At 56.7% G+C, this 57671-nt stretch carries 50 protein-coding genes (1 of these 50 running past the window's edge); 17 read left to right on the top strand and 33 right to left on the bottom strand.

Features of this window, described 5'->3' with window-relative positions; all coding sequences use genetic code 11:
- A protein-coding gene (locus VGR81_04105) for a glycoside hydrolase family 57 protein (GenBank protein HEV2288117.1) crosses the window boundary here: on the bottom strand, positions 1-605 show its 5' end (the start). The gene continues 1591 nt to the left of window position 1, outside the view; 605 of the gene's 2196 nt are visible here — the first part of the coding sequence; its start codon is at positions 603-605; its stop codon lies off the left edge, out of view.
- Between VGR81_04105 and lptF the strand changes: the two genes are divergently transcribed.
- Entirely contained in the window at positions 591-3026 is a 2436-nt protein-coding gene (gene lptF / locus VGR81_04100; GenBank protein ID HEV2288116.1) for an LPS export ABC transporter permease LptF, read from the top strand. The two genes, VGR81_04105 and lptF, sit on opposite strands and share 15 nt — an antisense overlap.
- Before the next feature lie 38 nt (positions 3027-3064).
- Here lptF and udk read toward each other — a convergent pair whose 3' ends face one another.
- Genes udk through recO form a run of 5 tightly spaced genes read right to left on the bottom strand, consistent with a single transcriptional unit; the run spans position 3065 to position 10377 of the window.
- Positions 3065-3688, bottom strand: a complete 624-nt coding sequence (udk, locus tag VGR81_04095) for a uridine kinase (GenBank protein ID HEV2288115.1) — start codon at positions 3686-3688, stop codon at positions 3065-3067.
- Positions 3688-6444, bottom strand: a complete 2757-nt coding sequence (gene ppdK / locus VGR81_04090; GenBank protein HEV2288114.1) for a pyruvate, phosphate dikinase — start codon at positions 6442-6444, stop codon at positions 3688-3690. Before ppdK ends, udk begins: the two co-directional genes overlap by 1 nt.
- A 50-nt stretch (positions 6445-6494) precedes the next feature.
- Positions 6495-8618: a glycine--tRNA ligase subunit beta gene (glyS, locus tag VGR81_04085; protein HEV2288113.1), complete on the bottom strand. Its 2124-nt coding sequence runs from the start codon at positions 8616-8618 to the stop codon at positions 6495-6497.
- Entirely contained in the window at positions 8615-9634 is a 1020-nt protein-coding gene (locus VGR81_04080) for a glycine--tRNA ligase subunit alpha (protein ID HEV2288112.1), read from the bottom strand. Before VGR81_04080 ends, glyS begins: the two co-directional genes overlap by 4 nt.
- A complete protein-coding gene (recO, locus tag VGR81_04075; protein ID HEV2288111.1) occupies positions 9634-10377 on the bottom strand; it encodes a DNA repair protein RecO in 744 nt (247 codons plus the stop codon). Before recO ends, VGR81_04080 begins: the two co-directional genes overlap by 1 nt.
- A gap of 221 nt (positions 10378-10598) precedes the next feature.
- Here recO and VGR81_04070 point away from each other — a divergent pair, with 221 nt between their 5' ends.
- A complete protein-coding gene (locus tag VGR81_04070) occupies positions 10599-11576 on the top strand; it encodes a PfkB family carbohydrate kinase (GenBank protein HEV2288110.1) in 978 nt (325 codons plus the stop codon).
- Between the two features lie 12 nt (positions 11577-11588).
- Positions 11589-12284, top strand: coding sequence for a rhomboid family intramembrane serine protease (locus VGR81_04065; GenBank protein HEV2288109.1), 696 nt, complete (start codon positions 11589-11591; stop codon positions 12282-12284).
- On the opposite strand, the gene VGR81_04060 is transcribed toward VGR81_04065, so the two are convergent.
- From VGR81_04060 to mazG, 5 genes are all read right to left on the bottom strand, one after another.
- Complete coding sequence (locus tag VGR81_04060) at positions 12281-13372, bottom strand: isocitrate/isopropylmalate dehydrogenase family protein (GenBank protein HEV2288108.1); 1092 nt, start codon at positions 13370-13372, stop codon at positions 12281-12283. The genes VGR81_04065 and VGR81_04060 overlap by 4 nt on opposite strands.
- Before the next feature lie 67 nt (positions 13373-13439).
- Positions 13440-14363 (bottom strand): EamA family transporter, encoded by a 924-nt coding sequence (locus tag VGR81_04055; protein ID HEV2288107.1) that lies wholly within the window; start codon positions 14361-14363, stop codon positions 13440-13442.
- Position 14364: 1 nt separating this feature from the next.
- A complete protein-coding gene (menC, locus tag VGR81_04050; protein ID HEV2288106.1) occupies positions 14365-15471 on the bottom strand; it encodes an o-succinylbenzoate synthase in 1107 nt (368 codons plus the stop codon).
- A gap of 5 nt (positions 15472-15476) precedes the next feature.
- Positions 15477-16274 carry a hypothetical protein gene (locus VGR81_04045; GenBank protein ID HEV2288105.1) on the bottom strand — a complete coding sequence of 266 codons (798 nt, stop codon included), beginning with the start codon at positions 16272-16274 and terminating at the stop codon, positions 15477-15479.
- A complete protein-coding gene (gene mazG / locus VGR81_04040) occupies positions 16247-17167 on the bottom strand; it encodes a nucleoside triphosphate pyrophosphohydrolase (GenBank protein HEV2288104.1) in 921 nt (306 codons plus the stop codon). Before mazG ends, VGR81_04045 begins: the two co-directional genes overlap by 28 nt.
- A gap of 162 nt (positions 17168-17329) precedes the next feature.
- On the opposite strand from mazG, the gene VGR81_04035 reads away from it, so the two are divergent.
- The 6 genes from VGR81_04035 (at position 17330) to VGR81_04010 (ending at position 22718) form a co-directional block, all read left to right on the top strand.
- On the top strand, positions 17330-17839 hold the full coding sequence (locus VGR81_04035) for a DUF1844 domain-containing protein (protein HEV2288103.1): 510 nt from the start codon (positions 17330-17332) through the stop codon (positions 17837-17839).
- Between the two features lie 43 nt (positions 17840-17882).
- A complete protein-coding gene (locus VGR81_04030) occupies positions 17883-18647 on the top strand; it encodes an MBL fold metallo-hydrolase (GenBank protein ID HEV2288102.1) in 765 nt (254 codons plus the stop codon).
- A complete protein-coding gene (locus VGR81_04025; GenBank protein HEV2288101.1) occupies positions 18647-19633 on the top strand; it encodes a bifunctional riboflavin kinase/FAD synthetase in 987 nt (328 codons plus the stop codon). The genes VGR81_04030 and VGR81_04025 overlap by 1 nt, the downstream gene beginning before the upstream one ends.
- Positions 19634-20050: 417 nt before the next feature.
- Positions 20051-20371, top strand: coding sequence for a hypothetical protein (locus tag VGR81_04020; protein ID HEV2288100.1), 321 nt, complete (start codon positions 20051-20053; stop codon positions 20369-20371).
- Between the two features lie 70 nt (positions 20372-20441).
- Positions 20442-20666 carry a hypothetical protein gene (locus VGR81_04015; GenBank protein ID HEV2288099.1) on the top strand — a complete coding sequence of 75 codons (225 nt, stop codon included), beginning with the start codon at positions 20442-20444 and terminating at the stop codon, positions 20664-20666.
- Between the two features lie 237 nt (positions 20667-20903).
- Positions 20904-22718, top strand: a complete 1815-nt coding sequence (locus VGR81_04010; GenBank protein ID HEV2288098.1) for a VWA domain-containing protein — start codon at positions 20904-20906, stop codon at positions 22716-22718.
- Positions 22719-22791: 73 nt separating this feature from the next.
- On the opposite strand, the gene VGR81_04005 is transcribed toward VGR81_04010, so the two are convergent.
- The 8 genes from VGR81_04005 to VGR81_03970 all read right to left on the bottom strand — a co-directional run bounded on the left by VGR81_04005 (position 22792) and on the right by VGR81_03970 (position 31161).
- Complete coding sequence (locus VGR81_04005; GenBank protein HEV2288097.1) at positions 22792-23280, bottom strand: Fur family transcriptional regulator; 489 nt, start codon at positions 23278-23280, stop codon at positions 22792-22794.
- Between the two features lies 1 nt (position 23281).
- Positions 23282-24613, bottom strand: coding sequence for an RIP metalloprotease RseP (gene rseP, locus VGR81_04000; GenBank protein ID HEV2288096.1), 1332 nt, complete (start codon positions 24611-24613; stop codon positions 23282-23284).
- Positions 24614-25786 carry a 1-deoxy-D-xylulose-5-phosphate reductoisomerase gene (gene dxr, locus VGR81_03995; protein ID HEV2288095.1) on the bottom strand — a complete coding sequence of 391 codons (1173 nt, stop codon included), beginning with the start codon at positions 25784-25786 and terminating at the stop codon, positions 24614-24616.
- Between the two features lie 13 nt (positions 25787-25799).
- Entirely contained in the window at positions 25800-26660 is an 861-nt protein-coding gene (locus VGR81_03990) for a phosphatidate cytidylyltransferase (protein ID HEV2288094.1), read from the bottom strand.
- A gap of 55 nt (positions 26661-26715) precedes the next feature.
- Complete coding sequence (locus tag VGR81_03985; protein HEV2288093.1) at positions 26716-27528, bottom strand: isoprenyl transferase; 813 nt, start codon at positions 27526-27528, stop codon at positions 26716-26718.
- Positions 27529-27638: 110 nt separating this feature from the next.
- Positions 27639-28955 carry a divalent metal cation transporter gene (locus tag VGR81_03980; GenBank protein HEV2288092.1) on the bottom strand — a complete coding sequence of 439 codons (1317 nt, stop codon included), beginning with the start codon at positions 28953-28955 and terminating at the stop codon, positions 27639-27641.
- Positions 28956-30200, bottom strand: a complete 1245-nt coding sequence (locus VGR81_03975) for a hypothetical protein (protein ID HEV2288091.1) — start codon at positions 30198-30200, stop codon at positions 28956-28958.
- A 346-nt stretch (positions 30201-30546) separates the two neighbouring features.
- Entirely contained in the window at positions 30547-31161 is a 615-nt protein-coding gene (locus VGR81_03970; GenBank protein ID HEV2288090.1) for a class IV adenylate cyclase, read from the bottom strand.
- Positions 31162-31293: 132 nt separating this feature from the next.
- On the opposite strand from VGR81_03970, the gene mutS reads away from it, so the two are divergent.
- The 3 genes from mutS to VGR81_03955 are packed head-to-tail and all read left to right on the top strand — an operon-like array spanning position 31294 to position 36705.
- A complete protein-coding gene (mutS, locus tag VGR81_03965; GenBank protein HEV2288089.1) occupies positions 31294-33993 on the top strand; it encodes a DNA mismatch repair protein MutS in 2700 nt (899 codons plus the stop codon).
- Entirely contained in the window at positions 33990-35177 is a 1188-nt protein-coding gene (locus tag VGR81_03960) for an anhydro-N-acetylmuramic acid kinase (protein HEV2288088.1), read from the top strand. The genes mutS and VGR81_03960 overlap by 4 nt, the downstream gene beginning before the upstream one ends.
- Complete coding sequence (locus VGR81_03955; GenBank protein HEV2288087.1) at positions 35161-36705, top strand: ABC transporter substrate-binding protein; 1545 nt, start codon at positions 35161-35163, stop codon at positions 36703-36705. Before VGR81_03960 ends, VGR81_03955 begins: the two co-directional genes overlap by 17 nt.
- Before the next feature lie 24 nt (positions 36706-36729).
- Here VGR81_03955 and VGR81_03950 read toward each other — a convergent pair whose 3' ends face one another.
- On the bottom strand, positions 36730-37368 hold the full coding sequence (locus VGR81_03950; protein HEV2288086.1) for an L-threonylcarbamoyladenylate synthase: 639 nt from the start codon (positions 37366-37368) through the stop codon (positions 36730-36732).
- 1222 nt (positions 37369-38590) lie between these two features.
- On the opposite strand from VGR81_03950, the gene VGR81_03945 reads away from it, so the two are divergent.
- The 4 genes from VGR81_03945 (at position 38591) to VGR81_03930 (ending at position 42265) form a co-directional block, all read left to right on the top strand.
- On the top strand, positions 38591-38761 hold the full coding sequence (locus tag VGR81_03945) for a hypothetical protein (protein HEV2288085.1): 171 nt from the start codon (positions 38591-38593) through the stop codon (positions 38759-38761).
- 71 nt (positions 38762-38832) lie between these two features.
- Entirely contained in the window at positions 38833-39693 is an 861-nt protein-coding gene (locus tag VGR81_03940; GenBank protein HEV2288084.1) for an RNA methyltransferase, read from the top strand.
- A gap of 17 nt (positions 39694-39710) precedes the next feature.
- Entirely contained in the window at positions 39711-41123 is a 1413-nt protein-coding gene (locus tag VGR81_03935; protein ID HEV2288083.1) for a replication-associated recombination protein A, read from the top strand.
- Positions 41120-42265: a hypothetical protein gene (locus VGR81_03930; GenBank protein HEV2288082.1), complete on the top strand. Its 1146-nt coding sequence runs from the start codon at positions 41120-41122 to the stop codon at positions 42263-42265. Before VGR81_03935 ends, VGR81_03930 begins: the two co-directional genes overlap by 4 nt.
- 19 nt (positions 42266-42284) lie before the next feature.
- Here VGR81_03930 and VGR81_03925 read toward each other — a convergent pair whose 3' ends face one another.
- From VGR81_03925 to VGR81_03885, 9 genes are all read right to left on the bottom strand, one after another.
- Positions 42285-43919: a M28 family metallopeptidase gene (locus tag VGR81_03925; GenBank protein HEV2288081.1), complete on the bottom strand. Its 1635-nt coding sequence runs from the start codon at positions 43917-43919 to the stop codon at positions 42285-42287.
- Between the two features lie 10 nt (positions 43920-43929).
- Positions 43930-44343: a CoA-binding protein gene (locus tag VGR81_03920; protein ID HEV2288080.1), complete on the bottom strand. Its 414-nt coding sequence runs from the start codon at positions 44341-44343 to the stop codon at positions 43930-43932.
- 59 nt (positions 44344-44402) lie between these two features.
- On the bottom strand, positions 44403-45521 hold the full coding sequence (gene hisC / locus VGR81_03915) for a histidinol-phosphate transaminase (protein HEV2288079.1): 1119 nt from the start codon (positions 45519-45521) through the stop codon (positions 44403-44405).
- An 8-nt stretch (positions 45522-45529) separates the two neighbouring features.
- The gene (locus tag VGR81_03910) at positions 45530-46348 is read right to left on the bottom strand and encodes a S4 domain-containing protein (GenBank protein HEV2288078.1); all 819 of its coding nucleotides are present in this window, start codon (positions 46346-46348) and stop codon (positions 45530-45532) included.
- Between the two features lie 32 nt (positions 46349-46380).
- Positions 46381-47118, bottom strand: coding sequence for an SMC-Scp complex subunit ScpB (gene scpB, locus VGR81_03905; protein ID HEV2288077.1), 738 nt, complete (start codon positions 47116-47118; stop codon positions 46381-46383).
- A gap of 88 nt (positions 47119-47206) precedes the next feature.
- The gene (locus VGR81_03900) at positions 47207-48061 is read right to left on the bottom strand and encodes a segregation/condensation protein A (protein ID HEV2288076.1); all 855 of its coding nucleotides are present in this window, start codon (positions 48059-48061) and stop codon (positions 47207-47209) included.
- A 162-nt stretch (positions 48062-48223) separates the two neighbouring features.
- Positions 48224-48721, bottom strand: coding sequence for a hypothetical protein (locus VGR81_03895; GenBank protein ID HEV2288075.1), 498 nt, complete (start codon positions 48719-48721; stop codon positions 48224-48226).
- Positions 48722-48930: 209 nt separating this feature from the next.
- Positions 48931-50241, bottom strand: coding sequence for a tryptophan--tRNA ligase (trpS, locus tag VGR81_03890; GenBank protein HEV2288074.1), 1311 nt, complete (start codon positions 50239-50241; stop codon positions 48931-48933).
- A gap of 141 nt (positions 50242-50382) precedes the next feature.
- Positions 50383-51558, bottom strand: coding sequence for an acyl-CoA dehydrogenase family protein (locus VGR81_03885; GenBank protein ID HEV2288073.1), 1176 nt, complete (start codon positions 51556-51558; stop codon positions 50383-50385).
- Positions 51559-51766: 208 nt separating this feature from the next.
- On the opposite strand from VGR81_03885, the gene VGR81_03880 reads away from it, so the two are divergent.
- Positions 51767-52297, top strand: a complete 531-nt coding sequence (locus tag VGR81_03880; protein HEV2288072.1) for a hypothetical protein — start codon at positions 51767-51769, stop codon at positions 52295-52297.
- A 122-nt stretch (positions 52298-52419) separates the two neighbouring features.
- On the opposite strand, the gene VGR81_03875 is transcribed toward VGR81_03880, so the two are convergent.
- The 4 genes from VGR81_03875 to VGR81_03860 form a co-directional block, all read right to left on the bottom strand.
- Complete coding sequence (locus tag VGR81_03875; protein HEV2288071.1) at positions 52420-54405, bottom strand: alkaline phosphatase family protein; 1986 nt, start codon at positions 54403-54405, stop codon at positions 52420-52422.
- Between the two features lie 237 nt (positions 54406-54642).
- Entirely contained in the window at positions 54643-55272 is a 630-nt protein-coding gene (locus tag VGR81_03870; GenBank protein ID HEV2288070.1) for an aquaporin, read from the bottom strand.
- A 56-nt stretch (positions 55273-55328) separates the two neighbouring features.
- The gene (locus VGR81_03865; GenBank protein ID HEV2288069.1) at positions 55329-56111 is read right to left on the bottom strand and encodes a LytTR family DNA-binding domain-containing protein; all 783 of its coding nucleotides are present in this window, start codon (positions 56109-56111) and stop codon (positions 55329-55331) included.
- Between the two features lie 593 nt (positions 56112-56704).
- Positions 56705-57583 carry a transposase gene (locus VGR81_03860; protein ID HEV2288068.1) on the bottom strand — a complete coding sequence of 293 codons (879 nt, stop codon included), beginning with the start codon at positions 57581-57583 and terminating at the stop codon, positions 56705-56707.
- Positions 57584-57671: the final 88 nt, after the last annotated feature.

Below are 57671 nucleotides of genomic sequence, written 5' to 3'. Positions count from 1 at the left end.
CCTCGCTCGGCAAACTCACGGTACGCGGGCAAAACCCTTCGCAACAATTCCGCCTGTTTGGCGTAAAGCTTCTGTTTGTCTTCTTCAGTGAAATTTTCTCCGCGGCGCGCGAGTTCGGAAACGACGGGATCCAGCGCGAGATATTCTTCGTCCATCCAGGCAAGCTGCGAGAGCAATTGCAAGTCACACCAGTCGCGGATGTTGAATTCTGCGAGCGTGCGCTCCCGGCCAAGCTTTTGCGACCACTGGAACAAATTTACGAATCGCGACCAGCGGCCCATCAGGTTTTCGTGATTTACCTGAAAAGCGCGGCCGAGGATTTCTTCCTTATTGATTTTGCTCAGTTCGGCCGCCGGCTTGAACGCCGTGTCGACCCAGGGGTCGTTGAATATGCCGCTGGCGTATTCCTCGATTTGTTCGGCCATGGAAGGCACAATGTTGAAGGTCGCATGAAAGTTGGGAAATTCACGAAGGCTTTCCACCATACCCCAATAATCTTTCAACGCATGCAACCGAGTCCACGGGAGGATGTATCGATTGGTTGTGGGGTCGCGGTAAAGCGGCTGGTGCATGTGCCAGAGGAGGACGAGGTGAACACGGCTCATGCGAGATGTCTTTCCAATGCCGTCCGGCCGCTCGTGCTAGAATGGCCCCGCGCACCGATGCGCATCCTCGATCGATACATTAGCCGTGAAGTCGTCTCGCACGCCTTGCTGGGGCTGGCCGTTTTCACATTCGTTTTTTTCGTGCCACAGCTTGTGCAATTGATGGGATTGATTGTGCAGCACGCAGGCACGGCGGGACAAACCATCACTCTGTTTCTCTGCTCGCTGCCGCCGGTCCTGATTTTTACGCTGCCGATGTCCATGCTGGTCGGCGTACTGATCGGACTCGGAAGATTTTCCGCCGATAGCGAAATCGTAGCGCTAAATGCCAGCGGCGTGGGACTGCGGCGGTTGCTGGTGCCGATCGGCGCAGTGGCGCTGGCGACGACGATTGTCAGTTTCGCGATCACACTTTGGCTCGGGCCGCTTTCCCTGCAAAAATTGCGCACGCTCGAATATCAGCTTCGAACCTCGCAAGCATCGCTCGCCATTCAGCCGCGCGTTTTCGACGAACGCTTTCCCCACTACGTTCTGTACGTTCGGGACGTCAGCGCTTCCGGCGCACAATGGCGCGGCGTCTTCGTGGCGGAGTCAAATTCCTCAGCGGGCTCGAAGGTGACCCTGGCAAAGGACGCCATTGTAGTCGCCGATTCCAAGCAGGGCAAGCTCACACTGCACTTTGATGACGTTTCCACACACGAATACGATCCGGATGATCCCGAGCGCTACGACCTTTCGACTTCTGCGGAACAAGCGACGGACCTGCCGCTCACCTCGCCGGCCGCGACGTCGCAAGGCGCGCGAAGCCTATCCATCAGAGAGCAATCGCTGCACGACCTGCTCGTCGCTAAGGGAGCCGCCCGGCGAGATGCGCGCGTGGAGTTGCAGCAGCGGCTTGCGTTTCCGGCTGCATGTCTGTTTTTTGCACTACTCGGAATCCCCGTGGGAGTGCGGCCACGACGCGGCGGGCGCGCCAGCGGTTTCATTGTGACGATTTTACTGATCTGCGCCTACTACCTTGTCTTCGTTGCAGGCGTGCATTTCGCGCAGCAAGGTTCGATATCGCCGTTCCTCGGCGTTTGGGCGCCGAACATTGCCACTCTTTTGGTTGCCATTTGGTTTTTCCGGCGCATCGAGCAGATTCGACCCGAAGCGCGATGGCTGGAGCACGTGAGAAGAATTTTGCCGCACAGAGCGCGAAAGCAAGCTGGCCCTTCCGTGTTCGCGGCAGCGGAAAAGAGCTCGGCGGCGACGGCCAGCGTAACGTCCAATGGACGCCTTGAAAAGCGACAGGACGCGCGAGATCGGATGAACTATTCCACCGGCGCGTTTCCATTGATCCTCGATCTCTACGTCCTTCGCACGTTTTTTTTCTGGCTGGTGGTGATGCTGGCCGGCTTTATGGTCTTGTTCGACGCCTTCACGTTATTTGACCTACTCGGCGACATCGCGCGCAATCACATCGCCGTTTTCATCGTGATGGATTATTTTTTCCATCTTTTGCCGATGATGGTCTATCAACTCCTGCCTCTGGCCGCGCTCGTGGCCACGCTCGTGACGCTTGGACTGATGGCGAAGAACAACGAAGTGACGGCTTGCAAGGCCTCCGGCGTGAGCATGTTCCGGCTGGCGATACCCCTGTTGCTTACTGGCCTGCTGTTGACCGCGTGCATGTTCCTGCTCGATGACACATTTCTTCCATACGCAAATCAGCGGCAGGACGCTCTTCACGATCAGATCAAGGGCCGCCCGGCGCAAACCTATTTCCAGCCGGCACACCAATGGATCTTTGGCGAACACAACGACATTTATAATTACCAATTCTTCGACCCTGACAATAACCTTTTCGGCGGGTTGAATGTGTTTGAACTCGATCCCACGACATTTCAAGTGCGCCAGCGCATTTTCGCACAGCGAGCTAAATGGGAACCGACGCTGAAGACGTGGGTCCTGGAGAGCGGCTGGATTCGAGAGTTCAATAATTCAACGGTGAGCGCCTACACGCCCTTTCGTGTCGATTCCCTGCCGGACATTTCGGAACCGCCCACGTATTTCAAGCGCGAAGTTTTTCAGTATTACCAGATGAATTGGAGCCAGTTGGGAAATTACATTCGCAGCTTGCACAAGGCTGGGTTTGACACGGCGCGATTGTCGGTGGAATGGCATAAGAAATTTGCGTTTCCGCTGATTACGCCGATCATCATGTTCGTCGCAATTCCGTTTGCATTTCTGGTAGGGACGCGCGGAGCTACGGGAGGCCTGGCGCTTGCGGTGGGAATTGGAATCGTTTATTGGGCAGCGGCGGCGTTGTTTGAGGCGATGGGCGCCGTAGGGCAATTACCGCCGCTGGTCGCGGGATGGGCGCCGGATGCGATCTTTGCATTCGTTGGGCTTTACTTCTTCCTGAAGATGCCAACGTAAGTGCACTGGCGGCCGAAAGCTCCTCGGGCGAGCGAAATCTATTTCGCCATCAGCGAACGGACTTTCTGGATGACAAGATCTACTCCTGCCTCGTTATGGCCGCCCTCGGGGATGATGACGTCGGCATAGCGTTTGCTAGGCTCGACGAATTCGAGATGCATGGGACGCACGGTTTTTTGATATTGCTCGACGACGGATTCGAGCGTTCTGCCACGATCTCGAATGTCGCGGACGAGCCGGCGAATCAGGCGCAAATCGGCATCGGTATCGACGAAAATCTTCAGGTCCATCAATTTCCGCAGAGCCTCGATTTCAAAAATCAAAATACCTTCGATCAGGATGGCGGGCTGCGTCTCCAATCGGACTGTCTCAGGCAGTCTGCGGTGCTGCGTGAAATCATAAATGGGCCGGTCAATCGACTGGCCATCGCGCAATTTGCGGACGTGCTCGACGAACAGCGCAGTATCAATGGCATTGGGATGGTCGAAATTCTGCCGCGAACGCTCTTCCAATGTCAGATTTTGAAGATCGCGATAATAGTGGTCCTGCTGCAGGACGAGAACGCCGCTCGCGGAAAGCGCCTGCGACAACCGGTTTGTGATCGTCGTTTTACCAGAACCGGTTCCCCCGCAGATGCCAATAACGAACGGCCTAGAGCTCATCAGGCGCGCGCTCTCTTATGTTTTCCGCTTTTCTTCGCCGCTTTTTCCTCAATCACCACCTGGGCAGCGGCCAAACGGGAGATCGGTACTCGGAAAGGCGAAGCACTTACGTAATTCATTCCGACCTTGTGGCAGAACTTCACGCTTGCCGCGTCTCCGCCATGCTCGCCGCAGATTCCGACCTTCAGCTTCGGCCGTGTCTCACGTCCGCGTTCGATGGCCCATCGGATCAGCATCCCGACACCCGATTGGTCGAGGGTCTGGAACGGATCAGCGGCGAATATAGCCGCCTTTTTCTCGTCGACATATTCCGGCAAAAAGCGGCCGGCATCATCGCGCGAAAGACCCATGGTGGTCTGCGTAAGGTCGTTCGTGCCGAAAGAGAAGAACTCGGCGACTTCAGCAATCTGGTCCGCGAGCAGAGCTGCGCGCGGAAGTTCGATCATCGTGCCAACGAGATAGTTAAGTTTTACTTTATGTTTTGCGATGACCGCATCGGCAACGTTCCGCGTTTCGACTTCCAGAATTTTCAATTCTTTCTTATCCATCGTGAGCGGATGCATGATTTCAGGAGATACTTTAATTCCCTTCTTCTGACATTCGATGGCCGCTTCGATGATGGCTGTCACCTGCATGACTAGAATTTCGGGGTACGTGATACACAAGCGGCAGCCGCGATGACCGAGCATGGGGTTCGCTTCGTGAAGCTGAGCCACGCGCCGGACCACCGTTTCCACTGGTACGCCGATCTTCTTGGCCAGTTCTTCCTGCTTGGGGCGCTCATGGGGCACAAATTCATGCAGTGGCGGGTCGATAAGGCGGATCGTGACGGGAAATCCGTCCATGGCTTCGAAAATTCCGATGAAATCGCGACGCTGAAATGGCAGCAGTTTATCGAGAGCGCGCTGACGAGCCTCTTTCGTATCAGCCAAGATCATTTCCTGGATGGCCAACTGGCGTTCGACGCTCTTCTCCGGCTGCTCGAAATCCTTGAAGAACATGTGTTCCGTGCGGCAAAGGCCAATCCCTTCAGCGCCCATCTCCCGCGCGCGCCGGGCGTCAAAAGGCGTATCGGCATTGGTGCGCACCCCAAGCTTGCGAACGGCGTCGGCCCACCCCATCACGATGGCATACGCCTTCGGAGCCTCAGGACGCGCTAGAGGAACCTGGCCTTCGTAAACAATACCCTCATTCCCGTCGATGGTGATCCAATCTCCCTGAGCAATGACGCGTCCGCCGACGCGCATCTGTTTCTTGGAATAATCGATGTCCAAAGCTTCACACCCCACGACGCAGCATTTTCCCCAACCGCGCGCCACAACCGCAGCGTGACTTGTTTTGCCGCCAGTGGCCGTCAGAATTCCCTGCGCGGCATTCATGCCACCCACGTCTTCAGGGCTTGTTTCACGACGAACCAAAATCACTTTTTCGCCTCGCGCATTCCAATCCTCCGCTTCATGCGCTGTGAAAACTGCCTTCCCGGTCGCTGCGCCCGGAACAGCATTTACGCCGGTGGCCAATTTGCGCTTAGCGAGGTCATCCTTCGCTGCGTTGGAAGCGATCACGGGATAAAAAAGCCGCTCAATATCTTCCGGCTGGATGCGCTGGATGGCTTCCTCGCGCAAGATTAGGCCTTCATTGGCCATATCCATAGCGATGCGGAAAGTGGCCGCCGGCGAGCGCTTCCCCGTACGCGTTTGCAACATATATAGCTTGCCGTCCTCGACGGTGAATTCGAGGTCCTGCATATCTCGATAATGACGTTCGAGCGTTTGGCGAACCTGTTCAAGCTGCTTGTACACCTTGGGCATGAGCTTGGACATTTCGCTGAGGTGCATGGGCGTGCGAATCCCCGCCACAACGTCCTCTCCCTGTGCATTGATCAAGAAGTCGCCGAAAAAATCTTTCTCGCCCGTGGAAGGATCGCGCGTGAAGCACACGCCTGTTCCGGAGTTGTCGCCGCTATTGCCAAAAACCATCTGAACTACGTTCACGGCCGTACCGAGTAGACCGGTGATTTTTTCGACGCGACGATATGTGACCGCCTTTTCGCCCATCCATGATTCAAAAACTGCGGCGATTGCTCCCCAGAGCTGCTCCTGCGGATCTTCAGGAAACTCCTTGCCTGTCTTTTCTTTGAAATATTGTTTGTAGGCCGCGACGAGTTCTTTCCAGCCTTCTGCAGAGACTTGCGTATCGTCTTTCACCTTCAAGCGCAACTTTAAGTCTCGCAACTTGGCTTCGAGCTCTTCTTTGGGCAATCCGATCACAACGGATGAGTACATCTGCACAAAGCGACGGTAGGCATCATAAGCAAATCGCGGATTGCCTGTCCTCTCGGCGAGGCCGACGACCGAACGAGAGTTCAGACCCAAGTTCAAAATCGTTTCCATCATGCCCGGCATGGATCGCGCCGAGCCAGAGCGCACGCTCACAAGGAGCGGATCTTTCGCGTCGCCAAGTTTTTTGCCGGTGATTTTCTCGAGCCGCACCACATTCGTCTTTACCTGTGCAGCCAGTTCCCTGGGATGTTTGCGGTCATGCTTCAAGAAATAGTCGCATGCGACCGTCGAAATGGTGAAACCCGCCGGAACGGGCAGGCCGATACGCGTCATCTCGGCGAGACCGGCACCTTTGCCGCCGAGGATATCCTTCATTTGTCCGTTACCTTCTGCTTTCTTTGCCCCGAAAAAATAAACGTATTTCACTGACCCTCGTCTCTGGCCACGCTGGAGCCGCGACAAATCCAATTTCATGTTTGTCGGCGCGCCGACACGGCCGGCTATCCATAAATTTTTGACTGCGATTATTTCTCTTCTGCGACCATCTCCGCAAAATCGGCAATCGTCGAAAATTCCTTGAGGAGTCCGCTCAATAATGCCAAGCGATTCTTCCGCAACTCTTGATCTTCGGCCATCACCAGAACATCCTCAAAAAACCGATCGACAGATGGACGAAGATCGGAGATCGCTTCAAGTGCTTCTTTATATTTCCCGGCGCGCTTGAAGCTCCCTGCACGCTCACCAAGGACTTGCGCCTCACGATACAGTTCACGCTCCGCTCGCTCCTGAAACAGCGATTCCTTCGGGCCATCTGATTTTTGATCTTTCAACCCAGCCTTTTCCAAAATCTTCCGAATGCGTTTGAAGGCAATCGCCAAAGGCGCGAAGTTCTCCGAATTGCGGATGGCTTTCAACGCAATGATGCGGCTTCGTACGTCAACCAGATCATCGGCCCCAGCAGCCATTGCGGCATTGACCTCGTCATAGGCAAACAATTGCTTTTCACGCAGGAGATATTTTGCGCGGTCGAGGATAAAATCCAAAACTTTCGCCTCCGCCTCCGGAGCAACCGTGATTTTTGGTTTGTGGACTGCCAACGCTTTTGACGCGGACGAGATGGCAGCCGAGAGAGAAAGCGGTAGTTTGAGTTCAAGTAAAATCTGAACTATTCCCGCAGCCGCACGGCGCAGGCCAAACGGGTCGCTTGATCCCGAGGGGATAATTCCCACAGCGAAGCATGCGACGAGTGAATCCAGTTTGTCAGCGATGGACACCGCGCAGCCGGCCAGATTTCGGGGAATTAAATCCTCGGCACCCGCAGGTTTGTAATGATCATAAATCGCCCAGGCAACTACCTCGTCTTCACCCTGCGCTCGGGCGTACAACCCACCGACAATTCCCTGCAGCTCGGTGAACTCGCGAACCATCTCCGTTGCCAGATCACATTTTGCCAGCTCAGCCGCGCGGTCCGTTGCGGGCAGATCGGCGCCGTGAATTCCAGAATCGAACCAGTGGCCAGCGACCCAGCGCGCGAGTTCGCGAATGCGATGCGTCTTATCCAAGTAACCGCCGAGACGCGACTCGAAAGTGATGTGCGCGAGTTTGGGGGAATAGTCGGCGAGCCGACGTTTTTGATCGGACTCCCAGAAAAACTTCGCATCGGCCAGACGCGCACGCAAAACGCGCTCGTGACCGGCGCGAACCAAGCCTGCACGGTCACGATCGAGATTGATCACGGCCAGGAAATGAGGGGCGATGTCTCCGCTGCGATTCTCAACGGCGAAATATTTCTGATGGTCGCGCATGACGGTAATCAAGATTTCTGATGGAAGAGCAAGATATGCAGGATCAAAGTCCCCGGCAATCACCGTAGGATATTCGTTGAGATAGGTTACGAGCTCGGATAAACCCACATCCTGATGCACTTTCCAGCGATTCTTAGTAGCGAGTACCCGGACTTCACGCTCGATTTTTTTCTTGCGCTCCTCAGGATCCACGAGAACAAAATTCCGGCTAAGTCTTTGAACATACTCTCTCGGGCCTCGAACCTGAATTCTCGCCTTCCCCAGAAAGCGATGCCCCTCGGTCGCCCTCCCTGCAGAAACTCCGGCGTAATTCAACGGAACAACTTTGCCATCAAGAATCGCGACGATCCAACGAACCGGACGAATAAATTTCACGTCCTTACTGCCCATCCAATACATTGCGCGGGGAAACGGCAATTCATTCAGCGCGCGTGGCAAGAGATCAGAAAGAATCGCCGAAGCTGTGCGGCCCTGGATCATTTGCTTTGCGGCGAGATATTCGCCGCGAGGCGTTGATGTGACATAAAGCTTCGCCAGAGGAATTTTCTGCTTTTCGGAGAAACTCACGGCAGCGCGTGTCGGCTGGCCGACATTGTCAAACGCGACCGATTTCGGCGGCCCGAGAATCTCTTTGGCTTCGTCCGCTTGCTGAAGGAGGACGGCATCAGAGACAATTGCAATCCTCCGCGGCGCTGCATAGGCGCGCAGCGCACTCGCAAAAATCCCAGAGACAGAAAAATGTTTCTCAAGTAATTGCTGAAGATTCTCTGCTGTGCGCGGTAAAAGGGCCGCGGGAATTTCTTCGCAGCCAACTTCAAAGATAAATTCGCCGCGCGCCTTCATTTGCGCTCCTGTGCAGGCGTGACGTCTTTCGCCGCGCCGCTGGAACCCGCAGCCTCGCTCCATCCGTTTGCGATGCAATACTCGCTCGCGACGCGAGACGTAAGCGCGCGCACTCTGGCGATCAAAGCGGCACGTTCAGTGGTAGAGATCGCACCCCGCGCGTCGAGAATATTGAAAAGGTGCGAGCATTTGAGGCACAGATCATAGGCGGCGAGAATCGGGACCGGTCTTTTGCGCGCCCCTTCACTTGCCACCGCGTGATGAGTCAGAATTGATCTCGCTTCGCGCTCATAAAGATCGAAAAGTTCGCGTGTACGACCCGGATCAGCCCACTCGAAGCTATATGTGGAGGACTGCTCCTCTTCGGCCAAGCGAATATCGCCATATTTAATGTTCTCGGACCATCGAAGGTCGAAGATGCTATCCACATTCTGTAGGAATGCCGTGATGCGCTCGAGACCGTACGTCAACTCGCATGACACAGGATCCAGGTCGATCCCTCCCGACTGCTGGAAATACGTGAACTGCGTGATTTCTAGCCCGTCGAGAAGGACTTGCCATCCAACGCCCCAAGCACCGAGCGTGGGCGACTCCCAGTTGTCCTCTTCAAATCGAATATCGTGATGCTTCAAGTCAATTCCGATGGCGCGCAAACTCTCGAGATACACATTCTGAACATCAGCGGGCGGCGGTTTAAGTATCACTTGAAGTTGTGTGTGTTTGTACAGGCGGTTGGGATTTTCTCCGTAGCGTCCATCCGCTGGGCGGCGGCTCGGCTGAACATAAGCGACGCGGTAAGGATTAGGTCCGAGAACGCGAAAGAAGGTCTCAGGGTGCATCGTACCAGCGCCGACTTCCACGTCGTAAGGCTGTTGGATGATGCAACCGCGGCGCGACCAGTAAATCTGCAAGGAGAAAATTAAGTCCTGGAACGTCAGACTTTGTAGCTCGGGCGTGCTGCTTTTCTTTGTCTCCCGCCGACCGGCGTTTTTTTTCGTTGTCAATTTTGCAGCCATCAAGAATTGCTCTCCCACATTTCGCGAGAAATCAGCTTGCGCTCCGCTTGATATTCGATCATGTCCAACAAATAATTCGCTAGCTCACGAAGGACCGGCTTTGAAAAAGCGTCAGATTTGATTGCATCCAACCTTTCACCCAACATACTGCGCGCTGCGGCCATAGCCGTGGGAGAGATTGCCTTCATGCCGGCGGTGCGGCAATTTGCACAGAGAATTCCGGAAACCGCAGGGCTCGTGTAAGCCGCGGCGCCTGCCAGCTCCCTTCCGCAGCGCGTGCACAGCTCAAAGGAGCCGAGCCAGCCCGCCAAACGCACAGTCCATAGAGCAAAATATGCCAGCGCCAGCGCAACCTGCCCCCGCCGCTTGACGTTTTGCGCGGAGAGCAGCAGTAGGCGGAACGCAGGATCGGACGGCTCCCGATCCGGCAGCACGGACTCCGTAATTTCCGCCATCAGCGTCAAAGCGATGCTGGCGTCGTAATCCTTGAACGCGCTGACAAAAGATTCAATCAACTCGCACTGATTGATCCTGGTTAAGTCGCGCGTTTCGCGTTCAAAGAACCAGATGCGCACATACGACATCAGTTCGAGCGTGGAACCGAAGCGGCTCTTGGGCCTTCGCGCACCGGGCGCTACGCCGCGAACTCGGCCCATCGTCCGGCTCAAAAAACTGATGAGCCGATCCGCTTCTCCGAGCGGATACCCATGCAAAATGATTGCTTCCGATTCATGGATTGGCATGGCGTGTCGGCGCGCCGACCTCTTCCTTGAGCGCGCATCAGCAAACTGCGGCCGCACGCAGCAAAACTAAACGTTCTACCATAGCCGCACCCTCGACGCAATCCATCCAAGCGAACCCTGGAAAATAAATTCTAGCACCAATGAACTCTGCGGTTCGATTTTATGCGTCGCGCAAGAACGCTGCTTTTCATTTCGCGTTCATTTCATTAAAGTAATTTTTCATGTTTGTTCGAAAACAGCGCTCTGTAATTGTCGATGTAGTGGGAGTGGGGCTAAACGCGGCAGATACAGTCATTGAGCTGCCCCACTTTCCGGAGTTCAATTCGAAACTAGAATTCGTTTCCGCACGCGTTCATTTGGGCGGGCAAGTCGCTACGGCTCTTTCTGCGTGCCGGAACTGGGGGATCTCTGCACGTTACGTGGGGACCGTTGGCGACGATGAGGTTTCAAAACTACAGCGCGACGACTTCCGCAGACGGAAAATCGAGGCGCATTTTATCAAGATTCCTTGCTGCCCAAGCCAGCGATCTTTCATCCTCCTTGATCGTTCGACCGGTGAACGAACAATCCTCTGGCAGCGCGACGCACGTCTCAAACTACTTCCTGGTCATCTGCGGCGTGAATGGATCTCAGGATCACGAGTTCTCTTGGTGGATGGCCATGACCCAGCAGCAGCAACACGCGCTGCAAAATGGGCAGGAAAGTTTGCGATTCCCGTTGTAGCTGATGTCGATAATCTCTATCCAGGACTTAAAGAATTACTTCAACATACGGATTACCTCTTTGCTTCTGAACGCTTCCCGCTTCGTCTCATGAGAAACTCGAATTTACTCAAATGCCTTCGCGTTATCTCTGACCGATTTCATTGTAGAGTCACTGGAGCGACTCTCGGTGCCCTTGGCGCAGTGGCATGGGATGGGCAACGGTTCCACTACTGCCGGGGATTCAAGGCCAGGGCAATCGACACGACCGGCGCTGGCGACGTGTTCCATGCAGGAATTGTCTATGGGCTCTTGCGCGCATGGCCGCTCGATGAAATGCTAGAGTTCAGTTGCGCTGCGGCGGCTCTGAATTGTACGGCTGCGGGCGCGCGCGGCGGAATTAAGTCCTTGGCAGAAATACGGAATCTAATGAAGAGAGGGCAACGATCGAAACGAGCCTTTTCGCTCGAACAGTTACGGCATTATGAACGAATCTGAGGTCTGGACAACGTGATCCCACTGAAAAATCTGCGTTCGAGCGCGACGTTTCCAGCCGTCACTCTGGCGATCATTATCGCCAATTTCCTTGTCTTCTTCTATCAAATTTCACTCCCCGATCGTGCGCTGCAATCTTTCGTCATGGCGTATGCGCTGGTTCCGGCGCGCATCCCACTAGCGGTTTCCGGCTCGCATGTGACAATGGCTCAGGCTTTTTTGCCTTTTTTCACGTCGATGTTTCTGCATGCGGGATGGCTGCACATTATCGGAAACATGTGGTTCCTGTGGCTTTTCGGGGGAAACGTGGAGGATCGCCTGGGGCATTTGCCCTATCTTGGTTTCTACCTGCTCTGCGGACTCGGGGCCGGAGCGGCGCAGACATTATTCAGTTTGGGATCAACGATTCCGTCACTGGGCGCGAGCGGAGCTATAGCCGGAGTTCTCGGCGCTTATATTGTGTTCTTCCCTTCCTCGAAGATTCTCACGCTTGTCACGCTGTTTTTTTGGTGGTTTTTTGCGCGCTTGCCTGCTGTGCTGTTTATAGGCTTGTGGTTCGTGATTCAATTTCTCAGCGGAATCAGTTCACTCGGAAGTGCAGCTTCGGGCGGCGTTGCCTGGTGGGCTCACGTGGGCGGGTTTTTATTGGGGGTGTTACTCGTTTCCGGCATGCGGCGCCGCCGCCCGGACTATGATTACTACCCTTCCTAAGCGCCCGCTCCGGCGAGACCGCGCTTTGCAATACGGTCGGCGAGCCAGTCTCCCACTGCTTGGGTGCTCATCGAACCGCCCAAATCCGGCGTCGTTTTTCCTTCGCGCACAGCAGCACGAACCACTTCATCGACGGCACTCGCCTCGCGCAGCCAGCCCAGATATTCGAGCATCATCGCCGCAGTCAGGACGGAACCCAACGGGTTCGCAATATTCTTGCCCGCGATATTCGGTGCGGAACCATGCACAGGCTCAAAGAGCGAAACTCGTCCCGGATGAATATTTCCCGACGGAGCGAGCCCCAGACCGCCGGATAATTGCGATCCCAAATCGCTGGCGATGTCACCAAACATATTGCAGGTGACAATGACATCGAATTGCGAGGGGTCACGGACCATCTCCATCATCAGAGTGTCCACGTACAAGTGGCGCGATTCGATCTCCGAAAATTCCTTGCGTACTTCAGCCCAGACGCGCTGCCACAAGCCATGCGCAAAAGTCATGGCATTCGATTTATCGCTCATGCAAATGCGCCGCAAACCCTTCCGGCGCGCGTATTCGAATGCATAGCGAATGATGCGTTCGACGCCCTTGCGCGTATTAACATCTTCCTGGACGGCAACTTCATCCGGCGTACCTAGCTTGAAATTTCCACCAACGCCGGCATAGGCGCCCTCCGTGTTTTCCCGAAGCACAATGAAATTAATATCACGCTCGGTGCGGTCGCGCAGCGGGGTCAGGCGCTTATCGATCAGCATGCAAGGTCGCGCATTAACGTACAAATCGAGCTTGAAGCGCAGACCGAGCAGAATATCCGCCGCGTGTTGATTCGACGGAACGCGCGGGTCACCCATCGCACCGAACAGGATGGCGTCAAAATCGCGCTGAAGCATTTGCGGCGCGTCGTTCGGCAGAGTTGTTCCGTCGCGCAAAAAACGATCCGCACCCCAGTCAAAATGCGTGAAGGCCAATTTCTTGCCCGCTGCTGAGCACACGGCTTCGAGCACCTTCACGGCCTGAGGAGTCACTTCCCCGCCGATGCCGTCGCCGGGTATTACAGCGATCCGCTTGGATTCGATTGCTCCCATATCGCAAGTTTCCTTTTAGCCGTGCGGGAACCTAGCACGCGCAAATGACTGAGTCAACAAACGCTTCTTATGCACCGGCCGTATCCGGGGGCGCTTCAGCGCTGCTCATGGCGAACTCCGCGAGATAAACACCCGCAAGAATCAGCCCGCCTCCAAGAAGCAACAGGTTCGTCAGTTTCTCGCCAAGGAGAATCACACCCAACAAGGTTGCCAAAGGCGGCTCGATATACGTAAACGTCGCCAATCTCGTCGCGTTCACATAGCGCAGCGCCCAAAAATAGATTAAATAGGCGGCAACCGAGGAAATCAGCACCATGTAGGCCAAGCCCGCCCAACCCACCCAGCCGACCGACGACCACTGGAGATGAACACTCTGACGCAAAGCCAAAGGCAACACCAAAATCGCTCCCGCCAAATTACAGAATGTATTCATTGAAATCGTATCGTATTGGCGCGCAACCTTCTTTGCGAGGACCGTATAGATCGCAAATCCAATCGTCCCGCCAAGCGTGATTAAGTCTCCCGCCCAGGCCTTCCCGTGGAGATGGAGATCATCGCCACCGACGAGAACCGTCACTCCGATGACGCAGAGAGTCATCCCCGTAATCTTCTGCCATGTGGTCCCTTCCAACCCGTGCATTTGCGCTAGAACCAGAATCAAGATTGGACCTGCGGCAACAATCAAGGCCGAATGACCTGCTGTTGTGTAATCCAGCCCAATGGTAAACAGGCCGCGATTGATGAGCATACCGAAGAATCCCAAGACGATGAAGTTCCAAAGATCCTTTCGATTCAAGCGCGAGCGCTCCGGCATAGCGATGTAAACGGGCAGCATCGCCAGAGCGGACAAGATGATGCGAAAGGACGTCAAGGTGAACGGGTCGATATAGCGCAGCGTGATTTTGCCAATGACGAAATTAAATGACCAGCTCAGCACCATCAGCAGGATGAGTGAGTAGAAAACAAACGGATGGCGGAGGCGTTCCAGCAACTTAAACCAGATTTTCGCGGCGAACAGTCAGCTTTTCGACGCGTTCAAGTTTTACTTGATATCCAATTCCAGGGCCGGATGGCGCTTTGATCGTTCCTTTAGGCGTAACTTCCACCTCTGGGTCGATGATGTCCTCCGCCCAGTAGCGCTTACTGGCGGCAACGTCACCGGGAAGCGTGAAATTTTCGAGTGTCGAGAGCGCAATGTTCTGGGCGCGCCCGACTCCACTTTCCAGCATGCCGCCACACCAAACGGGGATCGCATTTTTCTGGCACAGGTCGTGAATTCGGCGCGCCTGCAACTGTCCTCCCACCCGGCCCATCTTCATATTAATGATCTTGCAAGCGCCCAGTTCAATGGCAGCCAGGGCATGGTCGTACCTATGGATGCATTCGTCCAAGCAAACGGGAGTTTGAATTTGTTTCTGGAGTTTCGCATGGCTGTAGATATCGTCCCATCCGAGCGGTTGCTCGATCATCATCAGGCCGAATGGGTCAAGCTGCTTCAAAAATGTGATGTCTTCCAGAGAGTACGCAGAATTGGCGTCCACCATCAGACGAACCTGTGGCCAGCGCTTGCGCAGGGCTTCCACCGGCCTTAAATCCTGGCCGGGCTTGATCTTGATTTTGATTCTTTGGTATCCAGCCGCCAATTCCTTCTCTACCGTCGCGATCAGCTCATCCAGAGTCGGTTGAATGCCAATGGACACGCCGGAGGAAATCTCTTCGCGTACGCCGCCCAAGAGCTTCCAAAGTGGCATTCCTTTCTGCTTGGCTTCAGCGTCCCAAATCGCAGATTCCAGTGCGCCCTTGGCCATGTTGTTACCGCGCGTCTGGCGAAGCATGCCCCACACATCTCGCGCTGAGTCGAATGCTTTGCCTCGAATTTCAGGCCACAAATAATCCCGGAGAATCAGCCAAGCAGTTTCAATCGTCTCCGGAGAATAGTGAGGTTCTTCGCCGGCGATGCACTCTCCCCAGCCGGTCACGCCCTCCGCTTGAACCTCGACGAGCATGATTCGGCGATCCGTTGTCGTCCCGAAACTTGTCTCGAACCGCATGACCAGGGGCATGCGAATTTCACGAAGGATCACCTTTTCGATACGCATTTGTTTTACCTCAGTTCTGTTTGTTGCGTTGCAATTTGTGCGGCGATGCTCTCGCCATCTTCCAAGATGTAGGCTGCTTCCGAGGGGCCGATTTCCAATCCCGTAACAATATAACCTTTTGCCATTTTCTCTAGGAATTGTTCGCGCATAGCCGCTTGAACTTGGGCTCCTGCGGCTGCATCCCGTTGCTTTCGCTGACTAATGTCAGAAGGAATGGAAATTCTCACCGCGGTCCTGCCATATTGGGGCGCTTTCCCTCGCAATACGTCCGTGACGCGAGGCGAATCCAGATGCCATTCGGCCATGAGCCTGTCTGTCGGCAATCCCGCATGCAAAGGGCTTTCCGTGATGCCGTAACAATTCGGGATATAGCGTTTCACGACTGCGCCCAGGCGGTTGATATTGAAGTGTGAGTTCTTCAGTTCCAGCGGATCGAATGTCCATTCGACGAGATGGATGCCTCTTGCGAGCGCATCGTTTCTCTGCGCGAGCTTTAACATGCGGCCAATGCCGCGGTCGCGAAATTCCGCGAGCACCGTGGTCATATGCGAATGAATGATCGGCCGATCATTCTGAATCCCTGCCAAACCGAGCGTGAATCCGATCATCTGCTCACCCGCGAAGGCCCCAAGCGTTTGGCCGCCGGTCTCGCGCGCGACAACAAACAAGCCAGAGGGAACGAGAAGATCCTCACCCCAAGTGATAAGCTCGAGCCGCACACATTCTTCATATTCGGCGAGCGACACGCAGTGCCGGACCGTAATCGGGGCGGGCGCTACGCGTGAACCTTCGACTGATTCCATAACTCTTCCATGTCAGCCCGTGGAACGTCGGCGAGCCGACCATTTTTCTTCTCTGCTTTCTGCTCCATCCACTGAAACCGCCGCATAAATTTCCGATTCGCACGCTTCAGTGCGACCTCCGGATCGATGCCTGCAAATCTGGCTACATTAACCGCCGCGAAAAGCAAATCGCCCATTTCTTCTTCAACTTTTTCTTGAGCTTCTGCTTGAAATTTCTCATTGTGCGGTTCTCTGTTTTTCTTCGCTAGCTCCTCCCGCAGTTCTAAAATCTCCTCGTTCAGTTTCTCAATAACTCCTTCCATATTCGTCCAATCGAATCCAATATTCGCTGCACGACGTGTCATCTGGTAACCTTCAAGTAATGCTGGAAGATTCCGCGGCAGAGCCGATAGCGCCGAAACAGATTCCGCAGCAACTTTCCCACTGGATGGCCTTGCCGCACGCTCCTCCGCCTTGATCTGTTCCCAATTCTTCAGTACTTGCGCGGAAGTCCTTGCCTTCGTGGTGCCGAAGACATGCGGATGCCGTCGAACCATCTTTTCGTGCACCGCGCGAATGACGTCCGCAATGTCAAACTGTCCCTGCTCCTTCGCCAACTCGGCATGAAACACGACTTGCAAGAGCAAGTCGCCAAGTTCTTCTGCAAACTTCTTCGACTCCCCTATCTCCATGGCATCAAGAGCTTCGTACGCTTCCTCGATGAGAAACGGCTTCAGGCTGTGGTGCGTCTGCTCGCGATCCCATGGACAACCGCCGGGAGCACGTAGCCGATGCTGGAGGGCGGCCAGGGCTTCGAAGGACTCTCCGACACTGACCTTCGAGCGAGCTCGGCGCAGCCCTTTGCTGCCAATTCGTTTGTTTGGTTTCTTGCTTTTTCGTAGGTTTGCTGGCACCAGTGACTCGATTTTCGCTTGGGCAACCCGACACTTTACGGCACGCGCGCATTGGCTGACAAGCCAGAAATTACAGTCACTCGTGACGCCTGCGGCGAGGTAATGGTAAACTGTAAATCTTGTTCTGCTTTCATTTGTGGCCGCGTTCGGCAAGGAGCCAATTTGGCTGACAAGAAGCAAGAGGACACATTCCGCGTCGTAGACCGGCGCCTCTTCACGTCGGAAGGTGATCTGCGGCCCGAGGTCGTCGAAGAGCAGCGCCGCGAGGAAGCGAGAACGCCAAAGCTGCAGCCCTCCGCGAAGGCAGAGAAAAGTCAGGCGGCCGCAGTTGCCGCTGCCCCGGCGGCTCCTGAAAAATCAGCTGAGGAGCAGAAGTCCGCCATCCATCCGGATAAGAATTTTCAGTTGCTCGTCGACCTCCTGGCACGCAATGCTGCGGCACTGATGGGAGGCATTCCGGATCCTGCCACAGGACAGGCTTATCTGGACCTAGAGGGCGCGCGCGAAATGATCGACATGCTCGACACGCTGCGGGAGAAGACCAAGGGTAATCTCGCTCCGGAAGAAAACGGGCTGCTCGCCGAAGTGCTGGGAAGTCTGAAACTCTCTTACATGGAAATCTCAAAAGCAGCGGCGAAAGCGATGCGCGAAGGTGGTAAAGCTCCACGCTAGATCCATGCCTGCCGTGAGTAACGACATTCCCGGAAAACGAAAATTGAAAGTAACAGTCCTGGGCTCGGGCACTTCGATGGGCGTGCCAACCCTCGCGTGCAGATGCAGCGTGTGCCGTTCCGCCGACCCACGGGATCAACGCACCCGGCCCTCTGTGCTGCTTTCCTACAATGGCCGAAACGTGGTCATCGATACGACTCCGGACTTTCGTCTGCAAGCACTGCGCTCAGAAATCGATCATCTCGATGCCATCCTTTACACTCACGCCCACGCCGACCATATTCTCGGCCTCGACGACATCCGTCCATTCAATCAGAAGCAGCGGTCGGCGATTCCTGTCTACGCTTCGGATGAAACCATTGCGATCCTTCGCAGAACTTTTGCTTATATCTTCGAACCGCAAACGGCGGAGAGTTCCGTGCCGCAGATTGAGATCCACGCCATCAAAGAACCATTCAATCTTTTCGGCGCTCATATCACGCCAGTGCCGGTTCGGCACGGACCATTAACCGTTCTTGGTTTCCGCATCGGCACAATTGCCTATCTGACTGATTTCAGCTCCATCCCGGAAACTTCCGGGCCAATGCTGGGGGGCCTCGACCATTTGATTCTCGACGCCCTGCGCTACACGCCACATCCTATGCATTCCACTGTCGATCAGTCGCTGGCCATTGTCCGCGAGCTCGCGCCGCGGCATGCCTGGTTCACGCACATCTGCCATGATCTGGGCCACGAAGCCACGAATGCGAAGCTTCCGCAGAATGTCCAGCTTTCCTACGATGGCCTTTCCTTCGAGGTCGATCTCTGATGGCTCTCGAAATTCTGCATTCGCCGCAGGAATGGACGGCGCGCTTCGGCTGCGACATGCGCGCTGCGGTCACGATCGGCAATTTTGACGGCGTCCATCTCGGACACCAAAAAATCCTTCGATCGGTGGTCGAACGTGCACGCAGAACAAATTCGGTAGCTGCGGCGCTTACGTTCGATCCGCATCCTTTTCACGTCGTACGTCCGGATGCGGCGCCGCAAATGATCGAAACTCTTGAACAACGACTGGCGCGCATTGAGGCCCTCGGATTGGATGCGGTGCTGGTGTTGCATTTTGACAGTGCGCTCGCGTCTTCGAATCCCGAGGAATTTGTGCACCGAATCCTCGGTGATTGCCTTCACGTCTGCGCCGTCCTTGTCGGCGAAAATTTCCGCTTTGGCCATCGACAGGCAGGCGACGTGAATTTGCTCCGAAAACTCGGGGCGGCAATGAACTTTGACGTCGGCTGCATTGCACCGGTGGTTGTCCGGGGAACGGTCGTTTCGAGCACAGCTGTGCGTGCGGCGGTGACTGCCGGCAGGATGACTTGGGGTGCGCGACTGCTGGGCCGCCCATTTCTTCTGGCTGGCGAAATCAAGCCGGGAACAGGCACCGGCCGGCATTTCGTTTTTCCGACATTGAATCTTTCCACCACGCAAGAGCTGCTTCCCGCGCGCGGTGTTTACGCAACAGAAGCAATCGTCGATGGGGAACTTTATCGCGCAGCGACGAATGTGGGTATGCGCCCAACGTTTGACGGGACACAACTGAGCATCGAAAGCCATCTCTTCGACTTTTCCAAGCAGGTCACTTCGGGCTCGCTCGAAATTCGCTTCTGGCGGCGGCTGCGCGACGAAAAGAAATTCTCTGGGACCGAAGCACTGCGAGAGCAGATACAGCGCGACATCATTCGCGCGCGTTCGTTTTTCTTGCGCCTCGACGGCTTAAAGCTCCCGCCAATTCCAACTCGAAAGACCCCTCGCTAGGATGCGTAAATTCCTAGCTCCGCAATCTCCTTTCTGAGTATTTACAGCCAGACATAATTAATTACTTGACAAATATCAATCATTCGTTTAGAAACACCATATATCCTAATTTTCTGCCCGGTCGAATTGGCGGTGCGACAGTGAATCTTCCGAAACCACTCGTTGCAAGCTTCGTTGGTTTGGCGGCCACGCTCATGGTATTAAACGTGGCCCTCGTGAAGCGGAACCGTGCGCTGGCGACCCTCAACCGAACCTACGAAGCTAACTTCCATTTGAATGTTGGCGATATCGTTCCCCCCCCTTTCCGGCGTCAGCTTCCTAGGAAACACCGTTACTGTTACGTATCAGCTTGGTCAGCCAAGAACCCTGCTTTTCATCTTCGCCCGTTCATGCACGGCCTGTACGCTAAACTGGCCGATGTGGCAGAAGCTTTTTGAACAAATTGACCTGCGGCGTGCTCGCATTATAGGAGTGAGCCTTGAAAAGGCCGGCCTATCCAGCCAATACCTTGGCTTGGTTGACCTGACAAGGACTGGGACAATGCTCCTTCCTGACGTTGATAGTATCGTGTCCTATCGTTTCCGCTACACGCCTCAAACCATCCTCATAGATGCTGGCGGCAGAGTCGATGGCGTGTGGTCCGGTGTGCTCAAGTCAGAACAAATTGGCCAAATTGAGCAGGCTGTGCTGTCTTCAAAGCCCGTGGGTTTAGACCAAAATAAAAGCACCGGCAGGTGACGACTGTTCATAGGTTCCTTCGTTAAGTTTTGTCCGCGTTCTGGAATGCTTTATGAGGAGGAGAAACGAGATGCAAATAACATACCGAAAGCTATTGAGAGTCACCGTATTCTGGGTAGTGCTGTTGGGTGCGATGGCCGCGATTGCGGGAAGATCAGCGGTTGTCCTTGCGTCCAGTGGCAGCACTCCTTTGATTGTGTGCTCGGGATTCTGCAACGACCAGACGGACTGCACGAATCCGGGCTGTTATTGCGAGAGCCAGCAAGATGGTGGGACTTGCAGGCCACTGCACTAATCAGTTTAGGATTTGCCCTGTAGCAGATGTCGCGGCCTTGCAGGGATCGGATCGCGTCCTGCGGCGCAGCACTCTGGACAAATCGGATGTGAGTCTCCATGCGATGGTGCTCGGCGTGGGTGAGGTTTTGAGAATTCGAAGAAGGTGGTGTGCGCTGAAAGAATTAAAGAGTCCAGGGGAGTATGTCAGATTTAGAGATCCGATTTTCTCTACGTCAAAGACCTCCAGGTTCGAGTGATGACGACGAAGGATGCTTCGCACAGAAGCCGATATTTTCGCCCAGGCGTCATAGTTGCGAGCCTTTTTGCGCTAGCGTCATCGGCGCAGATGCTGTCGCCGGGGGAGGTGCGGATCAGGAGCGGGTCGTATAATCCTCATGAACAGATTCTGCGAGCCGAAAGTCACCTGGTTCGCATTGAGGTGGTGGTGCGAGATGGCCGCGGTCATCCGATTCTTGGGCTTACCAAAGGCGACTTCGCTGTTTTCGATTCCGGTCGCCTTCGTGAGATCGCTGAGTTTTCCGTCGAGTCAAATAATCGAAATGAAGCTAATGCCTCCCCAACGAAAACCCCGAACGCGCCGTCCGTGGCTCCAGGCGAGGTGAGTAAGGCGAAACGAGCTGCTACTGCCGAGCGTTGGATTGCATTGTTTTTCGACGATTTTAATACTCCGACTGGCGACTTGGGGCGAGCGAAGATCGCAGCAAAGCGCTTTATTGATGAGGCGGAGGAAGAAGGCGATCAGATCGGGGTCTTCACGACATCGGGAGGGCAGATCCTGGGGTTCAGCAACGATGCTTCTGCAATTCTCGGAGCAATCGCAAATGTGCAATCTCATCCGCACTTGAGTGCCTCGGGATTGAAGGCGTGCCCTAGGATCACGCCCTACGAGGCGTATCAAATCGTTGATGATGATTTGGTTACCCTTAAAGCGAAGGTCGTGGAAGCGTGTGGATGCGCAGGGCAGGACATTTGTGACCCTAATGATGTAAGTAAAATGACACCGAGCAAGGTCACTAATCCAATGTCATCATTTTCCCGGGAACTAATTAACGACGTGAAAACGCAGGCGCAAACAACTTGGGATCAGACGCGCGTTACGTCACAGGCTACACTAGACGCCATCCGGGCCGCCGTCGATGATTTAGGGCGAATGCAAGGGAAACGCTTGCTTCTGTTTGCATCATCCGGATTTTTCTCCGGTGATTTGGACACTCAACAGGACCAGATCATCGACGAGGCGCTGCATGCTAACGTAGTCATCAACTCGCTTGATTCCAAGGGCCTCTACGCCGAGGCGCCGGGAAGGCCGCTGAATGAGCCTTCTGAGACGCTTTCCGACTTGACCATGTTATACGAGGCGCGAACGCTTGGCGACAGACTCGAAAGCGAAGACGCAGCCATGGCCGATTTCGCCGAGAGCACAGGCGGGCTTTTATTCCGCAACAATAACGATCTCAATTTCGGATTCCGCGAACTGGGCCTCGTGCCTGCTTGTGCTTATGAACTTGGATTTTCCCCCGATGAAGATGGGAAGTATCACAAGATCAAAGTGGAAGTAAGCAAGGCGGGGCACGGATTTGTGGAGGTACGGCCGGGGTATTTTGCGCCGACGAAAGAGTCGCAGGAGGCGCGCGCGCCGACTGCCGAGGAGAAGATTGATGAGGAAGTGCGCGGTTCCGAAGAGAAGAGCGATTTTCCGCTGAGCCTTGGCGAACAGACTCGAATTGCGAACAACGGTGTGCATGAATTGAGCCTGCAGACGCGCGTGGACATCCACGCGATGCCGTTTGCGAGACAGCAAGACCGGCGCGTGGACATGCTGACGTTCGTCGCAGCTTTATTCGATGCGCAAGGAAAGATGGTCACGGGCAAAGAAGCGCAGATGGAGCTTGCGCTGAAGCCGGAGACTTTCGAGCGCTTCTCGAGGAGCGGGATTGATGGCGGGATGTCATTGGAGGCGCCGCCGGGAACGTATCGCTTGCGCGTGGTGGTCGAGGAAGCGATGCACGGCGAGATGAGCGCCGTGAGCCGGGATGTTCAACTGCAATAGAACCAAAACCTCCAACAACCGGCGTCCAGCCTCTATCGCGTTCAATTCCCTTGCCATAATGTAAAAAGCGAGATCATGCTTTCGATTGGCAAGTCGAGCAGTAGCCGCCGACTTCGGTGCGCGCGACAGTGATGCGCATATCGCAGTCCTGCTCGATTTGCTGCTTGAGCTGCTCGTACAATTCGCTTTCAAATTCGCGCACTTTTCCGCACCGCAGACAGGCCACATGGATGTGGTCGCGCGGCCCATGACTTTCGTAATAGTGGCGGTGGCCGCGGAGATGGAGCAAATCGAGTTCGTCGATCAGGCCGTGGTGCTTGAGCAGGTCAAGCGTGCGATAAACCGTGACACGTGTAATCCGCGAGTCGATTTTCTGCGCACGCACGAGGATTTCCCCCGCATCGAGGTGCCGTGGCGCGGTGTCCATAACTTGCAAAACCACGCGCCGCTGCCGCGTCAGGCGAATCGAGCGAGCAGCAAGCTGCTTTTGCAATTGTCCGGGCTTTTCGTGAACGTTGATGCGTTCACCGGTGGAAACGCGGTGTGCCGCCGTCGGAACCATATTAGTGATTTGGGAAAAGTCTGGCGATGTCGTAATACATCACAAACCCGAACACAGCAAGAATGAAAACAAGTCCTGCGGTCAACAAACGCTCTTGCACTCTTACGCTCAGATCTCTTCGAATCGAACCCTCGATAGCCATTACCAGGATGCGCCCGCCGTCAAGGATGGGAATCGGGAGCAAATTCACGATCCCGAGATTGACGCTCAGCAAAGCCATGAAGGCAATGAACTCCGCCATTCCCATCTTAGCGGCTTGCGTGGACATGCTCACGATTCCGACTGGACCTGCCATTTGTTTGAGTGAGAATCGCCCCGAGAAGAGCCCGGCAAAAACTGTAACGACCTCTTTCACATTTCCGACATTTTCGGACCAAGATTGCGCTGCTGCTTCGGAGACAGACAACGAACTTCGTACTGTATCGCCCGGAGCAAACACAGCGCCAATCACCCAGCGCTTTCCACCGCCACCTCCGGGGTCTTCGTACTTCGGCTGGATGACCTTGGAGATTTCCTTGCCGTCACGTCGAACCTCAATGGCGACGGGCTTGCCACCGGAATCGCGAATGAGCGCCGCAATAGCCGTCGGATTGGGGTCCGATTGCTCATTGACGCTCACGATCCGATCTCCAGCCTCCAAACCGGCCTGCGCCGCGGGGAACCCGGGCGCGACAGAATCCACCAAGACAACACTCACGTGTGGATATCCCGTCACTTCATAGGGGTCAAAGACATTCTTCGGGACGTCTACGTCTATGGGGATGAGTTTGCTCGCGCGTTCCACTTCGAGAGAGATTTTCGCCCCAGGCAGAATGCCCGAGTTGGAAATCACTTGCTCCCAGGTTGATACCTTCGCATTGTTGACTTCGACGATTTTGTCGCCGGGATGAATTCCCGCCTTTGCGGCGGGCGAATTCGGCACAACTCCCGCGACCTGTGCGGCCTGGTGCACGAACCTCGGCGTGGGAACACCGACGATATACAGGCCCCACATCATCACTATGGCCAGCACAATATTCATCACCGGCCCGGCGACAACAATCAGAAACCGCTGCCAGCGCGATTTGGAGAGAAGCTCATCCGGCGCTCCGGCGCGATCTTCGGCAGGGTTTTCGCCTGCCATCTTGACGTACCCGCCGAAGGGAAAAGCCGCGAGACGGAAGTCCGTGTCCCCGCGTTTCCATCCGAAAATCCGCGTCCCAAATCCGATGGAAAACACTTCGACGCGGACGCCGCACCAACGCGCCACGATATAATGACCCCATTCGTGCACAAGGATCATGATCCCTAAGCCAACGATCGCCGCCACCACGCCAACCCAACTATGTGTCATCTAATTCTTCCTCTTCGCGATTTCTTCCCGCGCCATGCGACGAGCCTCGCGATCCGCATCGAGGACATCTTCCATTTTCGTTAACGTCGTGCCCGGCATCCGGTCAAGCACCTGCTCGATCACTTCCGCGATCCCTGTAAATCCGAGCCGCCCGTCGAGAAATGCCGCGACGCTTTCTTCATCTGCAGCATTTAAAGCACACGGCAATGCCCCGCCCTGCTGCATCGCACGCATTGCCAACGTTAAACACGGAAACTTCCCTGCCGGAACAGGCTCGAAATCGAGCGACTTCAGGCTGCTCCAATCGAGGGCAAATCCGTTGGATGCCACGCGCTCTGGATAGGTTAGCGCATATTGGATGGGCATGCGCATGTCGGTCGGACCAAGCTGTGCCAGAATTGAACCGTCCACAAATTCTACCATCGAATGAATCGTAGACTGCGGATGAATGACAACATCAATCTGCGCTGGCTGCATGCCGAAAAGCCAGCGCGCCTCGATCACCTCGAAGCCTTTGTTCATCAGCGTCGCCGAATCCGTTGTGATTCTCTTGCCCATCTTCCAGTTAGGATGCGCCAGAGCCTGCTCAGGAGTTACATTCTTTAGCTCGGAAACCGGCGTTTTGCGAAATGGGCCGCCTGACGCGGTCAGCACAAGCCGCTTCACCTCGCGTCTTTCGCCCGCACGCAGGCATTGATGAATGGCATTGTGTTCACTATCCACCGGCAGAACTGCTTTCCTCTGCCGTTCGGCTTCGGCCATCACCAATTCCCCTGCGGCAACGAGCACTTCTTTATTGGCGAGCGCCAAATTCTTGCCTAACTGAACCGCCTTGTAGGTCGCTGGTAAGCCCACGACGCCTACGGCTGCCGAAAGAACCGTGTCGGCCTCTGGATGCGTTGCAACGCGCTCCAGGCCTTCGGCACCACATAGCATTTCCGGAATCGGCTCGATCTTTGCACCGGTGAGACGCTCCCGAAGCTGCTTTGCGCCTTCGCAGGTGCTCACCGAAACAACCTTTGGCCGATACTTGATCGTCTGTTCGGCCGCGAGCTCGACGTTATTCCCAGCCGCTATTCCGATAACTTCAAATTTTCCGGGAAGAGAGTCCACCACCTTCAGGCATTGGCATCCAATGGAGCCAGTCGATCCGAGAATGGAGATGCGTTTCACTGGGAGAGTTGCGTCACGGGCGGTTTTGCAGCAGCCATCCGGCAGCAAGCCATACCACCGGAGCAGCAAAAATCAAACTGTCGATGCGATCCAACATTCCTCCGTGCCCTGGAAGCATTGCGCCGGAGTCCTTGACTCCCGCGCCGCGCTTATATGCTGATTCTACCAGATCGCCCACCTGCCCGGCGATGTTGGCCAGCGCGGCAGTTGCAAGCCATGCGACCCAATCGCCATTCTGCCAGCGCGCAAAACAGTAACCGACGATCAGCGAACCAAGCACGTTGCCTGCGGCGCCTTCCCAAGTTTTCTTCGGCGAAAGCGCCGGCGCCATTTTCAAGCGGCCAATCGATTTTCCCACGAAGTAAGCGACCGTATCACCAGCCCACACAACGACAAGCGCAAAAAGAACAAGGACAGGGCCGCTCCGCGCTCCATCCATTCTCGCCACGTAGCTGAAAGGCAATGCCACGAACAAGAATGCGGCTGCGCTGGCACAAATGCCGGGAAGCAAATCCGCCAGGGCGATTTTACCCAGCACTGCAATGCAGGCCGTCCCAAACAGAAACGTTAGGAAAACAGCTTCGATTGAAGCGTAATCGCTTGGCAAGCCTTGAATCAGGAGGGTATTCGCGCCAAGCGTGTGGACCTCTGCTGCGCCCGATGTCCACTGAACAAAAAACAATCCTACAGCGCAAATCATCGTCCACAGGCGAAACGCTCGCAGGCCCATCTGGGAAGTGAGCTTGAAGAATTCAAACATCGCCAGCAACCCTACAACCGCGGCCAGCGCGGCAACCAGCCAGGACGGTCCCCAATACACCACCAAAACAACAATGGGAATCAGGATCGCCGCAGTTGCGATGCGCTTCAGCACTGCGTCATTGTCTCAATGGAAGAGCAAATCGAAAAGAAATTCGTAAGCAGCGGTTTCATCTTCCTCCGCCATACCTTCCGTTGCGATGCCCGTCCGCGGTTGCCAAGCCGCCGTAGCGGCGCTCGCGTTGCTGGAAGTTGACGAAGGCTTCGAGCAGTTTTTCGCGTGAAAAATCGGGCCACAGAGCTTCCGTAATATAAAGCTCGGCATACGCGATCTGCCACAATAGGAAATTGCTCACGCGCATTTCGCCGCTCGTGCGAATCAGCAAATCGGGATCGGGCAGCCCGGCCGTATAGAGCTTGTTCGAAATCGTCTCCTCATCCGCATGAAACGCCGAAAGACCGTTCAGCCGAACATGATCGAGAATGGCATTGAACGCATCCACGAGCTCTGCGCGCCCGCCATAGTTGAGCGCGACGATAAGCTTCATACCGGTGTTTTGGGCCGTCAGCCGCATTGCCTTTTCAATGTCGTGCCGAACCGCCTCGGGCAATTGCGCCGAGCGGCCGATGATCAGCAGTTGAATATTGTTCTTATGAATCGAAGGAAGCTCTTTTTTCAGGTATTCGCGCAGGAGCCGCATCAAAAAATCGATCTCGGCCCTCGGGCGACGCCAGTTCTCGAGCGAGAACGCGTAGAGCGTCAAAGCGGGCACCTTGAGGCGGGCGCACGTCTCGATGATCTCGCGCGCCACTTTCACGCCAGCGCGATGTCCCGCGATGCGCGGCAGATGGCGCCGCTCTGCCCAGCGCCCGTTGCCGTCCATGATAATGGCCACGTGCCTGGGGAGGCGCCTCAGATCCAATTGGTCAAGGAGCGCGATTTCCTCGGCGCGGGTGGATTTCAGTAGTTCGGTCGGTTTCACCGAGATCTCACAATGCTCATCCGAATAAAAAACCTAGCATAGCCGCACGAGGCGAAGCAACTGCAGGGAAACCGCATCGCTGCGCATCCTGGTCGCCCGTTACGAACCGCTCATCCTGCGCCGGCGGGTGTGAAAATCGTGACGTACGCGAGAGCTGCAGTCACCACGATCAGAGCAACGCTGATCACCCACGCTACGATGTTGAAGAATTTGCCGTTCACGCGCTCGCCCATCAAGTCCTTGCGATTCACAAGCAGCAAAATGAGAACCATGACGAACGGCAGCCAGATTCCATTGGCCACCTGCGAAAGAACCAAGATCTTCAGCAGCGGCGCTTTGGGAATCAGGATGACTCCCGCGCCAGCGACGATCAGCGCGGTGTAAAGTCCGTAGAACATCTTCGCATCGCCAAGCTTACGATCAATCCCCGCCTCGAAGCCCAGCCCCTCGCAGATGACGTGTGCCGTCGAAAGAGGAAGTACGGAAGCAGAAAAAAGCGAAGCGTTCAACAAGCCAAAGGCGAAAAGCCCTCCGGCCCATTTACCTGCAAGAGGCACAAGCGCTTTAGCCGCATCCGCCGCATCGTTGATTTGCGTGTGTCCCGAGGCGTTTAGCGTCGCCGCCGTGCATACGATAATGAAAAACACAACGACCATGCATGTGATGCTGCCCACGAGTACATCCATGCGTGCGTGTTTGTACTGCTTCGGGCCGACTTTCTTCTCCACGTATCCGGCCTGAAGGTAAAAAAACTGCCATGGAGCGACGCTCGTGCCAATCAGCGCAGTCAAGACCAGCAGGTATCCTACGTTCATGTGAATCTCAGGAACGAACGTCTGCTTGGCGGCGAGTAACCAGTTTGGCCTGGCCAAGAACGCCGACCCAACATAGGAAACGTAGAACACGCACGCGACCAGAAAAATTTTCTCCACTTGGCGGTACGTTCCGCGAACCACCAGCACCCAGACAAAGATAGCCGCAAGCGGCACTGCAATGTACTTGCTAATCCCGAAGATTTGCATGGATGCCGCGACACCGGCAAACTCCGCAACGGTATTCGAAAAATCCACCGCCAATCCGGCCAGCATTACGAAAAACGTCGAGCGGAAACCAAATTCCTCGCGGATCAGGTCCGATAGCCCTTTGCCCGTGACCACACCCATGCGTGCACACATTTCCTCGCTGACGTATAAAGCGATAGTGAGAGGAATCATCGTCCACAAGAGCGCATAACCCAACTGTGCGCCGGTGACCGAATAGGTTGTGATTCCGCCCGCGTCGTTGTCGACGTTGGACGTAATGAGGCCCGGTCCTACAACGGCAAGAAAAAGCGCAATGCTTCGCCGCCAATGGCGCCCTTGCCGGCGCATTTCGCGCCCGCGGGTACGCCAGGATTCCGTGGTCCCGAAAATCGAAGTCCAGTTCATCTATCCCAGCTTTGCGTGCATTCTGCTCACAATGTCGTCAACCGCAATTGCGCCGATGGGGTGATTCTCCACGTCCACGACGGTCAAGCTGCGCAGGTTATACTTATCGAACGTTTCAAAGACTTCCTTGTCCTCGACCGTCGCGCCCACCGAAATGCGCGACTCACCCAAAAGCTCCGCCATACGCTGCTCTGGCGCGGCAAGAAGCAGCCTCGCTACGGAGACCGTGCCCGCAAACGCGGCCTCCCGGTTGATTACGATGACGCTGTCGAGTTGGTCCAGCACAACCTCATGAAAGCGTATGTAGTCGACAACTTCTCCTCGCGTCGCGTCTTCGCCGACTTCGACAATTTCCGTCGTCATCATCCCGCCGGCTGTGTTCTCTTCAAATTGAAGTAGCCCGCGCACCTCAGCCGCCTCGCGCCGGGGCATCTCGCGCAGCACCTCACGCGAGGTTTCTGGCGAGAGTTCCGCCAGGACATCTGCGGCATCGTCCGGTGGCATTTCTTCGAGAATATCCGCAGCCCTTCCTGGATCAAGCGTTTCGACTACCTGAGTCTTAAGGCGTTTATCCAACTCTGCGATGACCTCAGCGGCCGATTCTTCATCCAGCGAATCGATGATGGACCTCCGCTCGTCCGGCGACAATTCCTCCATCAGCTCCGCAAGATCCGCCGGATGCATGTGTGCCAATTTGTCGCTCCTCAGCCGCAGCTTTACGCGCCGGAGCGGGTCGGGCTCTATGAGGTTGCAGAACTCCCAAGGGATCAGCCGCGTCGGCAACTTTGCCTGGACACGCCGAATCATGGCTGGTGTGGCAATACCCTGCAGCAATCTGCCTGCAGCCCCCGTAAGCCCCACATCAACGCCCGTAATTCGCAGCTCGACGTTGCCGTTAGTTCGCTGCTCAGTCATGTCGAGATCGTTCACGCGCACTACCTTCCGCCCTCGCGTGTCGATAATTTGCTGATCCAGCAGATCCTTTCGCACCGCCAGCCAAGCGTCATTTGGCCGGAAGTGCTCGAGTTCCCCTTCTTCGACAGTCAGGCGCAATGTCCCCGGGGCCACAAATCCAATCTGGTCATGCTTGGCAACGAGCGGCTGATACTTCCCTCGGGAGAGCAGAATTCGGCTGATGCGATTGCCATGCTCGGCCGGTTCGACATAAAACTCCTTTACCCGGCCGACAAAGTTTCCCCGGGCGTCGTAGGCCTCGGCCCCAAATAATTCCGTCGCGTGCAGCATCGCCATCTCCTTCCCTGCTTGACCCGGCCTAATCACTCCATGTCCAGACAAAAAAATACCCGCGGCCGGACTCGTTTCCGACCACGGGCGCGATAATACCCCGCAAACTCAGCCCTGGCCGGCTTGGCCCTCCTGAGTACCGAACTGCCCTTCCGGCATCTTGCCGGACGTGCAACCCATAACAATCCCTACCCAAGCCCCGATTCTTGGCTCAGGCAGGTATCGACCCCCAGGCTCCGGATTAGAGGAAGACTCCATTTCTTCGTTCTCCACTTCCAGTTCCTTGTTAAGTGCAGTTGCGAACTTTGTCAAGAAAAGAGTGCAATTCTTCACGAGATTTTTACGGTTAGAACACCATGTTGCCCAGTTTGCGTCCTTGCATCAGGCAATCGGAGCCGTAGAGTTCAAGGTAGGAGTCGACCACATAGTCGGACTTGCTGTAGCCAAGCTTCTTTGCGGCGCGGTCAATAGCTCGCTTCGGCCCCTCCAGCTCCAGAAAGAGACCTATCGGAGTCTCGTCGAGGTCCACTTCCAGCCCCGGAAAAGCCCTCAGGCGGTATCGCGTACGATACTTTTCATATCGGAACCATGGTCGAAGGCCCAGTTTTCTGAGAATCCGCCGCAGCCGGGATACCCTCGCGGTGCGATGCTCGATTTCCTCACGCAGCTTATATTTTCCCCCACGCTGGCCAGTCACCAATCCCTTAAACGTCAGCAGCCCTTCTCCCGATTCGAACCCTCGCGTCCGTCTGCGAGTTTTACCAGGCAAACTCGCCGGGCGTTCCTGGCGAATGCGCAGAATGGAGCCCTGCCGCTGGAAATCGCGCTCCTTGGTATCGAAAAGCGTATTCCGCTCGTGCAAGGTGCCCAGGCATTTTGCTCCGAGCCGACGAAGGGTTCTGAGCACCTCGCGCAGGTCGTCGACGCGCAGTTTGATCTCGATTTCGTGCTTTGCCTTCATCGTTGAAATCAGAGTATACGCGGTTCCTGTTTTGACGAAACATCTTCATGGTTAACTTCTCCTTCCCTGATGTTGCCAAACCCTCTCGCACCCGCGATAATCGTTTTCGTTTGCAACCCCGATGGCGCCAGCATGAATGAACCGACGACGCCGCTCATGCGGCAATATCACTCCATCAAGCGCCAGCATCCCAGTGCGTTGCTGCTCTTCCGTTTGGGCGATTTCTATGAGCTTTTCTATGACGACGCCGTTACCGCCTCGCGCGAGCTCCAAATCACGCTCACGTCTCGTAATAAGGAGAAAGGCCAGGCCGTTCCGATGTGCGGCGTCCCGTACCATGCGGCAGAGAACTACATCGCGCGTCTGATTCGCGCCGGCCACAAGCTGGCCATCTGCGAACAGATGGAAGATCCCTCGCAGACCAGGAAAATCGTCCGCCGCGAAGTGATCCGCGTGTTGACTCCCGGCACGGCTGCAGGTTCATCCATTCTCGAAACCCGCGAAAACAATTTTCTCGCGGCAGTCGCGCGCAACGGGAGCAGCGAAACGATTGGCCTGGCCTTTGTCGATTTCTCGACTGGCGAATTTCGTGCGACAGAATTCATAGGCATCGACGCTGAGCTTCGTCTGCGTAACGAACTCGAAATCCTTCGTCCGCGAGAAATCCTGCTCGCACAGCCAGCGACACTCTTTTCACCAGCCACCGGCGCTGCAATAGGCGGTCTGGGCGCCACCGAGACGCGACTCGACGAATGGGTTTTTGAGAAATCCTATTCTCAGCGTCTGCTCGAGCAACAATTTCGCGTGGCTTCCCTCGATGGTTTCGGTCTGTCGGGCCACGCGGAAGCTATTGGCGCGGCGGGCGGCCTGCTGCACTACCTGCGCGAAACATCGGCGATTGGCGCAACCGATTCCAGCAATGGCACAGCGACGATGCAACTCCGTCCCGCCGGTCGCGGGCTGGAGCATCTCGACCGCATCATTTACTACGAGCAGCAGGACGCGCTTATTCTCGATCACGTCACAGTGCGCAATCTCGAACTCATCCAACCCAGCGCCGGAGATGACGACTCGGCCACACTTCTCGCGTCCCTTGATGGAACCGCAACTGGCATGGGCGCGCGTTTGCTGCGTTCTTGGATTCTCCGGCCAGCGATTTCTTTAGAGGACATTCAAGCCCGTCTCGACGCCGTCGCCGAGCTGAAATCTGCAACCGTGGTCCGCGACGAGATCCGCCGCGACCTCGAAAATATCTTCGACCTCGAACGTCTCACCAGCCGTGTCACGCTCGGGACAGCGACGCCTCGCGATCTTCTCGCGCTCAGGCGTTCCCTGACGGCCGTTCCGCTTCTTCGTGGCTTTCTCTCACGTTGCAAGAGCGAGCGTCTCGCGGCGTTATGTGTCCAGCTCGATGAACTCGTGGATGTTCGTGACCTCATTGCCGGTGCGATTGCCGATGATCCTCCCGCGCAGCCGGCCGAACCCGGCATGATTCGCCGCGGTTACGATGCGGAACTCGATGAACTGCGCGACTTGAGCAAGTCCTCGAAGCAAGTGATTGCCGCGATGGAGGAGCGCGAACGCCAGAGAACAGGCATCGGCTCGCTCAAGATTCGTTTCAACAGTGTCTTCGGCTATTACATCGAGATTTCCAAGGCCAATCTTCAGCTAGCGCCTGCCGACTATGAGCGCAAGCAAACCCTCGTCAACGCCGAACGCTTCACTTCGCCGGAGCTGAAAGATTACGAACGCAAGGTGCTCGCGGCCGATGGGCGCATCATTGAGATCGAACGCCGCCTGTACCGCGAAATTCGCGAAACCATCGCCGCGCAAGCGCCGCGCCTGCGCCAAACGTCGGCGGCAATTGCTCAGCTCGATGTGCTCGCCAATTTTGCGCGCTTGGCTGCGGAGCGTAACTATTCGCGCCCGTCTTTCACGGAAGGCGAATCCGGCCATGCACACTCGGGCGCGGGACGCGGCGAACTGTTCATCGCCGGAGGCCGTCATCCCGTGATCGAGACCCTTCTCGAACAGCGCGGCGAACGCTTCGTCCCCAATGACCTCTATCTCGACGACGCGACACAGCCCATCCTGCTGATCACCGGTCCAAACATGGGCGGCAAGTCGACGTATCTTCGGCAGGCCGCACTCATCATCGTCATGGCGCAAATCGGCTCGTTTGTTCCCGCGGTCGAGGCTCGACTCCCGCTCGTCGATCGCATCTTCACGCGCATTGGCGCGTCCGATAATCTCGCGCGCGGCCGTTCCACGTTCCTCGTGGAAATGAGCGAAGTTGCGGCCATTTTGAATACCGCTACTCCGGGAAGCCTTGTTCTTCTCGACGAAGTCGGCCGCGGCACGGCAACCTTCGACGGCCTGTCGATTGCCTGGGCCGTCGTCGAGCATCTGCACGAAAATGCGCGCCCGCGCACGCTCTTTGCCACGCACTACCATGAGCTGACCGAACTCGAGCGCCTTTTCCCCGGCATTAAGAACGTCCACGTTTCTGTGCGAGAGGCCGGAAGCGAAATTATTTTTCTTCGTCGCGTCGAACCCGGAACGGCCGACAAAAGCTATGGCATCGAAGTCGCTCGCTTGGCAGGTCTTCCTGCGAGCGTCATTCAACGCGCTCGCGAAGTCCTCGCCGAGCACGAAAAGAGCGAGCATCAACTCACCGAAGAACTTTCCCCCGGCTCGGCGCCAGCGCAACCGCTCATGTTCACGGCTGCCGACCAAACCGTGCTCGACGCGCTGCGCTCTGCCGATCTCGATAATTTGAAACCCCTCGAAGCGCTCAATCTCCTCGCGGCGCTCAAGAAGCGGCTCTCGTGACTCGGCGCTCGCGCGAAATCCTTGTTCTCGGCTTGATGTCCGGCACGTCCGCCGATGGCATCGATGTCGCGCTTGTCGGCATCTCCGGAGGGCCGGCCGCGCCCCGGGCGCGCCTCAAGCATTTCGCCGCGTTTCCCTACCCCGCAGCTGTTCGCGAAGCCGTCTTGCGCGTATCCAGCGGCGCTCCTACGACGACACGCGAAATCAGTCAGCTGAACTTTCGCCTGGGCGAATTGTTTGCTGCCGCCGCTTTACGCGCCTGCCACCGCTTCCGCATCTCGCCTCGAAGCGTCGCGCTCATTGGTTCTCACGGACAGACTATCTTTCATCAAGGCGCGCCCGGCGCATTTCTCGGCGCTCGCGTCTCCTCCACACTTCAGATTGGCGAACCCGCCATCATCGCCGAGCGCACCGGCATCACCGCAATTGCTGATTTTCGCCCTGCCGACATTGCCGCCGGCGGCCAAGGCGCGCCGCTCGTGCCGTTCGTCGACTATCTGCTTTATCGCCATCCGCACAGAGGCCGCGTGGCGCTCAATATCGGCGGCATCGCCAATGTCACAGCGATTCCGGCCGGTGCGCGCCCGCAAGACGTTTTCGCCTTCGACACTGGGCCGGGCAATATGATCCTCGACGCACTGGCCGCGCATTTCACGCGTGGCCGCTTGCATTTTGACCGGGATTCCCAGCTCGCACGCACAGGCCGCTTGCTACCGGGATTCCTGAAACAGTGGCTTGCGCACCCGTTTTTCTCCAAGCGTCCGCCGAAAACCGCGGGCCGCGAAGAATTTGGTGCGATTTACGTGGAAAAGCTATTGAGCGCGGCCAAGCGCAACCACATTCGCTCTGCCGATCTCCTTCACACAGCGACGGTATTCACCGCCGCATCGATTGCGCAGGCGTTCAAGCGCTTCATCTTTCCGCGCACTCACGTCAGGCAACTTATTGTCTCCGGCGGCGGCGCGCGCAACCCGCTGCTTATTGCTTATCTCTGCGCTCTCTTGCCCTCGCTCAAAATCATCCCGGCAGAAGCTCTCGGCGTTCCCGGCGACGCGAAGGAGGCCTACGCCTTCGCTGTACTCGCCTACGAAGCCTGGCGTCAGAACGCGAATAATCTGCCAAGCGCAACCGGCGCGCAGCATTCGGCCATTCTGGGGAAAATTTGCTATGCGCGTCCGCACTAGCTTGCGCGTGATTCCCACGGCGCTGCTTTTCCCGATCCTAGTTTTTCTGAATGGTTGCTCTTCCGCCCGCTCGTCCGCCGGCGCGAACACAGTTAACTTTCTCCTCGAATCCATGCCCACGAATCTCGATCCGCGCATCGGAACGGACGCTTTCTCCGAGCACGTTGACTATCTTCTCTTCGATAGTCTTCTGCAGCGCGACGATCATCTCGACCTCGCTCCCGATCTCGCCGAAACCTGGAGCATGCCCGACGCACAAACCTACATCTTCCATCTCCGCCGCGGCGTTCATTTCTCGAATGGCCAGTTGCTAACGTCCGCCGACGTCAAATTCACGTTCGATTCCATCATTTCCGGAGCCATTCGCACTCCTAAACGCGGCGCTTTTCAGCTCGTCGATTCCATCTCCGCGCCCGATCCTTGGACGGTCATCTTCCGCCTCCGCGCGCCTTATGCGTCGTTTCCGCTGAATCTTATTCGTCAGGCTGCCGGCGTCGTGCCTCATGATGCCGGCCCGGATTTCGCACAGCATCCCATCGGCACCGGACCGTTTCGCTTTGCGAGCATGACCACGGACGAAGATATTGTGCTCGAACGCAATCCGGACTATTTCGGCGGCGCACCCACGCTCGAGCGCGTTCGCTTTCGCATCGTTCCCGATGCACTCGTTCGCGCGCTCGAACTGCGTAAAGGCTCTGGCGACCTCGAATCCAATTCGCTCACGCCGGATATGGTCAACGCCCTCGGCCGGGACTTGAATTTGGAAGTTGCTCGCGCTCCCGGCACGATGCTCGCGTATATTTCCTTCAACTGCGAAGACCCCATCCTCCGGCATCGCCGCGTTCGCCAAGCGCTCGCTTATGCGACTGACCGCGACACTCTCATTCGCTATTTGATTCGCGGCCTCGCGCGGCCCGCCGAAAGCATCTTGCCTCCGAATCACTGGGCCTACGATGGCAACGTCACGCATTACGACTACGATCCCGCGCGTGCGAATGCCTTGCTCGATGCCGCCGGATTACCCCGTGGCCCCGACGGCATTCGCTTTCATCTGGAAATGAAAACTTCCACGGATGAATCCACGCGAATCCTCGCAGCAGCTCTTCAGGATCAATGGCGCCACATCGGCGTGCAACTCGATTTGCGCTCGCTCGAATTCGCCACGTTCTATGCCGACATTACGCGCGGCAGTTTTCAGCTTTACACGCTGCGATGGGTCGGCGCGAATCTCGACCCGGACGTTTTCGAGTACGTCTTCGGCAGCGACAAATTTCCGCCCGAGGGTGCGAATCGCGGCCATTACCACAATCCACAGTTGGATGTATTACTCGGAGTGGCGCGCGTCACCACAGACCGCGCGAAACGGAAGGCAATCCTTGACCAGATTCAGCAAATCGTCGCCGACGACGAGCCGTACATCAACCTCTGGTTCTACGACAACATCTGTGTCCATCGCCGTCGTCTTACCAACATCCAACTCTCCCCCGGCGGCGATTTCGACTTCCTCGAGCACGCGATCCTTCCTTGATCGCAGGGCATCCTGCGCGAAATCCTAAGCTTCAATTGCTTTGCGGACTTCTGCTTCCGGCACCGCTCCTTCGCGGATGATGGACCAATCCGCACCCCGCAGCGCGACAATCGTCGATGCCAGCGTCCCGCCCGTATCGCCTCCATCGAGGATCAGCGGCAAGCGATCGCCAAGCTGCTTCACAAGCTGCGCTGCGCTGCTGCACGCAGGGAATCCGGAAAGATTCGCGCTCGTCCCTGTCAGAGGCCCGCCCGATGCTTCCACGAGCTCGCACGCGACATGCGACTTCGGCCAGCGCAGGGCCACGCGTCCGCTGTTTCCCGTTACCTTGAGCGGCAACCGGTGCGTGGCCTCGACGACAATCGTCAGCGCGCCTGGCCAGAATTTGTGCGCCAATTTCAAGAAACTGTCAGGCAGATCCCGGGCGAGCGTCACCGCCTGCTCCACGGAATTTATCAGGATCGGCAGCGCCTTCGTTTCCGCGCGCCCCTTGACGCGAAACACTTCCTGAATCGCCGCCAGATTATACGGATCGGCGGAGAGTCCATAGAACGTATCCGTGGGAATGCCAACCACTCGGCCGCGCTGGATGAGACTCGCAGCGTAGTGGATGATGTGCGGCTCGGGAGCTTCAATTGAAATTTTCAGGACTTCCGCTGGCAATGGACACTCGCGCGGCGCGGAATCGGCCGCAATCGCAGAACGCTATCACACCCATTCACACCGCGCAAGTACGTGTACTCGTGTGTGTCCCTAGACTTCCCTAGTACGTGTGCTCGTGCCATAATCTCCCTAATTCGCGCAGGGCCGTTTCGTGTACTCCCCACTTAATTGACTCTGGCAGAAGGGGGGGTATCATTTACTCTAATTTTCGAGCTTGTTGACGCTAGCTCGACCTCAAGGAGGAACCTCTATGAATCCGGTACGCGCGTTTCCTCGATGTTGGTCATCACTTACAGTGCTATTGTTGTTAATCAGCGCGGCTCCAGCCCTCGCACAAACTGCACAAGTCGCGAAATCAAATGCCCCGAGCATGTCAGCCCCGCTACAGAAACAATCCTCAGGAGACTGTAGTTGCAGTGGTAGCACTGGCAGTGGACCGTGCTCCTGCTCATGCAAGGGAGGATGCTGTGCTTGTGTCTGCAGCGATGGCGGCGGATGCACCTGCGATTGTATCTTTGCACCAACTGTTGCTCTCCCGGCAGGCATGACCGTCAATTCAGCAGTCGCCGCATTATCGGCGAGCACCGCGCTAATGCCAAAGATCGTGATTCTGTCCGGAAGCGACGAGGTCCTTCCATTCAGCATCAACACGACACCTTGGCAAGCGCTTGCGAGGCTTTCCGGTTTGACAGGAGTCAGACTGGGCGTCGTAGAGCCAAGCCCCCAGACCGCCGCAAATAACAGCCTAAGCTCCGTGCTGGGCGTTCCCGCCCAAGCGATAGGTGATCGCCCGCAAGCAGCCGTGCGAGAAGTTCAGCCCACGCCCCTGACGCGTACCTTATCGCTCTGTGTACACGAAAACGCAGGTCTACCGGTCGTCCTAGATAAGCTCAGCCGCATCACCGGGTACGCATTTGACGTCGTCGGCACTCCTGCGCAGCACTTTACACTCACAGCAAAGGGTACACTCACCGATGTACTTTCACAGTTATCCACCGCGGCTGGCGGAGTAACCATAACCATCGCGCAATAGGAGCGCGCAACACCGGTGGCCCCCACGCTGAACGCTGCGGGCCACCGCGACGCTTCTTCAGCGTGCACTCTCGTTGAATTCACTGCGCCCGCTTCTTCCTTGGAAACCCGCTCTTGCCTTTTTAAAGGAAAACCGGAAAAATACTGCCGCATGCTCCCAGAACAAAACTGCCCCAAGTGCGGCCGACGCATGTTGCTCTATCGCTGTTCACACGCAAACTGCACCACCGAGCGCCGCGTCTGCGTCGTCTGCGAATATGGCGGCATTCGCCCGCCGGTCCCATTCACGCAGTTGAGCTTTTACCCGGAATGCCACAGCGATGGCATGAAGCTCGCCGACGAAAACCGCAACTACGCATAACGTCAGGGGCAAAGCGCGAATTCGCGCTCGGGAACTTTTCGTTGGCCTCGGTCTCTGTTAGGCTCCATTCCATGCGGACCCAATCTTTGCGCTCTCCAGCTAAATCTCAAGCGTCGCGTGCTCCGCAGACCGCGAAAATCCTGTCGCGCGAAAATCACTGGCTGAAAACCTTCCGCGCCGCCCTGCATGCTTCGCGTCCTGAAAGCGGATTCATTGCGCTCGAAGGTGTGCGCCTCGTTTCGGAGGCGATTCGCTGCGGCCTAGAAATCGAAGCCATTCTCGCCAGCGATTCCGCCGAACGCCATCTCGCATCGCTCCGCTCCGAGCTCGACCGTCCCACTCTGATTCTGCGCACCACGGATAGGCTCTTCGATTCCGTCACCGCCACGGAAACCCCGCAAGGGATCGCCGCCCTGCTGCGCCTGCGCGAATTTTCATTCGAATCTCTCGTAGCTGTCCCCGACCCGCTCGTCGTGGTTCTCGCTGGCGTACAGGATCCCGGCAACGTCGGTACGATTCTCCGTTCCGCCGAAGCGCTCGGCGCCTCGGGGGCGATTGCCACGCGCGGAACTGCACACCCCTATTCGCCCAAGTCTTTGCGCGCCTCGGCCGGCTCTGCTCTGCGTCTCCCCATCCTTTCCGAATTCGCTCCGTCCATCGCTTTGACCCAGCTTCGCGTTTCCGGACTGAAGATCTTTGCGGCCTCCTCCCCGCGTGATTCCGGTGCGCGCCGGCCTGACGAGATCGATCTTCGCGGCCCGGCGGCAATTCTCATCGGCAACGAAGGGGCCGGCCTCCCGCCCGAAATCGAACGCAGCGCGGATGCCCGAATCCGCATCCAAGTTGCGGAGCCAGTAGATTCGCTGAACGCAGCCATCGCTGCCTCGCTGATCCTTTACGAAGCTGCGCGCCAGCGTCGCGCTATCGGATGAGCGTCCCAGACAAGAAAATGAGCCTGTTCCGCACCATTGACGCCGAAGAAGTCCCGCAGGGATCGCGCCCGCTCGCCGACCGCATGCGTCCGCGCACACTCGACGAAATCGCTGGCCAAGGGGAACTCCTCGCACCGGGCAAACCGCTGCGCATCCAAATCGAGCGCGATGAAATTGTCTCCATGCTCCTTTGGGGTCCGCCGGGCTGCGGCAAGACGACGCTCGCACGCCTGATCGCCAAAACCACGCAATCCGAATTCGTTCCTTTCAGCGCCGTGATGTCTGGAATCAAGGAAATCAAGCAAGTCATGGCCGCCGCCGAGGGTGCCCGGCGCTATGGCCGCTGCACGGTCGTGTTCGTCGATGAGATTCACCGCTTCAACAAAGCGCAGCAGGACGCGTTTCTGCCTTACGTCGAAGCCGGCACAATTCTCTTGATTGGCGCGACGACGGAAAATCCATCCTTCGAGGTCATCGCGCCCCTCCTTTCGCGCATGAAGGTGTACGTTCTTCACGCGCTATCCAGCGAACAAATCCTCGCACTGCTGCGCCGCGCGCTCTCTGATAAAGAACGCGGCTTGGGCGCAGTCGCCGTGGACGTCCCCGATGAGATCCTCGACCGCATCGCACAAATCGCCAATGGCGATGCGCGTTCCGCTTACAACACGCTTGAGTCTCTCGTCCTCGGCACGGAACCCTCCGCAAACGGCAGCCGCGTGGTTACGCGCGAACGCCTCGACGACGTCTTGCAGCGCAAATTCCTTCTCTATGACAAAGCTGGCGAAGAGCATTTCAATCTGATTTCTGCGCTGCACAAGTCTGTGCGCAATTCCGATCCTGATGCAGCACTCTATTGGCTCGCTCGCATGCTGGAGTCCGGCGAAGATCCGCTTTACCTCGCGCGCCGCATGGTGCGCATGGCCAGCGAAGATATTGGCCTTGCCGATCCCAATGCCCTGCACATCACGCTTGCAGCCATGAACGCTTTCGATTTTCTCGGCGTGCCCGAAGGTCATCTTGCGCTCGCTGAGGCCGCCGTCTACCTCTCGCTCGCGCCAAAATCCAATGCCGTCTATACGGCTTATAATTCCGTCCGTGACGATTTGCAGAAAACCATCGCCGAACCTGTCCCGCTTCATTTGCGCAATGCCGTCACCGGCCTTATGAGCCATCTCGGCTATGGCAAGGGATACCAATATGCCCACGACACAGAAGAAAAATTGACGAACATGACCTGCCTGCCCGAGAGCTTGTGGGGCCGCGTCTACTATCACCCAACGGATCAAGGCCTAGAGGCGCCAATTCGCCAGCGCCTCGAAGAGATTCGGCGCATCCAATCTAAGCCGTCGGAATCGAAGCCTCCGAAGGAATCGAAGAAGGACGGAACCAAAAAGACCGATACCAAGTCCCACATGAAGAAAGACGAGTGAAAATAGAATTGACAGACCACCCAGAGAAAACAAATCCGCGCGGAACTGAAGGCAAATCCGCAAATCGTTTCTGCCGCTGGCTCGTTTGGTCGGTTGCGGCTCTAGTTCTGCTTTTCGCGGGCGTCTCGCCGTCTCGCGCTCAGGATAAGCCTCTCTCTTCCATCGATCTCGATTGCCGCGCTTTTGCCATTTCCGTGGATGGAACGGTCGCTTGCGCCGTATTTCACAAACTCCATTTTCAACATTACGAAATCGAGCGCGACGACATTTGGACCGTGACGCTCAATGGCAAACGCAAACGCATCGTCGACGGCGAAACGCTGGTTAAGACAACCACGCCCTTCAGCTTCATGATCCGCCGCCTGGCGTATTCGCCCGATGCAACGAAACTCACCGTACAAATGACCATCGCTCAGGTCGTGGATCAGCAAGGCACAACGAACGAGAGCGAACTGGTCGACTTGATGACCGATGAAGGAAAAGAGATCCCCGTCTTCGGCACGCACACCAGCGTCATCGAGGACGGCAAACAGGCCAACTGGCTCGCCGATGGCGACACTGTCGCCTATCTTGTTTCGAGCGATGAATCCGATTTGCTCTACCACATCGGCATCATTCATCCCAGCAAAGGCGCCGGCGACATAATTTTGAAGGATCACTATTTCACGTCCGTCGCCTGGGATGCTCAGCACAATTCTGCGATCGCCGTCGAGCGCGACCAGCAGTTCACCGGCGCAATCAAGCTTTCACGAATCGATCTTCTTCGCGGGACTGACCAGCCCATTGCCACATTGCAAGGCTATCTCGGCCAGCTCACACTTTCCCCTGACGCCGACAAGGTTGCTTATTTCCGCGATGGCGACACGCTCGAAATCCGCTCGCTCGCGAACCCCCAAATCGCCACGACTGTGCACTGCGCTTACGGCACCATCGCCTGGAGCCCTGACGAACGCAGAATTCTCCTCAAGCGCGGACCCGAAAAAAATGCCGGCGATATTGTCTGGCTTTCTATCCCTAGCGGTGATCTCACCCCCATCTTGCACGATAATGTTTACGTTCGTTTTGCCGTCTCTGTTTCGACACACACCGTCGCCGTCATGCAGCCGGGGAGCAACCACGTCTTTGTTTTCCCTCTGCAATGAAAGCTGGTCTTCTGCGGTTCTATTGGTTTTGCGCAAATCGCCGGAAGAAGCTTGTTGGCTCCCACGATGGCCGCGCTGCGTCATCTGCCGTGCGATCCGCCAGCAGATACAGCAAGTGGCAGAACTTCCCCGCCGCTTCCTGGTCCACTTTTTGGTTGGTATCGTCGGAAGGTTGGTGATAGTGCGTGTGAACCCAATCGTTGAAAATCTTCTCTTGCGGTGAGCCTTTCACGTATCCGAACTTGAAGGCCAGCGCCGGAATGCCTCTTTGAATGAAGCTGTACTGATCGCTGCGAATGAAGCGATTGGCCTCTGGCTGCTCGTCTTCAATCACGTCCACGCCCTCTTCTTTTCCAGCGGCCCGAATGTCATCGCCGAGCGTCGATTCATCGAGCCCCTGCACCTGAAGGTACTGCAGCGGGAACAGCGGCAAAAACATATCCATGTTGATGTCCGCCACGATGTCTTTCGCTGGCACAGTCGGATGATTCGCGAAATACCAAGAGCCCAGCTCGCCTTCTTCTTCGCCGCACACCGCAAGAAATAAAATCGACCGTTTCGGCTTCGTCCCTGACTTCTTGAAATCGTTGGCAATCTGGATCAGTGCCGCGACGCCTGCGGCATTGTCCATCGCTCCGTTGTAGATGTCATCGCCGTTCACTGGCGCTCCCACGCCCAGATGATCCAGATGCGCGCTGACGACGACATATTCTCCCTTGAGCACCGCATCCGAACCTTCCAGCACTCCCGCCACGTTTGGCGATTCGACCGGCTTCTGGATCAACGCGATTGCCGCTCGAATCTCTCCCTTCAACGGAAACTTTGGCAGCGGCTGGTGCGCTTTCGCTAGCTCCAGGATTTCCGCCATCGTGTGGCTCGAACCGGCGAGAAATTCATCCGCGTCGTCCGGATTGATCGTCAGTTCGATTTGGATTCCCCGATCGCGGCGAAGCTTTGCGTCAGCCAGCTCCAGTGACGCCAGCAGCCGATTGTCGGCAATCCTGTTCCATGCAATTTCCTGCTCTGCTGGATTGGGAATCACTGCAATCCCGATCGCGCCCGCCTCCTTCAGCGCTTTCCATCGTTCTCCGAGCGATTCCTCATGCGCTCGCAGCGGGTCTTTGATCGTCGAAGGCCCGCCTGTCAGGTACACGGCGATTTTCCCTTTCAGATCCAGTCCCGCCAGATCGTCGTAATTCGCTTCCGGAACTTTCATCCCGTATCCAACGAACACCATTCCGGCATCGAGCTTAGGCGCCGGGTCGCCCCCCGCGCGCAGAATTACCTCGTTGCCCAGCGTTAGTTGCGTCGTGTTCGAACCCCCAACCAGCTCAACCGATGAGTGTCCCTCATCGACTTGCCGCGACTCGAATTGCACGGGCTGAAAATATCTAATCGTCCCGGCTTCCTTGAGCCCGTCCGCATAGAATTTGTCCGCCACGTATCCGGCCGCGTCCTGATATCCCGCGCTACCAGTTCCCCTGCCCTTCAAGTCGTCCGAGGCCAGATATTTCACGTCGTTCCACCAGCGATTCCCTTCTGCCTTGTCATCATTCGGCGTAGTAGCGCCAGCAACCGAGAACAGGCATGCAATCAGCGCGGCAGATGTTATCGTCCAGGAATAAACAGATGTTCGTAGCGATCTATGCTTCATACCCTTACCTTCAGTGGAATCGCTTCGCATGTTCTTTCAAAATGCAGCGATCCATCACGACAAAAATTCCCGCCTCGCGTGCTCGGCGCGCGGCCTGTTCGTTCACCACCCCTTCCTGCATCCAAACGCATTTTGCACCAATCTTGATCGCGCTTTCCACAACCTCCGGCACAAACTCCGGACGCCGGAAGACGTCCACAATGTCCACTTTCTCGCGAATATCTTCGAGCCGCTTGGCCGCCTTCACTCCTAGCACTTCCGTCTCGTTTGGATTCACGGGAATAATCTTGTATCCCGCTCCCTGCATATACTCTGCGACGCCATAGCTTGGCCGCATTCTGCTCGACGAAAGCCCGACGACGGCAATCGTCCGGCTCGTTTCCAGCAGCTGCCCGATCTTGTCCTCTTTGGTCTCCGTCGTCATTCGCTCGTTTTTTCTGTGCTCATCAATTTTCGAGTTCCGAGTTGCTATGGCTCTGCATTCTAGCCTCTGGCTCGCTCCGCGGGCACGCGCACTTCGCTCAAGGCGCGCAAAAACTTGTCATTTTCCTCTGCCGTTCCCACGCTCACTCGAATCGCATTCGGAAATCCCATCCACGCCATCGGTCGAACGATCACTCCCAATTTCAGCATCTCCTGTGCCAGCGCGTCGGCATTGCCGCCTACTTCCACCAGAATGAAATTCGCCACCGACGGCACGAACTTCACACCGAGCGCACGCATTCCATTTTCCAATTGCTCAAGCCCCAGGCGGTTCGCCTCGAGCGACTTGCACACATGTTCATCGTCCTCCAGCGCCGCGAGCGCCGCAGCTTGCGCAACTCCGGACACCGGAAATGGCAGCCGTATCTTATCGATTTCGTGAAGGAGCTCCGCCGGACCGATTCCGTATCCCACGCGCAATCCCGCCAAACCATACACTTTCGAAAACGTCCTAAGCACCAGGATGTTTTTCCCGCCGCGCACCAAGTCCAGCGATCGCGAATAGTTCGGCACGGAGACATATTCGTAATACGCTTCGTCCAGCACCACCAGAACGCGCTCGGGCACCTGCGCGAAAAATTCCTCGAACATATCTGCGTCAAACACCGTTCCCGTCGGATTATTCGGATTCGCTATGTAAATTATTTTCGTTTCCAGCTCGATGGCGCGCAGAATCGCGTCCAGATCGAATCCATATTCCTTCAGCGACGTCATGATGAGCTTCGCGCCCATCTTCTCGATTGCGATGTAGTACAGCGGAAAGGATCCCTCCGACGTGACCGCGCTTTCGCCCGGCCCCAGCAGCGCCGACGCCGCCAGATGAATCAAATCCGTCGACCCGCTCCCGATGATGATGTTCTCCTGCGCCACATCCAGTCGTTTCGCCAGCGCTTCGCGCAAATAGTGGCTCCCGCCGTCGGGATACCGATGCGCTTCGCCAAACGCCTTCTTCGCCGCTGCCACACCCATCGGTGACGGTCCCAGCGGATTTTCATTCGACGCCAGTTTTACCGCGCGCATGCCCAATTGGCGCTCGACTTCCTCGATCGGTTTGCCGGGTATGTAGGGATCAATTTCTTGGATGTACTGCGGTATGCCGTTATGCGGGGTATTTTTCATCTCAAATGTTAGCGCCTCGGAAATCGTTCCCTCGCTGACTGGCTTCGCTTTCGCGCGTGGAAACTTCGTGACTTTGCTCTTGGCGCCGGTCGTCTCCCGCTCTCTGTTTCTTTTGAAGCATCCGCGTGACGCTCCGCCCGCGCGAGCGCGCGCTCGAGCTCGCCCACTTCTTCGTTCGTCAAATGCCTGTATTGCCCGGGCGCGAGCGGTCCCATTTCCAGATATCCGATGGCAATGCGTTTCATTTTATCGACCGCATGCCCGCTCGCCATCAGTGCTTGCCGGAATTGGTCCTTCGTAGCTCCCGAAAGCGTTACTTGCCACCATCCGCCCGGCAATCCCTTGGCGCGCTCCATTTTTGCACGCCCCGCCCGCTCCGCGTCGCGAATCTCGGATTCGCTTGGTGTGCCCGAAGTCTTGCACAGATAAATCTGCGGCAGAGCGTGCGCGCGCATCACGCGATTCGCCAGTTCGCCGTCATTCGTCAGCAGCAGCAATCCGGATGCGTGATACTCCAGTCGTCCCACGGGAAAAACGCGCCCCGGCACGCCACGCACAAAATCCGCGATTGTTCGCCGGCCCTCCGGGTCGCGCATCGTGGCCACGACGCTGTCAGGCTTATTCAGCGCGATGTAAACCTTCGCTCCGGCAGGCCGCAACAATTTGCCTGCCACGCGGATATGATCCCGCCCCGCATCCGCTTTCGTGCCGAGTTCGGTCACCACGCGTCCATTCACCGCCACCTGACCCGACGAAATCAGCTCCTCCGCATTTCGCCGCGAAGCGATGCCCGCACGCGCAATAATTTTCTGTAGTCGCTCTTCCATGGAATTTCGTTCATCCGGTTCGTGGAGATACTTTATGCGCCTGCGGCCTTACTTTGACCTTCGCTATCCGGCAAGTCTTGCTCCGCGGACAGACTTTCCTGTGGCGCAATCTGTGTCATGTTTCCTTCCGTCGCGTCACTTTCGGTTGTCGGTTTCACAGATGCCGCCATTTCCTCGCCATTGCCCTGAACCGTTTCCTCCGGCTCCGTCGGCGCAATTCCTTCATCCGCGCCCAGCGCCGCCTGCGCCAGTTGCTCAAACTCCTTCAAGCTCGGCAGCTCATCCAAATCCGCAAGTCCGAAGCGCATCAGGAAATCCTTTGATGTGCGATACAAAATTGGCCGCCCGACCGCGTCTTTGCGCCCCGCCGTCGTGATCAGCCGCCGTTCAAGCAGCGTCTTCACGACGCCGCCGCAGTTCACGCCGCGGATTTCGTTGATCTCCGGCAGCGTCGCCGGCTGCTTGTACGCGATCACCGAAAGCGTTTCGAGCGCCGGAATCGTCAGCCGTAGCGGCGGCCGCAGTCCCTTGATGAATCGTCGCACCGCATCGTGGTGCTGCGCCTTCGTATACATCTTCCAGCCGCTCGCCACTTTGCGAATTTCGATGCCGCGTTCATCCGGCGCGTACGACGCGACGAGCTTATCGAGCGCCGCGCGCACCTCCGCCTTCTCTCCGCCCACCGCGGCGACGATCTGCTCCAGCGTTGCTGGCTCGTCCGCCGCGTAAATGATCGCTTCCAGTGCGCTCATCAATTCCTGTTCCGTCATATTTTCTCTCGCCCTTTGCGTCCCTTGTAGCTCACGCCCCGTTCCGGCGTCCTATGCCGGAACTGACGTGAGGCCTTCCGTCGCCTTCTCACAAATATTCTTCGTCAATCTTCGCGATCGCCTCGCCGCCTTCAAACGTGATTTCGAACCTTTTGTGCTTCCGCAGCATCACGTCGCCGAACATTTTCTCCTGCACCAGCGCCACCGCTTGCAGCCTCACCAGTTCGAGCACCGCCAGCAGCGCCACAATCATCGCACGCCGCGACGGGCAAGCTTCGAAAAACTCCGTCAGCGACACCGCTTCGTCATTCGTCAGCAGCCGCTCGCGCAATTGCTCCATCATCTGCGCCACGGTCACGGTTTCGTGCGTCAGCTCGACTTTCGCGACTTCCCGCCGCCGTTCGAGCACCTGCTGAAACACTTTCACCAGATCCACGAGCGAAACAACCAGTTCGCCTTCCGTCTCTTCGCCTTCGTAAAGCGAAAGATCCGGATGCGACCACACGTGCGCTTCGAGCTGTTGCTTCTCGTAGAGCATCTGCGCCGCATTTTTGAATTTCTCGTGCTCCAGCAGACGATGCACCAATTCCTCGCGCGGGTCGCCCTGCTCTTCGGCCGGCGCGAGCGGGTCCACCGGCAGCAGCATCTTCGATTTGATATGAATCAGAGTCGCCGCCATGTAGAGAAAGTCCGCGGAAATATCCACATTCAGTTTTTCCAGCTGATGCAGGTAATCGAGATACTGCTTCGTGATTTTCGCGATGGGAATGTTGTGGATGTCGATTTCCTGCTTGCGCACCAGATCCAGCAGCAAATCGAGCGGCCCTTCATAGACCGGCAACTGAATTCTGTAATCGGGTTGTGCGTTTGCCGCCATATTCTGTGTTTTCGTAGGGGCGACCTTCAGGTCGCCCGCGGCTGCGCCAGCAGCCGGTAAATTCACCTCACCTTTTCTCGCTCACTCTCACAAAACGTCTGTTTCTATCCGCGGTGCGAAATTTATCTCGGGCAGCGCCAATCGCTAGTCAGATGCAAAACGCCTCAAAAACCGCGTCGCACTCCTTGTGTCAACATGCTCTCACAACAAATCTTCCTTTTGTGCGCTTTACCCGCGCAAGGTATTAGCCCTCGGCGGCGCAAACCTCTTCACCATCAGCGCAATCGCCAGCCCAATGCAAAAGAGCAGCGCCAGCACGCCGCTCACTCGTGACGCCACTGCCATCGCCGCCGGCGCATGCGGCACGCGCGTCATCGGCAGCACCACGAAATTCATGATGACATAAACCGCGCCGCCGTACACAATGCCGCAAATCGTGGCCTGCCGCGTCAAAATTATCAGTCTGCGGCTCAAAAGGTAAAACACCACCGTCCAGGTCATCGCAATCGTGTAATGAATCGCCACTCCCAGCGTCACCGATGCTCCCCCCATCGCGAAGGACCTGCCGTCAATCAATCCGCTCGCGATGTATTGAAAAATCTGATACGGCGTGATGTGCCGGAACGCGTTGAAGATAATGTTTTCCGAAATATCCAGCGTCCCCGCGACAAGCCCGATCCAAACCACCGTCCAGACACCGTGCGCTTTTGGCGTATTGTTTATCACTCGTCACTGCCTTTGCGCGTCGCTTGCTCGTCACTCGTCACTTGGCACTCATCACTGTATTTCGTCCCGCGCCTTCCCAATTGAAAACCGCCTTCCGAACTCGCTCCATCCCCTGCTCGTCGGCAACCGCGACCCGCCAACCCGCAACGCACTTCAAAGACCCTTCCTATTGCGCGCCTTATCTGCGCAAGGTATTCAGCTCGTGTCGTTCACTTCCCTTGCGTCACCGGCGAAGGAGCACGTCTGCCCGCCCCCTCCCAGTTGAAGACCGCTTTCCGCACACGCTCCATTGTTCCTTCCGCCACTTTCTTCGCCCGTCGCGAACCATCCTCGAGGACTTGCCACACTTCCCGCGGGTTCTTTTCGTATTTCGCGCGACGCGCCTGAATCGGCTCAATCCATTTCACGAGCGCATCGGCCATCAGCTTCTTGCAGTCAACGCAGCCGATCGCCGCCGTGCGGCATTCGCGGTTCACACGCTCGATGCGCGCGCAATCCTCCGCCGATTTTTTCTCCGGAAACAAATTGTGGTACGCAAACACCGGACAAACTTCCGGCCGCCCCGGGTCCGTCCGCTTAACGCGCTGCGGGTCCGTCATCATATTCTTGGCTTTCGCGCGAATTTCCTCCGGCGTGTCGCTCAGCCATATCGCGTTCCCGTAACTTTTCGCCATCCGCCGCCCATCCGTCCCCGGCACCCGCGGCGTTTCGGTGAGAATCACATCCGGCTCTTGCAGGATGGCGCGCCTTCGTACAAAAGGTTCCGCTTGTGGGCATTTCGCGACGAAATTATCAAAACCTATCTCGGCGATATATTTCTTTATTGCAAGTGGGAACAACTCTTCGAAAATTGGCGTTTGACCTGCGACGGATTTTATCGTTTCAGACGTAACGTGAGACCATACTTCTCTAAGGACGTACTCGTTGCTCCAAAGAGCCGAATCTAATTCAACCCCGAAATGAACATTAAATCTCCGCACAATCTCTCTCGTCATCTCAATGTGCGGCGCCTGATCCTCTCCCACTGGCACCAACAGCTTCTGCCCGGGTTCACCCGCCGCGGCGGGCAAGCCGTACATCACAATATCCGCGCCCTGCAGCAGCGGATAACCCAAAAATCCATACGTCCCCAAATCTTTGTCGCGCAAATTCTCGATTTGCTCTTTGTACGTCGGGACGCGCTCGAGCCACGAAAGCGGCGTAATCATCGACAGCAGCAGATGCAGCTCCGCATGCTCCGGCACGCTCGACTGAATGAAAATCGTCGCTTTCTTCGGATCGAGCCCCACGGCCAGCCAGTCGGTTGCCACTTCCAGCGTGTTCGCCGCCACCTGCGAACTATCCGCGTAATGCGTCGTCAGCGCGTGCCAGTCCGCCACAAAGTAGAAGCAGTCATATTCCTCCTGCATCTTCAGCCAATTCGACAGCGCGCCGAAGTAATGCCCGATGTGCAGCCGCCCCGTCGGCCGCATCCCGCTCAGCACCCTCGCCCTACGCGTGCTTCTGTCTTCGCTTTCCACTTATCGCTCACCCGCCATCAAGCCGAATCGTTGTGGGTTGTGGGTCGTGGCTTCAGCCGCGACGTAAACGGAGTCTCTGTTCCACTTCCTGTCGCGCGTTTCATCCGCGCGATGTCTTCGCCTTTCGCTAGCCACTCGCCACTAGCCACTGTTCTTCAGCAGTTCTCTTGCAATCACGGTCCGCTGCATCTCGCTCGTGCCTTCATAAATCGTCAGCACGCGCGCATCCCTGTAATACCGCTCCACATCGCTCTCGCGCGAAAATCCCTGGCTGCCATGAATCTGCACAGCCTTCGCGCAAACACGATTTGCCATCTCGCTCGCGTACAATTTCGCTCGCGCCGCTTGCGCGCCGCGCCTCATCGGCGCGATCGCCGCGCCCTGATCGCGCATCCACGCCGCGTAATACATCAGCCCGCGCGCCGCCTCGATTTCCGTTTGCATGTCCGCGAGCATCCACTGAATGGCCTGAAATTCGCTGATCGTCTTGCCAAACGCGCGCCGCTGCTTCGCGTATTTCACTGACGCTTCCAGCGCCGCCTGCGCCAGCCCCACCGACTGTGCCGCGATGCCCACGCGGCCGCCGTCGAGCGCCTCGAACGCAATCTTCAGCCCCTGCCCTTCCTCGCCGATGCGATTCTCCGCCGGCACGCGGCAATCCGTCAGCGACAGTTCCGCCGATTTCGAAAGCCGCAGTCCCATCTTATCTTCGTACCGCGCCACGCGGAACCCAGGAAATGTCGGCTCGACAAGAAATGCCGTCACACTCTTCGACCCGGCTGTCGGGTCCGCTTGCCCTGCCTGCCCTGACGAAGCGAGGGACGAAGGAACGGTCTTCGCGAACACGACATACACTCCCGTCTGCCCGCCGCTCGAAACCCACGTCTTCGTTCCATTCAACACATAGAAATCGCCATCGCGCACCGCACGCGCCTGAATTCCTGCCGCATCCGAGCCGGCCTGTGGTTCCGTCAGGCAAAACGAACCGAGAATCTCGCCGCTCGCCAATCGCCTCAAATATTTTTTCTTCTGCGCCTCGCTCCCGTGATTCCCGAGCGGCGCGGCCACCACGGAATTCGTCACGCTCAGCGTCACCGCCGTCGACGCACACACGCGCGCCACTTCTTCCAGCATCACCGCGTAGCTGACCGTGTCCATCCCCGCGCCGCCCCACTCCTCGGGGATGAGCATCCCGCAGCAGCCCATCTCGCCCAGCTTGCGCAGCTCCGCCGCCGGAAATTTCTCCTCGCGCTCGTACGCCCGCAGCACGGGACGCATCTCCGTCTCCATGAACTGCCGCACTGTGTCGCGCAGCACTTTTTGTTCCGAATTGAGCGAAAAATCCACGCGAAAAGTATACCGGCGATGCTACCACAGCAACTCGAAATCGCAAGCGGGAGCGATTGCGTTTTTCTATACGTATCCTCACGCCACTTCACGAGCGTTCGGCCATGGCATGCAGACTTTAGTTTTCAATTGTGGTTAAATCCATGCCGTGCAAACCCTCGGCATTTCCGGCTCCGACGTGAAAGCGGAAGGACGCCTTAAGAGTCTGCTTTGGCCATCTGTGCGGACCAGCAATGACGTCGACTACCTTGGCACACAAGGCTATTGGGTGTGTTTCATTGTTGGAGTCCTTTCGCTCCTGCTATCAGCGGTCGAAGGCCATCCAATAGCAGCGCTATTCGTTCTTTTTTTCTATTACTTAGGCGGAGTTGGTGTGCGAGAACATAGCCGGTATGCGGCATTGGTGGTGTTTGTCATGTTTCTGATCGATTCCCTAGGTGGAGGAAATCCTGCTTTTCGAATTCTTATCGCTGCGTTGCTCCTGGCAAATCTCCGCGCTACATGGATTGCCTCACGGTGGAAGCCAGGGGCGGATGAATCTGCGGCAGTACCGCGGTTCAACGAAACATGGGGCGACAAGTTCGCCGATCAATTTCCGATGTGGCTGTGGCCTAAAATTCGTATTGTCTTTTACATTTATTCCGTGGGTTTTCTTCTTTTGACCTCGATTGGCATAGTGATACTGATTGAGCGCCGACTGCTTTTCTAGCAACGGAAACCTACCCTGAAGGACAATAAATCATTCCCGGCGCCAGCGCTGCTGGGGATCAGCGCCGGCGCCGGAAACTTTCCTGCTTTTCTACTGCAAAATGCGTCTAACCGCTTCGGCGATTAATGCCCATTCCCTTGGCCATGGCCGTTGCCGTGGCCGAAGTCGAACAGGTCCATCAAATCGCTGATCGCCGGGCTGTTCTCCGGCACATACGGATTATTCTTGGCTGCAAGCGGATTTGGCAGATTGTCCCGGCCGACGCTGCTGACCGGCGGCAAATTCCAGTTCGCCTCGATGAACTTCAAAATCGAGACGTGGTCCGCATATTCGTGCGAGATGTGCCCCGCATCCGTGTGCGCCGAAACCACAATCAACGGGATGCGCGTGCCGTCGCCGAAGAAATCCAGCGGCTGCACGTACCCTGAATCGTAATATCCGCCGCCTTCATCCACCGTGATGAAAATGGCCGTGCTCGCCCACAGCTTCGGATTCGCCTGCACTCCATCCACGATTTTCTTCACGAAGCCCTCGAACAAGTCGAACTTCGACGAAGCCGGATGCCCGTCCACCAATCCGCTCGGCTTCACGAACGACACCGCCGGCAAGTTCCCATTCGCGATGTCGGTGTAAAGATTCGCCGTGTCCTGCAAGTGCGCCGTGCGCACCGCCGCGTTCGTCATGATCGAAGTCGCGTACTGCTCGAAGTTGCAAATATTGCAGTACGTATTGTTCGGGTTGTATTGGTCGGCGACGTAGTTGTTCCAGCCGTCGCCGTAATATTTCCAGGAAATATTCGCGGCGAGCAGGTCGTCGCCAATGGTTCGCACAGGCGATGGCGGGACAGTGAACACCATGCCTTTGGGATCCCCAAAAGCTACCGTGCCGTCGCCGTAGTATCCCGGATTGTAATTGTTCAGCAGGTAGTAGTTGCCAGCCTGGCAATTCGGGTTGATTGGCCGCGCCAGCGACGCCAGGTAACTGTCGATCTCTGCCACTCCCGGTTGCGTCGCGTCAGCGCACTCGCTGTACGTTCCGCCCGAATACCCATCCTGCGTGTACCAGTTGTTTGTGCCCGTCTGGGGATCGGGATCCTCAATTTCATTCGATGGCGGCGTAATGGCATTTCCTTTGCCGTCGGTGAATGGAATCGCGTAGCCCGTACCCAGCATGATGTGATTTGCGCCCGTCCCGCCCATCACCGCCTGATGGTAGTTGTCGCTGAACGAATAATGGTCGGCCAGATACTTGAAATACGGAACGTCTCCCTGGGCCATGTTGTAGAAACCCATTGCCGTTGCGCCTTCGCCGCTTGGCGCGTCATACGCTGGCGAACCGGGCAGCTTGCCGTTGCTTCCCGCGCCGATGGTCACTTCGACCCACGGAAACAAATCCGCTTTGCATCCGCTCGGATTCCGCTGCGTCGCGTAAGCCGAGTTGCAATCCTCCTGCTGCCACATCTGATAGAACCGGTGCACAGGGCTTCCCGCATAGGCATCGTAAGGAACGCCGGGCGTCAATTGGAATGGCCCATCCGGCAGCATCGTCGCGCCCTCGCCGTTGTACGAAATGCGCGCGTCCGGCACGCTGCTTGCCTGTCCCGTTCCTCCCGTTGTCAAAAATTGGTAATAGCCAGGCGCCAGCCCGTTTTCCGCCGCCTGTGCCTGCGCCACGGTCGAGAAAAGTGGCGCCTTTGGCCCTCCCGTCAATACCGGAGGCAACACCGGAAAGAGCGACTTCCCCATCGGGCTTTCCTCGAACGGGCTCGGGCTCAGATCCAGCGCCGAATCCTGTTCCGCGAGTGAGTAGTTCGGTCCCGGAGTCCCATCCTCGTTGACAATTCCTTCGGAACGTAAATTCCAAATCGTCTGGTGATTTTTCGGCTTATAGGTCGCAAACAGGTGATCAAACGTCCGGTTTTCGCCGATGATCACGATGACGTGCTTGATCGGCGTGCGCGTACGATTGTCCGCGGTGTTTCCGCCATTTCCATGCGCGTTCACGGGCATCGGCATTCCGAGTGTGACCAATTGCAGGGCCATCATCAGGCACACGATTTGTCGGATACTCAAAGCGCAGACTTTCCGCATAACGGATTCCATGCTCATCCTTGGCTCCTTCACTTTGCAAAGTCGCGGAATCGTCAGCGCGGCCGAACGCTTCGATCTCGCGCGCTGCCCTTGTAGTCCCTTGCGATGAAAGAACGGCTAACGATCAGTTACAGGCGGGATAATTTGCGGCAAATCCTCTGCGACATTTGTGAACATGCCGAAACACACGTATACCCATCGCCAGAATTTAACCCTTAAAAATTCTCTCGACGGCTTCTGGCCCTCAGCTTCCGATCAATTGTCTGCCGGATTCACCATCCTGAAAACTCCCGCGGCCGCTGCCCCGCCGATAAACTCCGACACGAGGTAAATCCAAAGGCTCGACCACCCCGCCATGCCCATCATCGTAACGCCCAGCGCAACGCCCGGATTGAACACCGCGCCCGAAATATTCCCAACGGCGTACGCGCCCGCCATGACCGTCATGCCGATCGCCAGCCCGTAGAATGAATTCCCCTCAGTTCCTTTGGCCGTCGCCGTCGTCAGCACCACATACACCAGCGCAAACGTAAACAGGAATTCAGAAACCAGCGAAGCCGCAACAGGCAGCGTCATTGGCAGCACCGTCGCCCCAACCTTCAAACAATGATTGACGACAACTGCCGCAGCCAGCGCCCCGATAAATTGCGCGATCCAGTAGGGAATCACATCCTTTGTATCGCACTTCCCTCGCAACCAAACTCCCAGCGTCACGGCCGGGTTGTAATGTGCTCCAGAGATATACCCTCCGGCATAAATCATCACCATTAGCACGGCGCCGATGGCCAGCGGTGCCATTGCCCCCGCCCCATTTCCAATCGACGTGCATCCCACCGTCAATACCAGAAAGAAAGTCCCAATCAGCTCCACGATGTACTTTTTCATCGCTGCTCCTTCCTCTCCTGATGGATTGAACTCATTTTCACCGGGCCCATTCGAATCTAAAGCTTCGCCAGCTCTCGCAACTTCCGTGTCTGCGCGCGGCTCACTGGCACCTCACTCGCGCGCTTGTCATCCATTTTCAGCATGTAGCTCGATTTGAACCACGGCACGACTTCCTTGATGTGGTCGATGTTCACGAGATACGACCGATGAGCGCGCCAGAACCGTTCCGAGTCGAGAGACGCCTGCAGCTCCTCGATCGTCCGGTAATTCGATACGCCCTCCGAATCGCGCGTGAAAATCGTAATCGCCCCGTCTTGGATCGACGCATAAACCAGTTGGTCCGCATCCACCAAAAACATTTTCTGCTGCGCCTTCAGCAGCAGTTTCATCGGCTTCGTGCTTGCGATGTGCTTCGGTGCACCCAGATTTTCGATCAGCGTCTCGAGCCGCTCCACCGGTGACGCATTCGCCTCCACCATTTTTTTCGCGCGCTGCACCGCCTTGGCCACTCGCCCTTTGTCAAACGGCTTCAGCACATAATCCACCGCGTTCACTTCGAACGCTTGCACCGCGTATTCGTCGAACGCCGTCGCGAAAGCGATCTGCGGCACTTTGATTTTCTTCTCCACCAGTCTTTTGATCACCCCGAATCCGTCGAGCCCCGGCATCTGCACGTCCAGAAAAACTAGATCTGGCGCGTGCTCCTTAATCAGATTCACCGCGTCCAGCCCGTTTTTCCCTTGCGCAACGATATTGATCTCCGGAAACGCCTTCAGCAGATACGCAAGCTCCTCCCGCGCCGGCCGTTCGTCGTCAACAATGATCGTATTGATCGGCATCCTTCGCCCGCTCCGCGCAAGCCGCGCACAGTATACGCAACACCTTTCCTGCTGACAATTCGCATCGAGCCGCGCGGTGGGTCGGTTTGAATTTTCTTGATCGTGACACAAGCGGATAAAATTCAAACTCACTCATTACCCGGTTGCTCCATCCTGCTTGCCCTGACGCAGTCTTTGTAGGGGCCGATTCCTTTGTTCGGGCCGTTGGCGTCCGCAGGACGGCACAAATTCGCTCCACACCTTGCGCATCACCTATGCACGTGCCATTTGCATGGAGTTGTGTCATTCCGAGGTCGCCCGCTCAGGCCAGGAAGCCTTTGTAGGGCTTGATTGGTTTGATCGGGCCGTTGCCGTCCGCAGGACGGCACAAATTCGCTCCACGTCTTGCGCATCACCGATGCACATGCCACTTGCCTTGAGTTGTGTCATTCCGAGCGAGGATGCGACTAGCATCCGACGAGCCTGTCTGCCGCAGGCAGGGAATCTGCTGTTGCCTTCGCAGCGCTGCCTACCTGTCCCAAACACGCGTCTATCCCGCAATGTCTTTAGTTTTCTTGTGGCTCTGTTGACATCCTATGAAAAAGGCGTCGATGCTACAGGCGATACAAATTGAAACTCAAACCGAGCAGCAGGGCTTGACGGCCTTGCATGCGCAGCGTGCGACCGGGTGCGCGAGCCGAGAGTTTGCGTTTCACCGAAGAGAAGAGACTCTCGATCCAAGCTCGACGCCGGTAGAGCCGTCGTGGAAACGCTCGCCGCATCTCGGCACGCACCCCGTGGATGCGCCAAGTTTTCTTTCCGCGTTTCGCGGGAATGACGCTCTGCGCTCCGAGTTGCCGCCGAATATAGGTGTGGTTTCTCTCGCTGTCGAACTCGGCGTCGGCGAGCACCATCCCGATGCGCGTTTGCTGGGAAGCCGTCTCGACGACCGCCGGCAAATTCCCGCAGTCGTTCCAAGGGCCGCGGCGCGCGATCTGCGACAAAAGAAACTGCTGATCCAGATCGGCCACGATCACCCACTTCAACCAGTGCCGCCACAGCAGCGGTTTCTGCCCGTGATGATGCATCCGTCGCACAAAGAACGTACTGACCGCTCCTTGCGCCAAGCCCGTGGCATCCACGGCCACGCGGGCTCGCCGCCGCTCTTTTTTGCGCCCGCCGCGCAACCGGCGCACGGTCTCGCCTACCGCGTGGTCGATGGTCATGTCGTCCAAACGCTGCAGGAAACGATACAAGGTTGTGAAGTCGGGTACGCTGGCAAGCCCCAGCGCCTGACGCAATTCGCGATGTTCGCCGAGTCGCACTTCGGCTTCGCGAAAGGTCCAATCTTCGTAGCGCATCAAGCAGAGGATGGCCAGCAGTTGCGGCTGCGTGAATTGGTGTTTGCTGAAACGGCTGCGGAAGCGAGGCAGCACCGCCTTGGCCACTGCCAGCGCGATGCGAGAAAAAGGCAGGAGTCCGACTTCGGCCATCGCACCTCCTGCTTCGATAGCAAACAACAATGGACCAGCGCCGAATATCTCGAATTTTCATCGCCGTAGCGAGGATGTCAACAGAGCC

This window comes from Candidatus Acidiferrales bacterium (assembly GCA_035934015.1).
Classification (GTDB): domain Bacteria; phylum Acidobacteriota; class Terriglobia; order Acidiferrales; family UBA7541; genus DAHUXN01.
This window is presented reverse-complemented; position numbering and strand designations above follow the sequence as displayed.

Bases quoted from the DNA above. Each gene is read 5' to 3' on its own strand.
- udk (HEV2288115.1), bottom strand. From the start codon at position 3,688: ATGAGCTCTAGGCCGTTCGTTATTGGCATCTGCGGGGGAACCGGTTCT.
- ppdK (HEV2288114.1), bottom strand. From the start codon at position 6,444: ATGAAATTGGATTTGTCGCGGCTCCAGCGTGGCCAGAGACGAGGGTCA.
- glyS (HEV2288113.1), bottom strand. From the start codon at position 8,618: ATGAAGGCGCGCGGCGAATTTATCTTTGAAGTTGGCTGCGAAGAAATT.
- VGR81_04080 (HEV2288112.1), bottom strand. From the start codon at position 9,634: ATGGCTGCAAAATTGACAACGAAAAAAAACGCCGGTCGGCGGGAGACA.
- recO (HEV2288111.1), bottom strand. From the start codon at position 10,377: ATGCCAATCCATGAATCGGAAGCAATCATTTTGCATGGGTATCCGCTC.
- VGR81_04070 (HEV2288110.1), top strand. From the start codon at position 10,599: ATGTTTGTTCGAAAACAGCGCTCTGTAATTGTCGATGTAGTGGGAGTG.
- VGR81_04060 (HEV2288108.1), bottom strand. From the start codon at position 13,372: ATGGGAGCAATCGAATCCAAGCGGATCGCTGTAATACCCGGCGACGGC.
- menC (HEV2288106.1), bottom strand. From the start codon at position 15,471: ATGCGTATCGAAAAGGTGATCCTTCGTGAAATTCGCATGCCCCTGGTC.
- VGR81_04045 (HEV2288105.1), bottom strand. From the start codon at position 16,274: ATGGAATCAGTCGAAGGTTCACGCGTAGCGCCCGCCCCGATTACGGTC.
- VGR81_04025 (HEV2288101.1), top strand. From the start codon at position 18,647: ATGGCTCTCGAAATTCTGCATTCGCCGCAGGAATGGACGGCGCGCTTC.
- VGR81_04020 (HEV2288100.1), top strand. From the start codon at position 20,051: ATGTGGCAGAAGCTTTTTGAACAAATTGACCTGCGGCGTGCTCGCATT.
- VGR81_04015 (HEV2288099.1), top strand. From the start codon at position 20,442: ATGCAAATAACATACCGAAAGCTATTGAGAGTCACCGTATTCTGGGTA.
- VGR81_04010 (HEV2288098.1), top strand. From the start codon at position 20,904: ATGACGACGAAGGATGCTTCGCACAGAAGCCGATATTTTCGCCCAGGC.
- VGR81_04005 (HEV2288097.1), bottom strand. From the start codon at position 23,280: ATGGTTCCGACGGCGGCACACCGCGTTTCCACCGGTGAACGCATCAAC.
- rseP (HEV2288096.1), bottom strand. From the start codon at position 24,613: ATGACACATAGTTGGGTTGGCGTGGTGGCGGCGATCGTTGGCTTAGGG.
- VGR81_03980 (HEV2288092.1), bottom strand. From the start codon at position 28,955: ATGAACTGGACTTCGATTTTCGGGACCACGGAATCCTGGCGTACCCGC.
- VGR81_03975 (HEV2288091.1), bottom strand. From the start codon at position 30,200: ATGCTGCACGCGACGGAATTATTTGGGGCCGAGGCCTACGACGCCCGG.
- VGR81_03970 (HEV2288090.1), bottom strand. From the start codon at position 31,161: ATGAAGGCAAAGCACGAAATCGAGATCAAACTGCGCGTCGACGACCTG.
- mutS (HEV2288089.1), top strand. From the start codon at position 31,294: ATGAATGAACCGACGACGCCGCTCATGCGGCAATATCACTCCATCAAG.
- VGR81_03955 (HEV2288087.1), top strand. From the start codon at position 35,161: ATGCGCGTCCGCACTAGCTTGCGCGTGATTCCCACGGCGCTGCTTTTC.
- VGR81_03945 (HEV2288085.1), top strand. From the start codon at position 38,591: ATGTTGCTCTATCGCTGTTCACACGCAAACTGCACCACCGAGCGCCGC.
- VGR81_03940 (HEV2288084.1), top strand. From the start codon at position 38,833: ATGCGGACCCAATCTTTGCGCTCTCCAGCTAAATCTCAAGCGTCGCGT.
- VGR81_03935 (HEV2288083.1), top strand. From the start codon at position 39,711: ATGAGCCTGTTCCGCACCATTGACGCCGAAGAAGTCCCGCAGGGATCG.
- VGR81_03925 (HEV2288081.1), bottom strand. From the start codon at position 43,919: ATGAAGCATAGATCGCTACGAACATCTGTTTATTCCTGGACGATAACA.
- VGR81_03920 (HEV2288080.1), bottom strand. From the start codon at position 44,343: ATGACGACGGAGACCAAAGAGGACAAGATCGGGCAGCTGCTGGAAACG.
- hisC (HEV2288079.1), bottom strand. From the start codon at position 45,521: ATGAAAAATACCCCGCATAACGGCATACCGCAGTACATCCAAGAAATT.
- VGR81_03910 (HEV2288078.1), bottom strand. From the start codon at position 46,348: ATGGAAGAGCGACTACAGAAAATTATTGCGCGTGCGGGCATCGCTTCG.
- scpB (HEV2288077.1), bottom strand. From the start codon at position 47,118: ATGACGGAACAGGAATTGATGAGCGCACTGGAAGCGATCATTTACGCG.
- VGR81_03875 (HEV2288071.1), bottom strand. From the start codon at position 54,405: ATGAGCATGGAATCCGTTATGCGGAAAGTCTGCGCTTTGAGTATCCGA.
- VGR81_03870 (HEV2288070.1), bottom strand. From the start codon at position 55,272: ATGAAAAAGTACATCGTGGAGCTGATTGGGACTTTCTTTCTGGTATTG.
- VGR81_03865 (HEV2288069.1), bottom strand. From the start codon at position 56,111: ATGCCGATCAATACGATCATTGTTGACGACGAACGGCCGGCGCGGGAG.
- VGR81_03860 (HEV2288068.1), bottom strand. From the start codon at position 57,583: ATGGCCGAAGTCGGACTCCTGCCTTTTTCTCGCATCGCGCTGGCAGTG.